Consider the following 54261-nt stretch of genomic DNA (forward strand, 5'->3'; position numbering starts at 1 on the left):
GTTAGGCCGCTATGGCAGCAACTAGGCTTTCGGAGGGAGAAGCAGCGGAACTTTCATCGCGCTGCCCGCAGCTTCCCGCCGAATACATCTCGCACCTTCTTGGCCATGGTTGGGGAGATACCCCTAATGGCAAAGTGATCTACAACGGACCTTTGACCTCGGAGGACGTATACGGCATACCGGTCGGGCCGCCCGACCTGCTGGTCTTGGGGGACGATCTGGCGGGCTACTGCTTCGCCTATGATCCAAGCGCAGGCGTGTACGGGGAGCTAGACCCAAATGGTCGCTGGGAGGCGTGGCAGCATGGCATGGGCCTAGGCGCGTATGTCGCGGCCTAACAATTCGTCCAAGCCGACGCCACTTCGTGGCGCGGCTTAACTCTGGTGTTAAGCCGCTAGGAAGCATCATGGCAAAGCACACTCCCAAGATCGTTTTCGGCCTTACTTACGCTGTCACGTCGTTTGGTGTGACCGCGCTACTCAGCGGCGCGAGTGCCGGCCCGACGGATGCGGCGCTTCAACAGGTCGTGCCTATTTTAACGGCACCTCTAGCATTGCTTGTGGCATTGCGGCTAGGCGCGCTTTCCAAAGTTGGTGTCGCTGCTGCTTCCTTGGCCGTGGAGCTGGCATGCTATGTCGCAATCTGGGCAATTTACCATTCGCTAGCTGTGCCGGTCGGTGGCTCTGTTCCCTTCTTCGCTCCCGCGCAGCAGGGCGGATGGCTTCTCGCTTTCAACTCCGTGCTCTTTGTTCTGTCGCCTGTGGTTTGGCTACATTTCGTCGGCTCGCAGAGCCGGCAGCCACAGAGTCCGAATGCCGCGGCCTAACCATTCATTCAAGCGTTAGACATCTGTGACAGAGCGTCGTGTCCGCATAGTTGCCCCAGAGCCTCACTACACGCTCTTTGACAGCACTCGCAATGACTTGCCTGAAATCATTGTGGTCAATGATGCATTGCTGGCCTTCCAGCACCACGAGATCTTTCCTTGGCACCTAGAAATAAACATCCAGGCCGAGGAGCTCGTTGAGAGAGGCATGCCGAGCCCGGATGAGAGCAAGCTACTGCTCGAAATCGGGGACATGATCGAGTCCGCCATTGAGGGCAAAAATGCCTTGTTCCTGGCACGCAGTACCTGGGATGGCCTTCGGCAGCTATCCTTTCGCGTACATGACCCTGAGCTAGCTAATGACACCTTGCAGTCACTATTGGCGGACAAGCCAAACACCCGGTTCTGGGAGTACCGCATGCATCATGATCCGGAGTGGCAAGAAGCAGGCTATATCTTCAGTCTCTTCCCGTTGGCAAACGGGCCAGATGGGTGAATTAACACCCCAAGTGCAACACCCCTGAGAGTTCGTGTAAGCGTTCGACCGGGCTCTTTTAGCCATGTCGCTTCCTCGGTCGTGTGTTGAGTTTGTGCGTGATGCGATCGCAGTGGGCTTCGCTTATGCGTGCCAGGCTCTTCCGCTTCGGCAGGTACTGGCGCAGTAGGCCGTTGAAGTTTTCGTTGCTGCCGCGTTCCCACGGGTGATGCGGGTAGGCGAAGTAGCAGCGAACGCCCGTTGCCTGTTCGATCGCCCGATAGCCGTCGCACTCGGTGCCGTTGCCCCAGGTGATGGTCTTGAACGGCAGGCCGCTGCGGGCGATCACTTCCACGGCTGCGCGGTTGACCGCCTTGACGGTCCGGTGCGGCAATCTGACCACCAGCGCCAGTCCCGTACTGCGTTCGACCAGCGTCAGCAGGCAGGCTCGCTCGACCGCCGTCCCCCTGAGCCAATTACCGACGTCGCCGACTCGCTTTACATCCATCCGCGGGGTAAGTGCAACACCCGCGCCCTAGGCGCCGATGTTCGTGTCCACGTCCATCGTTGCATGAAGAATGCGAACGATCAGCAACTCGTTGTCGTTCGGCTGCTTGTAGTAGATCACGTGCGCCCCGTGGGCAAGCTTTCTGTAGCCCTCGCGGATCTCGTCGCAAGCCCTTCGGATCAGGGGGTTCCTTGCCAGGGAACGAAAGACCTGTTCCATTTCTTTCAGGTACGCATTGCGCTGCCGCACGCCCCACCGGTCTTGCGTGAAGCACGCGATCGACTTCAGGTCGGACCGCGCCGACCTGGTAAGGTAAGAATGCCTCACTGCTGTTCTGAGTCCAGCTCCGCCACAAGCGACTCGTAACTGTATTTGGCACGCCCGCTGCGTTCACCGGCAATCAGCGCATTCCTTAGGACTTCGCGCTTGCCTTCAGTGGTCTCGAGCAAACGCAGCCCGGCCCGGACAACCTCACTTGCAGAGCCGTATCGGCCGCTGTCGACCTGGTCTGCGATGAAGTGCTCGAAATGATCGCCCAAGCTGACGCTCGTGTTCCTCGCCATGACATTCTCCTGCAGATGTACCAAGTATTGGTACAAGTGGGTTGGCGGTGTCAACCGGCTGCCGGTACTTTCATGAATCGCTCGCCGCAGGACACCAATGAGGCCCCTGTCCTTGTCTTTGGCTTGAGCCAATCGCCGCGATCGGTGCGCGCTGCATAAGGCGTTGTCCGTCCTTGCGCCCGGGAATGAGCCGGCCCGAAGTCTCTCTCAGTTGCCGGCCTTGACACCCCCGAAAACCGGTAGCAGACTCGATTCCAAGGAGCGTCGAAACTCCTCGTACAGCGGCCCCCACCTCCGTCAAGCCGGTGGGTTTTTTGTGCCCGCGGCTCTTGCGGGCACAGACCGACGCGATGCCTGCGTCGGGAGGGCGGCTAATACAACACCCCTCGGGGGAATATGCCCGCCGTCTGTACGCGGTTTCGAACCTCCCGACTTCCCGTCCGCCGTGTGGTGGGCGGGCACTTCATGGAAGGAGGAGGCAACGATGTCGAACCGTGAACCGAACGACCCGGGCATGACGGGCTATTTCCTGCCGGAAGACAGCCATTTCCGGCTCAAGAAGCTGCATGAGCACATGGTGTTCCTGTCGCAGTTGGCGCAGCCGCGTACGGACGACGAGGAATCGACCGGATGGGGCCCGCAGATCAGCGGGGGTGAACTGGCCGTCTGCCTGGAGCAGCTGGCCGACCAGGCCGAACGCGTGCTCGACGAGGTGACCTGGCCGGCCAAGCAGGGCGCCCGACGCAAGCCATCGCATGCAAGCGACGCGGCCGAGGCGCCAGAAGATTCCGCCCAGACCGTCGAGGCAGCGGACGCCGGGGCAGCAGACGCCGAAGCAGCGGACGCCGGGGCAGAGGACGAAGCGGCGGGCGAGGAAGCCGCCGTGGCCGCCGAGGCGAACGCCGAAGACCGCCTCGTCTTCGGCATGACCATGGACCAGCTGGACACGCTCAACCGCCGGCACGACCGACTGCACGCCTACGGCGACCTGCTCTTCGGCGTCGAGCGAATCGACCTGGCCGACGGCACGCTGACGATGCTGGGCGATGCGATCTTCGAAGAGGCCGAAGCCGCAAGCGATCTCATGGACAAGGTGGCGTCGCAGTACCTTCCCGACCGGCCGGGGCCGCGCAACCGTGTTCGTGAGGAGCCCGCCGCCTATGGTGCAAGCACTGCGTCACCCGGTGCGGACCGCGCACAACGGCCGGCGTTGCCGCTGGCCGCGCCTGGGCGGGCGGGGTACCTCCCCCAGCCTTGCGCACAGCGCCTCCACTGATCCGGCGGCAGGCTGCCGGCTTGGTCATCCCGGCGCTGCGGCTGAAAAGGCAGCGCCGGGGTGCCGTTGAGCTTTGCCACCGGAGGAAACCGGGAGTAGGATTGAATCCTACTCCCTCTGGGGCTCGCCGTGCGCACGACTCAGCAATTCAGCATCACGCTGCCCAATGAAATGGCCGACGCAGTGAAAGCCAAGGTCGCCGCCGGCGAGTACGCCACTGAAAGCGAAGTCATTCGCGACGGCCTGCGCACGCTGCTTGCGCGTGACCGCGCCGTCGAGGCCTGGCTGCGCGAGCAGGTCGTTCCGGCCGCCCTTGCGCTCAAGGCCGACCCTGCCCGTGCTCTCTCGGTGGACCAGGTGCGGGAGCGGCTTGCGACGCGGCGCCAAGGTCGTACCAGCGCGAAGAAGACGTGAGCTGGCATGTCCAGTTCGCGCCAGAGGCGCTGGATGCGCTCGATGCTACGAGGCTGTGCTGCAGCACGATCCTGGCGACTGAGCCAAGACAACGATAGGAACGGATCGGTACACGCCTACGAGTTCATGGCCCGCCAAACTTCGCAGGTCGATATCGCGGAGGAGGTATGGCGCCTGCCGCAGACCGGGCTCCCGCAGGCGCTTGAAGCGCCGTTTGCGCGAATGGGCGAGCTGAAATAGGATATTAAGATATGCTAGATCACAATCAGATCCGTTGAAAAGCATATTAAAGTAGACTAAGTTTCGATCATGGACAGCTTGATCGAGCTCCACACCGGTGCGGCCTGGCGCCCTGCCGCCCGGTTGTCGGTGGGCGAGCGAGCGATCCGGCTCGAGTACCTGCCGGAGTACGTCTTTGGCGAGGCGGCCGAGCCACTCGCCCTGGCCCTGCCGCCCACGATGGAGATCCTGCAGGCGCCGCTTGCGCCGCAGACCGGCCCACTCGCCTTCCTGTGGGACCTGGTGCCGCAGGGACGTGGCCGCCAGCACTTGGCGGGCCTGCTGGGTATTTCCGATCAGGATCCGGCCCGGGACCTGTTTCTGGCACAGCACGGCGCGTTCGCTCCCATCGGCCGGCTGCGGCTGGACACCGCCGTGCGCTTCTACGAGGAACATGCCGCAAGCACGCCCGCCCCCGGGTTCACGCTGGACGACATGGTCCACCGCACCGATGCCTTCCTGGAACAGCTGTCGGTGCACGGCATGCTGGCGGCCGGCACGCCCGGGGTCCAGGGCGTGGCCCCGAAGTTCCTGTTGACCCAGGACGAGACCGAACGCTGGTACCCGGACGTGGCGCTGCCGGAAGCGCGTGCGCGCGCGCACTGGATCGTGAAGCTGCCGCGCGGCCGGCACGAGACCGACTTCCGCATCCTGCGGCACGAAGCCATCTATCTGCAGGTGGCGGCGGCCTGCGGGCTTCGATCCATCGATCGGCCGTTGCATCGCGAAGGCATGCTTTTTCTGCCCCGCTTCGATCGCCGCATCGAGGGCGGCCGGGTCGTACGCCTGCACCAGGAAACCCTGGCGACCCTGGCGCAGATGCCCGGCTTCGGGCGCAGCGCCTGCCTGTTCGACGCGACCGAACGCCTGGCGCGTCATGCGACACATCCGGAAATCGAGATCTCCGAGTTCCTCTGCCGCGACGTGCTCAACCGCGCCTTGCGCAATCCCGACAATCATCTGCGCAATACTTCCGTGCAACAGTTGCCGGACGGTACCGTGCAACTGACGCCGCTCTACGACCTGGGGCCGATGTACCTGGACCGGGAACTGATTGCGCGCGCGAGCGCCTGGCGCGGGGCCAACAACGAAACGCTCGACGATTGGAACGCGATCCTCGAACGGTTGGCGATCGAAGAGGCGATCAAGCCATCCGTCGCACAGGCGCTGGTCGCATTCGCGGAAACGCAGCTGCCGCGACTGGTGGAGCGACTGGCGGCCCTGGAGGCCGATGCCGACATCATCGAAGCGTGCAAACCCGCCATCGAAGCTCAAATCCGCGGTTTGCGCAGGGTCGATACCGATGCCTAGCACACCAAGGAAGCGCCGCAGCCCCGAACTGGTTCGCGAAATGCGGGACCGTTTCGCGGAGGACATCGAAGCCGGCCGGCTGGGCCTGGGCGAGGCCGTCAAGCGCATGCGCAAGATCAGTGGTTTGACGCAGGCCGAGTTCGCACGCCACCGTGGCGTCAGCCTGCTCACCCTCAAACGCATCGAATCGGGGAAAGCCAACCCTACCGTCGAGACGCTCGAGCGCATCGGGCGAATCTTCGGGTTGCGCGTAGGATTCGTTCGCGCTCACCGGACCGGATACACAGCTGAGCCGGGCGAGCCATGATGTTTTCGACCGGCTTGGGGGGCGGCCGGCCCACCCGGCCATCAGCCTCGCCGCAGCGGGGCCACTTACTGAGGCGCTGGGCGGCATGAACAGCATCGAAGCGACCGTCATGCAACTGGAGCAGGCGCTGCTCGATCCGGCCGTGCGCGGGGATGCCGGGCGCCTCGATGCGCTGATCGCGGACGACTTTCTCGAGGTGGGGGCCACGGGCCGCGCTTTCGGCAAGGCAGAGGTCGTCAACCGCCTGCCGGGCGAGACCGGCGTTGTCTTTCGCGCCCGCGCCATGCAGGCCCATGTGCTCGCGGCAGACGTCGTGCTGGTCACCTACGCTGCCGAGCGCACTCACCAAGGCGGCACGGCTCTCTCGCTCCGCAGCTCGGTGTGGGTCAAGAACGCTGGCGGCTGGCAAATGCGGTACCACCAAGGCACCGCTGCCACGTGACAGTAATTCAGTATTCTCGGGCTTGCTACACTTCGCCAGCGAGTTGGTGCTGTCCAACCACTCATGCCGACGCCGCGTCGGCGCAGCCGAATTCTGGCGTGAAGGCTCACATGCGAGCGAGGCGTGGTGCTGGTTTGAAAGCGGCTCTTCTGCTTGGCTTGGCTGGCGCGCTTGCCGGTTGCGCCGAGGATGGCCACCTCCGGGGCTTCGTCACGGACAGCCCCGATGGCAAGACCTACCTGGCGATCGTTGACGACCACGATGGATGTCCCATCCTGGTCGACGGACGGAAGTGGACGGCACCAACGGGGCGCGCCAGAGAGATCGCGCCCGGCGAGCACTCGATTGAATGCTATGGGGGCGAGATTCGCTTCGTCATCCCTGCCGGAGTCGTGTTCAACTTCGACTATTGGGGGCCATAGCCTGGAGTTCTGGTTTATGAAGGGCAATCTTCGCGGCGCATTCGCAACGCTTCCAGTGCGTTGCCCAGCGGATCAGGCCCCCCGCTCGAGACCACCTATCACTCATTCGTTCTCCAGGAGAGCTTGATGCTCAAGACCTACCTAGGCAGTTGCCATTGCGGCGCCGTGCGGTTCGAAGCCGACATCGATCTCAGTGCCGGCACGAACAAGTGCAACTGTTCCATCTGTACCAAGACACGCAACTGGAACGTCATCATCAAGCCCGGCGCCTTTCGGCTGCTGGCTGGCGAGGGGGACCTGGCCGACTATCAGTTCAACCACAAGGTGGGGCATCACCTGTTCTGCAAGCATTGCGGCGTGCGCTCGTTCGCCCGTGGCCACATCGCGGAGATCGGCGGCGACTACGTTGCGGTTCAACTGTCGGCACTCGACAATGCCGACCCGGCGGAACTCGTCGAGCCACCGGTTCGGTACGCAGACGGCAGACACGACAACTGGGGGGAGGTGCCTGCCGAGACCCGGCACCTGTAGCGGCAGCACCGGCACGGGTGGGTGCCGGCGCCTCCGTCGGTGCCCGCCAACCCTCTGGGGACGTGCGTACCGGCTGCAGCGTGCTGAACGATCTGTTTCTACCTTCACTTAGGAAGTCCCGCTGCTTCGCGGGCCGGACGAATCCGGGCGTCAGGTGCCAATGATCACTGCGGCGATCTCATCCGAAGACCATCTCGCCGCCCTGCGGCTTCACCGGAAGCGGGCGGTCAGGCGCCTGTTGCTCGTGCTTGCTGCGCTGGCTGCCGCCGGCGCGATCGCCATCGCCATTGGCCACGTGCTGATCGGGGCCATCGGCATCGGCGCCGGGGTTGGCGGGCTCATTGGCGAGTTCGTGCAGTCCAGGTTCGCCCTGCCGCGCAGGGCGCGCAAGATCTACCAGCAGCAAGCCTCGCTTCGTGCGACCTACACCTACTCGTGGGACGCCGATGGCCTGAGCGCCTCATCGGAGGCCGGGCACGTCAGGCGCCGATGGCCGGATTACATCAAGCTCCTGGAGAGCGATCGATTGTTCCTCTTGTACCACTCGGACATCATGTTCGAGATCTTTCCGAAATCGTGGTTCCGCACCCCGGAACAGATCGACGAGTTCCGTACGCTGGCTTCACGGGCCGATGCCCAATGACTCAACCAGGTACGCGCGCAGCGGCAGGCATGCGCGCGTCTTGATCACCCGAACACTCGCTTCATCGCCGCCAGGCCCTCCTCGATCATCGCCGCGACCCCCGGTGCGGCCTCATGCGGCAGCAGGTCCGCGATCCAGACGCCCCGGGTGCGCTCGCCGCCCTCCTCGAAGAGCTGGAACGATGCGCTGTAGTGGGTGAGCTGCGTGCCCACCGCGGCCCAGCTGACCCGGTGCCGCTGCTCGTCGACATCGAGAATGGGTTCCTTGACGACCATGCCGTTGCCGAAGGTCACGATGCGCGCGCCTTCTTCGAGCTTCGTGTCGGCGACGAATCCGGGCACCAGCCGGGTGTGGAGCGCACCGACGTCGCGCAGCGCGTCCCACACCTGGTCCAGCGGCGCCTGCAGCAGCACTTCGCGGTGAATCGAGGCCATCGCTACGCTTCCGCGAGGCACACGGCCTCGACGTTGTTCCCGTCGGGGTCGACGAGGAATGCGGCGAAGTAGCCAGGGCCGTACTCCGCGCGCAGGCCGGGCCCGCCGTTGTCCCGGGCGCCGGCTTCGAGACCGGCACGGTGGAAGCGCTCGACGGCCTCACGCGTTGCGGCCCCGAACGCCAGATGGGTTCGCGCCACTGCCTTGTCTTTGGTCTCGTAGAGCCAAAGGGCAGGCGCGCCCTTGGGCCCGAAGCCTGTCCCGGACTCGTCCTGGACGTGCCCGAGCGGGGCCAGAGCGGCCCGGTAGAAACGGCGTGCGGTTTCCAGGTCGCGCACTTGCAAGCCGACGTGATCGAACATGGGTTGCTCCCTCCGGTGAGGTAGCAGATGCTAGGTTCGCAGCGGGGCGGATTCTTGGAAAAAATTGCGATCGCCCCGGCCGCCGCGCCGAAAGGTACGGGGTGAGGCGCCCGCCGCGCGCCGAAACGTCCGCACGAAGTTGGAGACGTCGTTGAAGCCCACGTCGAAGGCGACTTCCGTGATCGGCCGGTCGCTCTCCACCAGCAACCTCGCGGCATCACGCAGCCGCGCGCGGATGAGATACTGGTGCGGCGTTACCCCCACCACGGCCGAGAAGATGCGCAGAAAGTGGTGGCTGCTCAAGCCTGCAACCTGTGCCGCAGTCGCCAGGTCGATGTCGCGCCGGGCGTTCGCATCGATCCAGAGGGCTGCATCGACGGCTCTGCGTCGATCCCGCGAACTGGGCTTTGGCGCCGGCGTGCGCTTGCCCGTGGTCACCTGCGCCAGGCGTGCACCCAGCATCAGGCCAAGCTCGTCCAAGCCAAGGTCGCCGTTCGCATCGGCAACGCTCTGCGCCCATTCGCCCAGCACCATCAGCTGGGCGATCGGCGGCAGCGCGCCGACGCGCCACGATGGGCCGGGGGCGAGCTCGTCGATCAGCTCGGGGGCGTACTGGAACGACAGGCACTCGTCGCCGCCGTGGTGATGCTCGTGCGTGCACGTGTACTCGTCCCCAGGGTGTCCCACGAGCACGGATCCCGCCACCAGCTCGAACGAACGTGCGCCCCAGCGATATCCGAAGGAGCCCTTGCGCACGTACGAGATCGAGTGCCGGCTGTGGGCTTCGGGGAACGGGCGATCCGCAGGACCGCAGGTGCATCGATACTCGATCACCGAAACCGGGCCGGATTGCAATGTGCGCGTCGTGGGTTTCACGGCGGCGAATCTAGCAGCGGCGCCACTTCATGGCCACGGGCCCGGCCGGACCGCAGCCAAGGCTCCCTCTTGGGGAGCGCCGTTGCTTCCAGCAGGCCCGGCGCGGCAGCGATGCTCCAACCTCGCCAGGCGTAGGCTCACGGAATGACAAGGTCTCCAACCGACCGATCCAACGGATACGAAGCGGTCTCCGCGGAGTTCATGGCGATCCGGAGCCGATCGGAGATCGGCATGTCGACCGTGCGCGACTGGGCCGGCAGCCTGCCGCGTGGGGGCTCGGTGCTCGACCTGGGGTGCGGCGCTGGCGTGCCGGTGGCGAGGGCCCTGATCGACGCGGGGTTCGCCGTGCACGGCGTGGATGCCTCGCCCGCCATGATCGCGGCCTTCCGGGCCCGATTCCCCGGCAGCCCGGCCGAATGCAGCGCGGTGGAAGACGCGCAGTTCCTGCGCCGCAGCTTCGACGGCGCGATCGCGTGGGGCCTGATGTTCCTCTTGCAGCCGGCCACCCAGAGGGAGCTGATTCGCCGGGTCGCCCTGTCCCTCGCGCCGGGCGGCCGGTTCCTGTTCACGGCACCGGACGAGGCGTGCGAGTGGCCGGACAACCTCACCGGGCGGACCTCGGTGTCGCTGGGGTCGGCCGCCTACCGCAGGGCGCTGGAATCGGAGGGCCTGGCGCTGGTCGGCGAGGCCGAGGACGAGGGGCAGAACCACTATTACTTCGCGAGCAAGCCGGCCGGCCCAGGCGCCGCGGGTTAGCCGTCTATGGCGCGTGGCTGGGCGGTTGTTGCGGTTTCGTGGGCACGGTGCCGGCCTGCATGGCGCATGGCTTGCCGCCGGCGCGCTGCAGGGGTAGCTTTCGGTGCCCGAAGCGCGTACGGCCAAGCGCGTTTCGCCGACGACCCGACCGCCAGGATCAACCCGATCGGCGGGAGCGCCGGGCGCCGCTTGGCCTCTCACTGGAGTCGTTCATGCCGCTCGTCACCTTGACCGTGCAGCGCCCGAAGTCCGCCGAGTTCAAGGCCTCCGTGCTCGACGCGGTCCACGCGGCCCTGGTCGCGGTTGGCGTGCCTGCCACCGACCGGTTCCAGCGCGTGCTCGAGCTTTCGCCCGAGGACTTCCGCTTCGACCCGACCTACCCGGATGTGCAAGGCGCGCGGAACGAAGACTTCATCCTGATCGAAGTGCTGTTGTCCGCCGGCCGCAGCGTCAAGATCAAGCGGAAGCTGCTCGACGCCTTGATGGCCGAACTCTCCGCAGCGGGCCACGACCCTGAGAATGCCATGCTCGTCTTCAAGGAGACGACCTGGGAGAACTGGGCCTTCGCGGGCGGCCGCCAGATCCATGTGTAGTTCCATTGTGTGACTTGGTGCCGGGGGCTCAGCTGGCCGGTGTCCAACCATTCGTTCGGGCCGATGCTTGGTGGCGCGGCTCGCTTTCGGCGCTAGAACCTCGAATGTTTCGCAAGCGCAACCTCTATCTTCTTGTCTTCCGCGACCACTTCATGGGGCGTGTCGTCGGTGAGGACAGAAGGGCACGGCGCGATTGCCATGCGCTCGACAACACCCGTGGCGATCCGGATTTCTCTCGAGTAGGCAAGGCATTGAAGTCCCTGGTCGAGGATCTTGCGCCTGGCTTCTCGCTTCGCAAGCCAACGGCGTTGCTGCATTTCATTCCGGAGCACTACGCGCCGACCCAGCGCCAGCTGGCGTTGTTCAAGCGAACGGCAGAGCGCTCAGGCATCTCACGGTGCTGGCTATCGACGTGGGAGACGCCGAACACCGACCGGGAGCTGGCCGTTGTGTTCCGCTCGCTCTAAGGGCTCGGCCCGGGGCTTTCCCAGTCCGCGTTGCAGCTTCAGGCCTCGAGGTGCTGGATCTCAATGAGATTTCTAGGAAAAGCGATCGGTTGTCTGGCCACGGCACTCGGCCTGGGTGTCGTCATCTTCGGTGCGGTCGCGCTCGCTGACCCGCAAGGCGCACAGCTCGCCAACGACTCGGACCCGTTTGGTGTGCCGCCGTCGACCGTCGAGCTCTTGCTGCACGTCGCTGCTGGTGCGGCGCTATCGGCCCTGGGTGTCTGGCTTGTCGCGCGGAAGCCCCGCGTGTAGCTTGAGGCCGGCCAGTCCTTCCAACCGGCGCTTCCTGGCGCGATACGATTGGACCTGAATCAGGTGCTGAATCTCATGAACGATCGGTTCTTCGCAACCTTGGCGATCGCCCTGGCACCCGCCGCCGCCGCGGCCTGTCCCCATGATCTGACGGGAACATGGAAATCCGATCGGGAAGCCTCCGTGGCATTTGCCCATGGCAATGCCAAGCTGGAGCCGCGCACGGAAGCGTTTCTTGGGGCGCTGTTCGGGCACATGACGCTCGCCTTCACCGACAGCGAGGTCCACATCGCAATGCCCGATGTCGAGGTTCCCGTTTCCGGCGAGCGCACGGTGTTTGCCGGCCTGGAGGAGCGCAAGCCCTACGAGATCCTGTTTTGCGGCGAGTTCGCGGTCGTCTGGTCGGCGAGGCGGCCGTTCGGCACGGCGCTTACGGCAACGACGTTCAACTTCGTCGACGACGACATCTTCTGGGTCTATGGCGGTGGCACCGACCCGGCGGCACCGGATCTGCATACGCGCGAGTACTTTCAGCGGGTCCGCTGACCGCGCCGAATTCGAGAGCAGGGCCGGATGTCTCTTGGTGACACGGCTCACCCCCAGCCGTCAGGCCCCGGAAACGAGGTTGCAGTGTCGGACGAATCTCAAGACAGCCACTGGAAGCTCGAACTCCGCTACGGTCGGCGGGTCACGCCATACAAGCACTTCACCGTCATCGCCGACGGCCTGGCCGGAGAGCTGACGGACGGCTTCGAGTGCCGTGCTGGGCCTGCCATCATGACAATGAAGACCTGGGCATCCGACGCGGACGAGTCCGCCGACATGGCCAGATCCATCGGGCGGCAGATCGGGTTCTCCGTGACCGGCAGGATCGAGATCTACGAGACGGAAGCGGAGCGAGCGCCCGGTGAGCACCCTCACGGCTACGACATCAAGTTCGTCCCGTACGGGCCGGACTGAAGCGTGGATGTAGTTCGTACCCAGCCCAGGAGACAACATGCCCGCCCACGAAAAGATCAACTACGTCGAATACCCCGCGCGCGACCTGGCGGCGACGAAGCGCTTCTTCCAGGACGCGTTCGGCTGGGCGTTCGAAGACTACGGGCCGGACTACGCGGCGTTCTCGGGCCAGGGCCTCGATGGCGGCTTCTTCCGGTCGGAGCTGGCGGCCCGCACCAGCCAAGGCAGCGCGCTGGTGGTGTTCTACAGCGAGCGCCTGGAAGAGACGCTGGCCAAGGTGGTTGCCGCGGGCGGCGAGGTGGTGAAGCCGGTCTTCTCCTTCCCGGGCGGCCGCCGGTTTCATTTCACCGAGCCCAGCGGCAACGAGTTCGCGGTGTGGTCGGAGGCGGCGGCCGCCGCGGGCGACGGCGCGCCGGAAGGATGAGGATCCGCACCGCGGACGAGCAGGAGCTGGATCGCCTGGCCGACATCTGGCACCAAGGCTGGCAGGACGCGCATGCGCGGATCCTGCCGGCGGAACTCGCCCGGCACCGCACGCGCGTAAGCTTCGCGCAGCGGCTGCGGGCGGCGCTGGGCGAGGTGCGGGCGACCGGGCCCGCCGGGGCCCCGACGGCGTTCTGCATCGCCACCGGCGACGAGCTGTACCAGCTGTACGCATCGGCCGAGGCCCGCGGCACCGGGGCCGCCGCCGCCCTGCTGGCGGACGGGGAGGCGCGCATCGCCGGCCGCGGCTTCCGCAGGGCCTGGCTGGCGTGCGGCATCGGCAACCAGCGCGCGGCGCGCTTCTACGAGAAGCACGGCTGGGTGCGGGCCGGCAACATGATCAGCGAGCTGCCGACGCCGGACGGCCCGTTCCTGCTGGAGGTCTGGCGCTACGAGAAGGCCCTGGCGGACCGGCCTGGCAGGTGATCGGCGGCGGCGCGGCCGCATGCCGCGGTCGGAGCGCGGCCGCCGGCAGGAGCGGGCTCGCGCTTCGGTGCGCCGATGGGGAACAATGGGCCTGCGTTGCGGTTCGGCGCCACCCCGGCGCCCTGCCCCGCAGGAGGGAACCATGGTCGCGGCACGCAGGCTCCGCATTTCGCAGTGGCTGTTGCTCGGCTCGGCGCTGGCATGCGGCGCGGCGTCGCTCTGCTTCGGCTTCCTCTACGTTTCGCTGTACTGGCGCTACCGCGAGCTGTTCAACGCGGAGGGCCGCTACTTCGATGCGCACAGCGCCACCGTGTATCACCAGCAGGATGGCGTGCTGATCGTGCCCGCGCTCGCGTTCCTGCTGCTGGCGCTGCTGCTCGGGTTCGCCTGGTGGTTGAGGCGGGCACGCCCGGACCGCGGCCGGTCCGCGTAGCGGTGGTCCAGGGCCGCGAAAAGCCGCGGGGGCCTCCGGCAGGATGGGCGGCGATTGCCGGTATTTGCAACGGCGCCGGCTTTCGCGTGCATGGCACGCTCCTACGGGGATGGCACGCTTCCTACCGGGAGCAGGACTTTCGCGGCGTGCCGCCTGTAGCAGCGGCCCATGGCCGCGAAGGCCGCGGGCGGCTCCGGTTGCCGTGGCGGCGAACGGCTGACGGCTACTTCATCGCTTCCAGCGGCAGCAGCGCCAGCCATGCCAGCAGCAGGGCGATCCACAGCCAGCGCCACCGGCCGATGCCATGCCATACGGACCGCCAGCCGCCCGGCACCGCGCCGGCTTCGGCTGCGAGCGTTGCCGGCGCTGCGGTGGCGGCGGGCAGCGCGCGCGCGCGACGCGGCGCCGAGCGCGGGGCGGCGGCCGCTGCCGCGGTGCGGCGCGTGGCCGAGCGCAGGGTGTCGGTGGCGCGCAGGCCGTAGAGGTACGCGCCGGTCACGCACAGGCCGGTCAGCAGCACGCCGAACACGAACCACAGCAGCTTGACCGGCAGGCCGGCGAAGTTGCCGAAGTGCAGCGGGTCGGCCATCTCGGCGATGCGCTGGTGCACGCCCATGTCGCGGCCGTCGCGGCGGCCGATCCAGGCGCCGTCGGCGGCGGCGAAGGCCATGGCGTTGGCGCGCGGCCGTACCAGGATGGCTTCGGCCTCGCCCTGCAGCAGCAGGGTGCCGTCGCCCGCGCCGGGGTCGATGGCGCGGACCTCGAACGCCGGCCAGCGGCTGCGCGCCTCGGCCACGGCGCGGTCGATGACGGCGGCACTGGCGCCGGCGGGGTCCGGCCCGCGTTCGGTGCCGGCCGGTGCGGCCTGCAGCTTCCGCGGCGGGCCGGCGCCGCCGCCCAGCGATTCCACCAGGTACCAGCCGCCGGTCAGCGCCATCAGCGCCACGAAGCCCAGGCTCCACACCCCGGCCAGGCGGTGCAGGTCGCCCCAGAACCGGCGCGGCCGCTCCCGCCGCGGGCCGGCGAAGAACCCGCGCCACCAGTGCCGGTAGATGTACAGGCTGCTGACCAGGCTGATCGCCAGCGGGATCGACAGCGCCGCCACCAGCGGCACGCCGAACCGCAGCGGCAGCATCAGGTGGCGGTGGGTGTTGCGCAGGAAGCGGTGCGCGCCGAACCAGTGGGTGTCGCCGGTCACGGCGCCGCGGTACGGGTCCACCCAGACGAAGCGCAGCCGCCCTTCCGGGGTGCGGGCGCGCACCCGGGCGGCGAAGCGGCCGCCTTCGGGCGCCTCGATGGCGGTCAGCGACCAGTCCGGGTAGGCGTGGCGCGCGGCGGCGAGCATCGCGCCCCAGCTGGCGCGCTCGGGGCCGGGCGCCACGCGGATCTCCGGGTGCAGCAGCCAGTCGATCTCGTGCGCCAGCACCGCCAGGGTGCCGGTGAAGCACACGAAGGCCATCAGCAGGCACAGCTTCAGCCCCACCCAGCTGTGCAGGTCGAACCACAGCCGCCGGCCGCGCGGCTTGCGCGGCGCGGCGGCGGGGGCTGGCGGCGGCTGGCCCATGCGGGGGGTCAGAACGCGTAGCGCGCCTGCAGGTACAGCCGCCGCGGCTCGCCGGGAAAGTGCCCGGTGCGCTCGATGAAGCCGCTGGCGGCGTACACCTTGTCGAACAGGTTCTTGATGTTGGCCTGGAAGTGCCAGCCGTCCCAGTGGGTCTGCCAGCTGAGGTCGTAGATGGTGTACGGCTTGACCCGCTGGCCGCCGATGCTCAGCCGCTCGTCCACGTAGTCCACGCCGAAGCCCACCGAGGACAGCAGCGCCGGCAGCTCGTAGCGGGTCCACAGGCCGAAGGTGTTCTGCGGGGCGTTGGCGAACTTGTCGCCGACCGAGTTGGTGATGCCGTTGCTGCCGGCGTCGATCACCCGGGTGTCGTTGTAGGCGTAGGCGGCGCTGACCACCCAGCGACGGGTCACATCGGCCAGCAGGTCCAGTTCCAGCCCTTCGCTGCGCACCAGCCCCAGCGGCGCGAGCTGGTTGACGCCGTCGACCACCTCGCCAGTGGCCTGCAGCACGTTGCTGCGCTCGATCCGGTACAGCGCCGAGTTGAGGGTGACGCGGCCGCCGGCCAGGGCGGTCTTCAGGCCCAGCTCCCACTGCCGGCCACGCTCGGGATCGAACGGGCCGCCGGCGGCGGGGTCCTGGTTGCCGGTGGACTGCGGCACGAAACCGCTGGCGAGGTTGGCGTAGGCGTTCACGCCTTCGACCAGCGCATAGGTGCTGCCCAGGCGCCAGCTGATGTCGTGGCCGTCCACCGTGGTGCCGCCCACCCGGTCCTCGTCCTGGAAGCCGTCCCAGCGCAGCCCGGCGAGCAGCTGCCAGCGCGGGGTCAGTTCCAGCTGGTCCTGCAGGTAGGCGCCGTAGCGGGTGCCGCGGCTGCGGGTGACGCGCCAGGGGTCGAACGTGTAGTCGGCAGCGGAGCTCAGGCCGTACACCGGCTGGAACAGGTCGATGCCGGGCACGTCGCCGCCCACGGCGTCGCTGTGCGCGGTGCGGCCCTGGAAATCGCTGTCCTCGCGGTAGCCGTCGACGCCGAACAGCAGGGTGTGGCCGAGGCCGCCGGCGCGCACCCGCCACACGCCGTTGGCGTTGGCGGCCAGGCCCTCGACGCTGCGCACCTGGTCGCGGAACTGGCGCGTCATCCACTCGGCGGTGCCGTCGCCGTCGCGATCGATCAGGCCCCACGGCTCGTGGTACTGCTGCCGCTCGTCGTTCTCGAACCAGCGCGCGGACACGTCGATGTCGAGCGCGTCGGTGGGGGAGGCGGTGTAGGTGGCCAGGGCGATGCGCGCGTCCATGTCGAGGAAGTCGGTGGCCTCGTTGTGGTTCCAGCGGCGGTCGGTGAGGAACGCGCCGTTGTCGTCCACCGGCACCCCGCGCAGGCGGTTGCCGGCTTGGTCCTGGGCGATGTCGGTGAGCTTGAGGGTGAGCTCGCCGGTGGTGCCGACGTCGAGCGCCGCGGCCGCGTCGCCCATGCGCAGCTCGTTGTCGGTGTTCCAGCGGAACGGCTCCTCGCGCTCGCCGTGCACGCCGATGCGGTAGCGCAGGCGCTCGCTGCCGGCCAGCGGCCCGGTCGACTGGAACGAGGCGGCGGCGAAGTCGTCGTCGCCCAGCTGCAGTTCCACGCTGGCCTGCGGGTCGCGCTGCGGCTTGCGGGTGATGTAGTTGATCACCCCGCCCGGGTCGCCGCCGCCGTACAGCGCGCCGGCAGGGCCCTTCAGCACCTCGACCCGCTCGATGTCGAACAGCTGCGGCACCGAGAAACCGGCGTAGGGATCGCCGCGCAGGCCGTCGTAGAGCACGTTCTCCTGGCGGAAGCCGCGCAGGGTGACGCCGGCGTAGCTGAAGAAGCTGATGCCGCTGATGCTGCGGTACAGGTCGGTCACCTGGCGCGCGGCCTGGTCGTCGATCAGCTCGCGCGGCAGCACCTGCACCGACTGCGGCACCCATTCCAGCGGGGTGTCGGTGCGGGTGGCGGTGGTGGAGCCTTCCACCTTGTAGAGGGTCTGGGCGCGGCCGATCACCTGCACCGCGTCCAGGTCGGTCACCGACGGCGGCGGCGCCTGCGCGAACGCCACCGGCGGCAGGGCCAGCCCGAGCAGGCAGGCAATGGACAGGAGCGAGCGGTGCGGGCGGGTCAAGCGACGCCGGGAGGGGGACATGCGGGGAAGTGCTCCATAGGGAATGCGACTCATTATCACATGATGTCGATTCTCATTTCATAGATCGCGAGCGCCTGCTCCTGTAGCAGCGGCCCATGGCCGCGAAGGCCGCGGGGCACCGATGCGGTGATGCGGCCCCCTTCCGACCGGGCGGCCATTCCGGGCACGGCCGGCCGCGCCGGCTTTCGCGTGCATGGCACGCTCCTACGGAGGGTGGGCCCTCCGGGGGCGGGCCCTCCTAGGGTGATGGCGCTCCTGCGGGCGGTGGGCTTCGCACCGGGGCCGCCGGCGCGGTGCCGCGTACACTTTGAACGGCCACTCGGGGATGGGAATGCTGTCGGACTGGGTCTTGCTGCTGGTGTCGGTGGGCTACGCCGCGGTGCTGTTCGCGGTGGCGTGGTGGGGCGACCGGCATCCGGAGTTCGCGCAGCGGCCAGGGCTGCGGCCGGTGGTCTACAGCCTGGCGCTGGCGGTGTACTGCTCGTCGTGGACGTTCTACGGCGCGGTCGGCAGCGCCGCGCGCAACGGCATCGGCTACCTGCCGATCTACCTGGGCCCGCTGCTGCTGCTGCTGTTCGGCTGGCGCATCCTCGAGCGCCTGGCGCTGATCGCGCAGTCGCAGAGCACGGTCTCGATCGCCGACTTCATCGCCGCGCGCTACGGGCGCTCGCAGCGGCTGGCGGCGATGGTCGCCCTGATCGCGCTGATCGCGGCGGTGCCGTACCTGGCGCTGCAGTACAAGGCGGTGGCGCTGAGCCTGCAGGTGCTGAGCGCCAGCCCGGCCGCCGCCACCACCCTCGGCGACCCGGCGCTGTACATGGCGATGCTGATGGCGCTGTTCGCGATCCTGTTCGGCACCCGCCAGGTCGACGCCACCGAGCACCGGCCGGGGATGATGCTGGCGATCGCGCTGGAATCGCTGGTCAAGCTGATGGCGCTGGTGGCGGTGGGCCTGTTCGCGATCTTCTGGTTCGGCGGGCACGAGCTCGACCTGGTGCCGGCCACCCGCGAGCTGCTGTCCAACACCCCGCCGGTCGGCTTCGTCGGCCAGACCCTGCTGGCGTTCACCGCGATCGTGTGCCTGCCGCGGCAGTTCCACGTCGCCGTGGTGGAATGCATCGACGTGGCCGACATCCGCCGCGCACGTTGGATGTTCGGCGCCTACCTGGTGCTGATCTGCCTGATGGTGCTGCCGATCGCCAGCGCCGGGATCGCGCTGTTCGACGATGGCGCGGCGATCGCCGACACCTACGTGCTGGCGCTGCCGCTGGCGGAGAACCGCAACGCGCTGGCGCTGTTCGCCTACATCGGCGGCTTCTCCGCCGCCACCGGGATGGTGATCGTGGCCAGCGTGGCGCTGGCCACCATGGTCAGCAACGACCTGGTGATGCCGCTGCTGCTGCGGCGCGGCTGGGCGCAGCGCCACGGCGGCGACCTGGCCGCGACGGTGCTGTGGATCCGGCGCGTGGCGATCGTGGGGTTCGCCGCGCTGGCCTACGGCTACTACCGCGCCAGCAATACCGACACCACCCTGGCCGCGTTCGGGCTGATGGCCTTCGCCGCGGTGGCGCAGTTCGCGCCGGCGCTGATCGGCGGGCTGTACTGGCGCGGCGCCAGCCGCCAGGGCGCCGAGGCGGGCCTGCTGATCGGCTTCTGCGTGTGGGGCTACACCCTGCTGCTGCCCACCCTCACCGATGCCGGCTGGTTCGGCTCGGCGTGGCTGGAACGCGGGCCGCTGGGCATCGGCTGGCTGCGGCCGCGGCAGCTGTTCGGGCTGGAGGGCTGGGACGCGCTGACCCACGGCACGTTCTGGTCGCTGCTGCTCAACATCGGCGCGCTGATGGTGGTCTCGGCGCGCTGGCGCCCGGGGCTGGACGAGCGCCTGCGCGCCTCGCCGTTCCTCAACCCGTATACCGAACGGCGCACCCTGGCCGGCAGCGACTGGCGCGGCGGGCTGCACGTGGCCGACCTGCTGGTGCTGGCGCGGCGCATCGTCGGGGTGCGCAACGCCCAGCGCGCCTTCGCCGAACAGGCGCTGGCGCTCGGCCAGGAGCTGCAGCCCAACACCGCCGCCGACCGCGCCTGGGTGCAGTTCACCGAGCGCCTGCTGGCCTCGGCCATCGGCGCGGCCTCGGCGCGGCTGGTGCTCACCAGCACCCTGCGCGGCTCGGGCATGGACCTGGCCGAGGTGGTGGCGGTGCTCGACGAGGCCGGCCAGGAGCTGCGTTTCAACCGCGAGATCCTCTCCACCACCCTGGAGAACATCGACCAGGGCGTGAGCGTGGTCGGGCCGGAGATGCGGCTGGTGGCCTGGAACCGGCGCTACCAGCAGTTGTTCGGCTTCCCCGACGGCATGCTGTTCGTCGGCCGCCCGGTCGCCGACCTGATCCGCTACAACGCCGAGCGCGGCGAGCTCGGGCTGCTGTCCCGCGCCGGGATCGAGGCCGAGATCGCCAAGCGCATCGGCTACATGCGCGCCGGCTCGGCGCACGTGTCCGAACGGGTGCTCGCCAGCGGCCTGGTGATCGAGGTGCGCGGCCAGCCGCTGCCGGGCGGCGGCTACGTCACCAGCTACAGCGACGTCACCGAGCACAAGCGGGTGGAGCGCGCGCTGCGCGAGATCAACGAGACCCTGGAACAGCGGGTGACGGTGCGCACCCGCGAGGCCGAGGCGGCGCAGCAGTCGCGCACGCGCTTCCTGGCGGCGCTCAGCCACGACGTGCTGCAGCCGCTCAACGCCGCGCGGCTGTTCACCTCGGCACTGCGCGAGAGCGACGCGCCCGGCGAGCAGCGGCGCCTGGCCGAACGCGTGGACACTTCGCTGCGCGCCGCCGAGGAGCTGCTCGACGGCCTGCTCGATGTTTCGCGGCTGGACGCCGGCGCGCTGAAGCCCGAATTGAGCGATTTCGACGCCGGCGAGCTGCTGCGGCAGCTGGCGGCGCAGTACGCGCCGATGGCGGCCAGCCGCGGCATCGCGCTGCGCCTGCACGCCCAGGCGTTGCCGGTGCACAGCGACCGGCGGCTGCTGCGCCGGGTGTTGCAGAACTTCCTGGCCAATGCGCTGCGCTACACCCGCGAGGGGCGCATCGTGCTGGCGGCGCGGCCCAGCGGCGGCGAGGTGGCGCTGCAGGTCTGGGATACCGGGCCGGGCATCCCCGAGCACCACATGCGCCAGATCTACGACGAGTTCCACCGCTACCAGCAGCCGTTCGACTGGGACGAGCGCGGGCTGGGGCTGGGGCTGTCGATCTGCCAGCGGATCTCGCGGCTGCTCGGGCACCGGCTGGACGCGCGCTCGCGGGTCCGCCACGGCAGCATGTTCTCGATCGTGGTGCCGCGGGCCCAGCATGCGCTGCAGGCCGCCGCCCCGCCGCGCCTGGAACTGGCGGCTTCGCTGGCCGGGCTGCGGGTGCTGTGCGTGGACAACGATCCGGACATCATCGCCGGCATGACCGCGCTGCTGCGGCGCTGGGGCGTGGAGCCGCTGTGCGCCACCACCGTGGACGAGGCGCTGGCGCGGGTGGCCGAACGGCCCGACGTGCTGCTGGTGGACTACCACCTGCACGATCGCCTGGACGGGCTGCAGACGCTGGACGCGCTGCGCGCCGACGCCCCGCACCTGCCCGGCGCGCTGGTGACGGCCGACGGCAGCGACGCGCTCAAGCAGGCGGCGCGGGCGCGCGGCTACCGGGTGCTGACCAAGCCGATCAAGCCGGCCTCGCTGCGCGCGTTCCTGGCCGCGCACCACCACCCGGCGCGGCGCCAGGCGGCACCCGAGCCGGCACCGCCCGGGCAGAGTTGAGGCGGTTCTCGCGCGGCGGCCCCCTGCAGGAGCGGCCCATGGCCGCGAAGGCCGCGGGCGGCTCCGGTGTCCGGGGCGGCGATTCCCGGTGTTTCCAGCGGCGCCGGCTTTCGCGTGCATGACACGCTCCTGCGGGAACCGGCGTTCGCGGGCGCCTGAGCGGCAGGCGGCGCCTCAGGCGGCGCCGGGTTCCTCGGGCGGAGCGGTCACGGCGCCCGGGTCGAGCGCGAGGCGGCCGGCGATCAGCACCGCCTGGGTGCGGTTGGTGGCGCCGAGCTTGCGCAGAATCGCGCTCATGTGCGCCTTGACGGTGGCCTCGGAGACCCCGAGTTCGTAGCCGATCTGCTTGTTGAGCATGCCGGCGCCGAGCATCTGCAGCACCCGGAACTGCTGTGGAGTGAGCTCGCGCACCCGCGCGGCCACGTCCTGTTCGTCGGCGCTGGCGGCCGGCGCGGCATGGGCGGCGGCCGGCGCCCACTGGTCGCCGTCGAGCACCTGCTGCAGCGCGACCGCCAGGGTCTGGGCGTCGGCGGACTTGGGAATGAAGCCCATCGCGCCGTGGTCGAGCGCGCGCCGCATCACCGTGGGCTCCTCGCGCGCCGACACCACCACGATCGGCAGCTGCGGATGCTGCGCGCGCAGGTGCACCAGCGCGCTGAAACCTTGCGCGCCGGGCATGTTGAGGTCGAGCAGCAGCAGGTCGGCATCCGGGTCGGCCTCGACCAGCGCGTACAGGGCGTCGGTGTCGTGGGCCTCGCGCAGCACCGCCTGCGGCAGGATCCGCGCCACCACGCCGCGCAGCGCCTCGCGGAACAGCGGATGGTCGTCGGCGATGAGCAGGGTGGTCATGGGCACGGGCGGGCGATCCGGAACAGGGAGGGGAGTGTGCGTCATTGGGCCAGCGTGCGCCGCGATCCTCAGCCGCACCCGGCCCGCGCCCGCACGGTCCGCCGCCGGCTGGCCGCAGGCCGGTGCGTGCGCGGCCGTTGCCGGCAGGGCCGAAGCGGGCCGCATCGGCAACCCGGCGCGCCTGCCGGGCCTCGCTGAATCCGTCCGTCGCGGGCCGCCGTATGGCCCACGGCCCGCTGCCCGTGGATCGCCCCGACATGGGAGGCGCCGCGCGCGTCGCAACGCCACGGCTGCCGATGGATCACCCTTCAGGAACCCGCCGGTTCTTGACCAGCGCGTCGACCACCGAAGGGTCGGCGAGGGTGGAGGTGTCGCCGAGCTGCTCGGGCGCGTTCTCGGCGATCTTGCGCAGGATCCGGCGCATGATCTTGCCCGAGCGCGTCTTCGGCAGGCCCGGCGCCCACTGCAGGTGGTCGGGGGAGGCGATCGGGCCGATCTCCTTGCGCACGTGCGCCACCAGCTCCTTGCGCAGTGCGTCGTCGCCGGCCTCGCCGGCCACCAGGGTCACGTAGGCGTAGATGCCCTGGCCCTTGACGTCGTGCGGGAAGCCCACCACCGCGGCCTCCGCCACCTTCGGGTGCGAGACCAGCGCGCTTTCGACCTCGGCGGTGCCGATGCGGTGGCCGCTGACGTTGATCACGTCGTCGACCCGGCCGGTGATCCAGTAGTAGCCGTCGGCGTCGCGGCGGCAGCCGTCGCCGGTGAAGTACATGCCCGGGTAGGTCTTGAAATAGGTGTCGATGAAGCGCTGGTCGTCGCCGTAGACGGTGCGCATCTGTCCCGGCCAGGAGTCGAGGATCACCAGGTTGCCCTCGGTCTCGCCCTCCAGCACGGTGCCGTTGGCGTCGACGATCGCCGGGCGCACGCCGAAGAACGGCAGCGTCGCCGAGCCGGGCTTGGTGGCGATGGCACCGGGCAACGGGGTGATCAGGTGGCCGCCGGTCTCGGTCTGCCACCAGGTGTCGACGATCGGGCAGCGCGAATCGCCCACCACCTCGAAGTACCAGCGCCAGGCTTCGGGGTTGATCGGCTCGCCGACGGTGCCGAGGATCCGCAGCGAGGAGCGATCGGTCCGCTTGACCGGGCCGTCGCCCTCGCGCATCAGCGCGCGGATCGCGGTGGGCGCGGTATAGAACAACGTCACCTTGTGGCGGTCGACCACCTGCCAGAAGCGCGAGCTGTCGGGGTAGTTCGGCACGCCTTCGAACATCAGCGCGGTGGCGCCGTTGGCCAGCGGGCCGTAGACGATGTAGCTGTGCCCGGTGACCCAGCCGACGTCCGCTGTGCACCAGAAGACGTCGTCCTCCTTCAGGTCGAAGGCGCATTCGTGGGTGTAGGCGGCGAACACCAGGTAGCCGCCGGTGGTGTGGAGCACGCCCTTGGGCTTGCCGGTGCTGCCCGAGGTGTAGAGGATGAACAGGGGGTCCTCGGCGTTCATCCGCTCCGGCACGCAGCTGTCCGGCTGGCCGTCCACCACCGCGTCGTACCAGCGGTCGCGCGGCATCTGCATGTCCACCGCGCCGCCGGTGTGGCGCACCACCAGCACCGTCTCGACGCTGGTGGTGCCGGGCATCGCGAGCGCGGCGTCGACGTTGGCCTTCAGCGGCACCTTGCGGTCGCCGCGCACGCCCTCGTCCGCGGTGATCACCAGCCGGCTGCCGCAGTCGGCGATGCGGTCGGCGATCGAGTTGGGCGAGAAGCCGCCGAACACCACGGTGTGGATCGCGCCGATGCGGGCGCAGGCCAGCATCGCCACCGCCGCCTCGACGATCATCGGCAGGTAGATGGTGACCCGGTCGCCCTTGCGCACCCCCAGGCTGCGCAGCGCGTTGGCCAGCCGGCAGACCCGCGCGTGCAGCTCGCGGTAGCTGACGTGCTGCGGCTCGGTGGCCGGGTCGTCGGCCTCCCAGGTCAGCGCGGTCTTGTCGCCGCGGGTCTCGAGGTGCCGGTCGAGGCAGTTGACGCTGGCGTTGAGCTCGCCGTCGGCATACCAGCGGATCCGGAAGTCCTCGAGCGCGAAGCTGACGTCGCGGATGCTGGTCGGCTTGCGGTCCCACTGCAGGCGCTCGGCCACCCGGGCCCAGAAGGCATCGGGGTCGCCGACCGATTCGGCGTACATGCGCTCGTAATCGTTCTTGCGGATCGCGGCCCCGGCGGCGATCTCCTCGGGCACCGGATACAGGGCTTGGCTGCTGGACATGCTGGCGTTCCCGGAATCGAAAAAACGGTTGCCGACAGTGTGCCGCATCCGCCCAGGGCCCGTCTTAGACCTTCGTCTAAGCCGGTGCGGGGCATTCGACCAATGGTGTATTGGCGCTCACCCCGCCAGCGCGCAGGCTCGGCTCGGAGTGGGCTGAACGGCCTGCCTTCATGCACCCTTCGGGAGGGGAACCAGATGAATCGACACGTCGTAGCGAAGGCGCGGCCGCGGGTGCTCGCGGTGGCGTTGCTGGCGGCCCTGGCCGCGCCGGGGATGGCGTTCGGCCAGACCGCCAAGGAACAGGAGCTGGAAGCGCGGATCGCGCAGCTCGAGGCCCAGGTCCGGGCGCTGCTCTCGCAGCAGCAACAGCAGCAGTCCGAGCTCGCCGAGACCCGCACCCAGGTGACCGAAGTGCGCACCGCCCAGGCCCAGGCGCCAGCGGCGGCCGCGGCCGACGGCAAGGGGATCCAGCGCGGCACGATCATGACCGCCGCCAACCCCGGCACCACCTTCTCCTACGGCGGCATGATCAAGTTCGACGCGATGGTCACCGACACCAGCGACGGCCGCATCGCCGATGGCTCGGCCGGGCGGCTGTTCTACGTGCCCAGCACCATCCCGGTCGGCGCCGATGGCGCCGACGGCGGCGACGCCTACACCGACCAGCACGCGCAGTTCTCGCGGTTCTGGTTCAGCGCCGACCACGCCACCGAGGGCGGCGACAAGTTCAAGGCCTACATCGAGGCCGACATGTTCGGCGGCGGCAGCAACGCGCTGCTCGGCAACGAGACCTCCACCAACACCTACGGCGTCTCGCTGCGCCACGCCTACGTCAGCTGGAACCGCTGGCTGGCCGGCCAGACCTGGTCCAACTTCATGGACGTGGGCGCGCTGCCCGACGCGGTCGACTTCGTCGGGGTCACCGACGGCACGGTGTTCGTGCGCCAGGCCCAGCTGCGCTACACCAACGGCCCGTGGTCGTTCTCCGCGGAGAACCCGCAGACCACGGTGCAGTCCTACTCGCCGTTCAACCCGGTGGCGGGCGCGCGCTTCAACACCGGCGACAACGTGCTACCGGACTTCACCGCGCGCTGGATCACCCGCGGCGACTGGGGCCACTTCACCGTCGCCGGCCTGGTCCGGCAGTTCAAGGCCGCCGACGAGACCGAGACCGGGGCGGCGGTCAGCGCCTCGGGCAAGTTCAACCTGGGCACCAGCGACGACATCCGCTACGCGGTCAACGCCGGCCAGGGCATCGGCCGCTACCTCGCCTTCGGCATGGGCAGCGACGTGATGCAGGACGCCAACGGCGATCTGCACGCGCTCGACGGCTACGGCGGCTTCGTGGCCTGGCGCCACGTGTTCTCGCCGCTGGTGCGCACCAACCTGATGTACTCGGCGGCGCACTACGACAACGACGAGGCGCTGGTCGGGTTCGGCGTGACCGAGCGCGCGCACTCGCTGCACGCCAACGTCATCTATTCGCCGTTCCCGAAACTCGACGTGGGCGCCGAGCTGATCTTCGGCCAGCGCTTCCTCGAGGACGACCGCGAGGGCGACCTGACCCGCGTGCACACCCACGTCCGGTACACCTTCTAGGGGGAGACATGAACGCAACCGACAAGGCCGCGCTGCGCCCACGATCCCGGCGCCGCGCGAGCCGATCGCACGCCACCGCCCACCGCGCGTGGGCGGGCCATCCATCCGACCGCAAGGGGGACGCCGCATGACGCTCGACAAGACCGCAGCCAAGTACTGGAAAGCCAATCTGCGCATCATCTGGATCTGCATGTCGATCTGGGCGCTGGTGTCGGTGGGATTCGGCATCCTGCTGCGCCCGCTGCTGTCGGGCATCCGCATCGGCGGCACCGACCTGGGTTTCTGGTTCGCGCAGCAGGGTTCGATTCTGGTCTTCATCGCCCTGATCTTCTTCTACACCTGGTACATGAACCGGCTCGATCGCGAGTACGACGTGGACGAACAATAGGGCTGCGCACATGGATCAATTCACGATCAACCTCATCTTCGTCGGCGGTTCGTTCCTGCTCTACATCGCCATCGCGATCTGGGCGCGCGCCGGTACCACCGCCGAGTTCTACGCGGCCAACCGCGGCGTCCACCCGGTGCTCAACGGCATGGCCACCGCGGCCGACTGGATGTCGGCCGCCTCGTTCATCTCGATGGCCGGCCTGATCGCCTTCGTCGGCTACGGCAACTCCACCTACCTGATGGGCTGGACCGGCGGCTACGTGCTGCTGGCGCTGCTGCTGGCCCCGTACCTGCGCAAGTTCGGGCGCTTCACCGTGCCCGACTTCATCGGCGACCGCTTCTACAGCCGCAGCGCGCGGATGGTGGCGGTAGCGGCGCTGCTGATCATCTCGATCACCTACGTGATCGGGCAGATGACCGGCGCGGGGGTGGCGTTCTCGCGCTTCCTCGAGGTGGACGCCACCACCGGCCTGCTCATCGCTTCGGCGGTGGTGTTCGTGTACGCGGTGCTCGGCGGCATGAAGGGCATCACCTACACGCAGGTGGCGCAGTACGTGGTGCTGATCATCGCCTACACGATCCCGGCGATCTTCATTTCCATGCAGCTCACCGGCAATCCCGTGCCGCAGCTCGGGCTGTTCTCGACCCATACCGAGTCGGGCCTGCCGCTGCTGGCCAGACTCGATCAGGTGCTGCTCGAGCTCGGCTTCCAGGACTACACCGGCAACAACGGCTCGACCCTCAACATGGTGCTGTTCACCCTGTCGCTGATGGTCGGCACCGCGGGCCTGCCGCACGTGATCATCCGCTTCTTCACCGTGCCCAAGGTCTCCGACGCGCGCAGGTCCGCGGGCTGGGCGCTGGTGTTCATCGCCCTGCTCTACACGGTGGCGCCGGCGGTGGGCTCGATGGCCCGGCTGAACATCATCAACACCATCTACCCCGCCGGCACCGCGGCCGCGCCGATCGAGTACGAGGCCCGGCCCGACTGGATGCGCAACTGGGAGCAGACCGGGCTGCTGGCGTTCGAGGACCTCAACAACGACGGCCGGATCCAGTACTACAACGCCACCAACGAGGAGTTCGCCGCCACCGCCGCGGAGCGCGGCTGGGCCGGCAACGAGATGGTGACCTTCAACCAGGACATCCTGGTGCTGGCCAATCCGGAGATCGCGCAACTGCCCGGCTGGGTCCTGGGCCTGATCGCCGCCGGCGGCCTCGCGGCCGCGCTGTCCACGGCGGCGGGCCTGCTGCTGGCGATCTCGTCGGCGGTCAGCCACGACCTGATCAAGTCGACCTTCAAGCCCGACATCTCGGAGAAGGGGGAACTGCTCGCCGCCCGCTTCTCGATGGCCGCGGCGATCGTCCTGGCGACCTACCTGGGATTGAATCCACCGGGGTTCGCGGCACAGACGGTGGCATTGGCGTTCGGACTGGCGGCGTCGTCGCTGTTCCCGGCGATCATGATGGGCATCTTCTCCAAGAAGATGAACTCCACCGGCGCGATCGTCGGCATGCTGGTCGGACTGGTGTCGACGTGCGTGTACATCTTCACCTACCTGGGCTGGTTCTTCATTCCCGAGACCAACACCCTCGAGAACGTGCCCGAGAACTGGCTGCTCGGCATCTCGCCGCTGTCGTTCGGCGCGGTGGGTGCGGTGCTCAACTTCGCCGCCGCGTACCTGGTGCTGTCGATGACCAAGCCGGCGCCGGAGCGGATCCAGGAACTGGTGGAGAGCATCCGCGTGCCGCGTGGCGCGGGTAGCGCGACCCACATCGCGCACTGAGTCCGGCGTCTCTCCAGGGCCCGCCCCCGCCACGCGGGGGCGGGTCTTTTTCGTCGGCGCCCGGCGCTCCATTCGCCGCACGCCTTCGCCGCGCACGGCAACGTGGCGGCCGATTTGTCATGATGGCGCACGGCGAGCGATCGCCGGGCCACAACGGGGGTCACCGGCATGCTGTTGGAGTTCATAGCGATCATCTCCGCGGGCTTCGGCCTGGCGGGCCTGGTCCTGGCGCTGAACTTCCTGGTCCGCAAGCGGCTGCCCGGCTGGGCGGTGCCCGCCGCGGCGGGCGGCGGCATGCTGGCGATGGCGATCTGGCTGGAATACTCCTGGCTGGACCGCGTCACCGCCACCTTCCCGGACGAGGTGGAGGTGGCCTCGACCAACGAGCTGCGGGTCTGGTACCGCCCGTGGACCTACGTGGTACCGCAGACCAGCCGGCTGATCGCCATCGATCACCGCTTCGACCGGCGCAACCCGGCGATGCCCGACCAGGTGCTGACCCAGGTGCTGCTGATGGGCCGCTGGGAGCCGGCGCGCCAGTTCGGCGCGGTGTTCGACTGCGCGGGCCGGCGCCGCGCCGACCTGGTGGACGAGGTGGTGTTCGACGAGAATGGCGCCCCGCGCAACGCCCGCTGGATCGCGCTGCCGGAAGACGACGGCCTGCTGCGCGCCGCCTGCACGCCATGACCGGCCCTCGCCCATCGCGGCGTCCCGGCACCACCGCGCCGTGCCGGCGCGCGGATCCCTCGGCGCCGCCCCGCGAAGGCGGGTTCGGCAGAAGCCCGACACGCTAGCGCCATGGACAGCGTGCCCGGCCTGGACCTGAGCCAGCCCCCGTTCGACCTGCTGGACGACGCCGGGCGCGCGCGCCTGCAGGCCAGCGTGGACGTGGGTTTCCACGCCGCCGGCAGCACCCTGATCGAGGCCGGCAAGGCCTCGCCGCACGTGCATGTGATCCTCAAGGGCCTGGTCCATGCCTATCAAGCCGATGGCGGCGGCGAGCAGCGCTTCGCCGACTACGGCCCGGGCGACGTCTTCGGCGCCTGGGCGGTGATGGCGGGCCGCGCCCGGCTGAGCTACCGCACCGAGGGCGAGTGCCTGAGCTTCCTGATCCCGGCCGAGGTGTTCCGCCGGCTGATCGACGACAACCCGCGCTTCGCCGCCTATTTCAACGAGGGGCTCGCGACCAAGGGGCAGTTGTCGGTCTCGGGGCAGGAGCGCCGCGAGGCGGCCGAGCTGATGGGCACCCGGGTCGGCGAGGCGCAGCTGGCGCCGGCCGAGCGCGTCGCCGCCGCGACCTCCATCGCCGATGCCGCCGCGCGGCTGCGGGAGCGCCGCGTGGATTGCCTGCTGGTGGACGACGCCGGCCATCGGGAGCCCGGCATCCTGACCCGCACCGACCTGCTCGATGCGGTGGCGCTGCAGCGGCTGCCGCTGGAGGCGCCGGTCGGGCCGCTGGCCAGCCGGCCGCTGGTCTGCGTGGGCGCCGACGAGGTGCTGTTCCAGGCGCTGATCGGCATGACCGAGCACCGGATCGAGCGGGTCGTGGTCCGCGACCGCGGCGCCATCGCCGGGACCCTCGGCATCGCCGAGGTGCTCTCGCACTTCGCCAGCCACTCGCACCTCATCAGCCTGCGGCTGGCCCGCGCCCGCACCCTGGAGGACATCGCCAGCGCCGCGGCGGGCATGAACGAACTGATCCGCAGCCTCGCCGCGCACGGGGCGCGCATGCCCTACCTGATGGGCCTGGTCAGTGCGCTCAACGGGCGGGTGATGGCGCAGATCTTCGACCTGCTGGTCGCGCCCGAACACCGCGGCCGCATCTGCCTGCTGGTGATGGGCAGCGAAGGCCGCCGCGAGCAGCTGCTCAAGACCGACCAGGACAACGCGCTGGTGATCGCCGACGACCTCGACTGGCCCGGCCTGGCCGACGCCATGGCGCGCTTCAGCGCGGCGCTCGATGCGGTCGGCTACCCGCCGTGCCCCGGCAAGGTGATGGTGAACGAGCCGCATTGGCGGATGACGGCCAGCCAATGGCAGGAACGCGTCGGCCATTGGCAACGGCGCCACGGCGGCGAGGCGGCACTGGACCTGTCGATCGCGCTCGATGCCCGCCCCATCGCCGGCAACCCGGCGCTGTTCGCCCCGGTCAAGGCCGGCCTCATGGCGCTGGGCCAGGACGAGATCCTGCTGCACCACCTGGCCTCCGCCACGCTCAACTTCAACACCCCGCTGACGCTGTTCGGGCGGGTGCGCGGCGATGCACACGGGATCGACCTGAAGAAGGGCGCGATCTTCCCGGTGGTGCACGGCCTGCGCTGCCTGGCGCTGCGCCATGGCGTTGCCGCCACGGCCAGCCTCGAACGCTGCGAGGCGCTCGCCGAGCGCGGGGCGCTGCCGCGCGAACTCGGCCGCGACCTGCCGCAGGCGCTCAACGTGTTCCAGCGCATGCGGCTGGACGCGCAGCTGGCCGCGCTCGCGGCAGGCCGCGTCCCCGACAACCACCTCGACCCGCAGAGCCTGCGCCGGCTGGACCGGGAACTGCTGCGCGACGCGCTGCACGTGGTGAAGGAATTCCGCGAGCACGTGCGCCGCGCCTTCCATCTGGCGGACTGACGCCGATGGACGCCCTGCGCCAATGGTGGCTGCGCAAGCGGCACGGGGATGGCGAATGGACGGCGCTGCTGCGGCCCGCGCCGGCGGCCGAGTGGGTCAGCCTGGACGTGGAAACCACCGGCCTCGACCCGCAGCGCGACCACATCCTCAGTCTGGCGGCGGTTCCCGTGCGCGGCGGCCTGGTGCTGCTGTCGGACCGGTTCGAGCGGCGGATCCGGCCGGACCGGGGCTTCGACATCGAATCGATCCGCCACCACCGCATCACCCCCGACGAGGCGGCCGGCGGCATGTCGGTGACCCCCGCGGTGCGCGAATTCCTGCGCTGGCTGGGCCCCCGCAGGCTGCTGGGCTATCACCTGGCGTTCGACCTGGCGATGCTGGCCCCGCACGTGAGGGCGCTCACCGGCTTCGCCCTGCCCAACCCCCGGGTCGAACTCGCCGAGGCGTTCGCCGCGCGGGCGCGCCGGGCGCGGCCCGACGTGCCCCCCAACCTCGATTTCGGCCACATCGCCGACGCGCTGGGCGTGCCGGTGCTGGGACGGCACACCGCCCTGGGCGATGCCACCACGGTGGCATTGTGCTGGCTGGCGCTGCAGGGCGCCGCGCGCAACGCGTCTTCGGACCGGCGCTGAACGCAGCCGCGCGCGCGTCATCGGGACGGCCGCAGGCGCTGGGTGCTGCGGAGGCCTATTGCGGCGGGGCGGCGAGTTCGCGGGCGTCGAGGAAGCCGTCGCGGTCCAGGTCCTGGCGGTTGAAGCGGTCGGTCAGCCGGGCCAGGTGGGCGGCGCGGGCAATGGGCCGGCCACGGCTGCCCGGCTGTTCCGCGGGCGCCAGGGTGCCGTCGCCGTCGGCGTCCATCGCGTCGAAGGCGTAGCTCATCCAGTCCTGGTACTCGCCGAGCGAGACCCGGCCGTCGCCGTCGGCGTCCATGCGCGCGAGATAGTCGGTGGTGGCCGCGATCTGCGCGGCGGCCGGCGCCGCCGTCGCGGCGAGCCCAAGTGCCGCCGCCGCGGCCATGAAAAGGCCCGGCCGTCGCCGGCCGGGCCCGTCGTGCATCGCCTGCGCCATGGCGCGGGGCTCAGGCCCGCGCCGGCTGCAGCGAATAACCCTTCAGCCGCGCCGAGTACTCCTGCAGCACCCGGATGCCGCTGGCCTCGGCCTCGTGGCACCAGGCCTGCAGCTGGCGCAGGCGCTCGGAGGCGTCGTTGCTGCGCGCCTCCAGCACAGCGGCCAGGCGCGCGCGATACTCGACCAGGGTGCGGATGCGCGGGCGCTGCTCGACCCACTGCTGCAGCTCCTGGCGCGCATCGGGCTGGAGCCAGCGGCCGTCGTCGGCCAGCGCCTTGCGCAGCCTGCGCGGCAGCAGCGCGCGCAGGCGGGCACCGGCGGCCCGCGCCTCCTCGCGCAGCGCCGGCTTGATCACCTTGCGCTGGTAGTCGGTCATGGCCTGGAAGCGCAGCGCCAGCAGCGCGCGCATGGTGTCGGTGTCGGGCACCTGGATGTTCGGCCGGACGTCGAGCGAGGGCGCGACCCGCAGCACCTTCGCCAGGCCGATCTTCTGCAGGCCCTGGATGGTGGCCCAGCCGATGTCGAACTCCCAGCGGCGCAGGGCGAACTTCGCCGAACTCGGGAACGCGTGGTGGTTGTTGTGCAGCTCCTCGCCGCCGATCCACACGCCCCAGGGGGTGAGATTGGTGGCGGTGTCGGTGGTCTCGAAGTTGCGGTAGCCCCACCAGTGGCCGAGGCCGTTGACCACGCCGGCGGCCCAGAACGGGATCCAGGCCATCTGGATCGCCCACACCGCCACGCCGGCCAAGCCGAACAGCGCGAACATCACGAACAGCAGCAGGGTCGGGCCGAGGGTGGCGTGCGGGGTGTACAGCCGGCGCTCGATCCAGTCGTCCGGGCAGCCCTTGCCGTACTGCTCGATGTCGTCGCGCTGGCCACGGGCCTCGCGGTACAGCTCCACGCCGCGCCAGAAGACCTGGCGGATGCCCTTGAACTGCGGGCTGTGCGGATCCTCCTCGGTCTCGCACTTGGCGTGGTGCTTGCGGTGGATGGCGACCCACTCGCGGGTGATCATCGAGGTGGTCAGCCAGGTCCAGAAGCGGAAGAAGTGCGCCAGCACCGGATGGAAGTCGACGCCCCGGTGGGCCTGGCTGCGGTGCAGGTACAGGGTGACCGAGAGGATCGTCAGCTGGGTGGCGACCAGCAGGACCAGCACGAGCGGCCAGAAGCCGAACTGCAGCAGTCCACCGGAGAAGAAATCGAGCATTGATGCGGGCATGGGAACGCCAGAACGGAGTGACCCGGCCATCATCGCGCGCCGCGCAGATGAAGTCATCCCTGCGCCCGGGTATGGCGCGGAAGACGTTCAGCTGCATGCTTGTGCAGTGAACACCGCGGCTCCACCTTGCGGACATGCCCGAACTTCCCGAAGTCGAAACCACCCGGCGCGGTCTCGCACCGCATCTCGAGGGACGCCGCATTCAGGGGGTGCAGCTGCGCCGGGCCGACCTGCGCTGGCCGATCCCGGAGCAGGTGGCGGAGGCGCTGCCCGGGCAGCGCGTCCATACCGTGCGCCGACGCGCCAAGTACCTGCTGCTGGATACCGCGGCCGGCAGCGCGCTGCTGCACCTGGGGATGTCCGGCAGCCTGCGCGTGCTGCCCGGCGATGCGCCGGTGCGGGCCCATGATCACGTCGACATCGTTCTGGACAACGGCAGGCTGCTGCGCTTCAACGATCCCCGCCGCTTCGGCTGCCTGCTGTGGCAACCCCGGGGGGAGCTGCACCCGCTGCTGCGCGGGCTGGGGCCGGAACCGCTGTCCGCGGACTTCGACGGCGATCACCTGTACGCGGCGAGCCGGGGGCGCAAGGCCGCGGTGAAGACCCTGCTGATGGACCAGCGGATCGTGGTGGGGGTCGGCAACATCTACGCGGCCGAAGCGCTGTTCGCTTCGGGGATCGCCCCCCAGCGGGCCGCCGGCCGGGTCTCGCGGGCGCGCTACGAGGCGCTCGCCACCGAGGTCAAGGCGGTGCTGGAACGCGCGATCCGACGCGGCGGCACCACCCTTCGCGACTTTCTGGACGCGGACGGCGCGCCGGGGTATTTCGAGCAGGAGCTCGCGGTCTACGGCCGCGGCGGCGCTCCCTGCCGGCGCTGCGACCGGCCGCTCAGGCAGGCCTGGCTCGGCCAGCGCACCACGGTGTGGTGCGGGCACTGCCAGAAGTAGAGCCTGTCTGGAAGTCGGGCCGGGCACGCCGGAGCACGGCGCACCGGGTCGCCGGGCCTGGGCGGGAAGCACCAAGCCCCCCGTCCAATCGCCACCGCGAGATGACGCGCCAGGGGCGCCCGCGGCCCCGGCCGCCCGGGTCGCTTCCAGCGGCACCGGGGAGCCCCGGCGGGGACGGCGGGTATATAGTGGCGCCTGTCGCATGGGGATGGCGATGGGCAGCTCCGCTGACATCACGCAACTGCTGGACGCGGCGCGCGGCGGCGACCGTGGCGCGCTCGACCACGTCCTGGCCACGCTCTACCAGGAGCTGCATACGATGGCGCGCCGCCAGCTGGCCGGGCAGTACGGCCAGACCCTGGACGCCACCGCGCTGGTGCACGAGGCCTACCTGAAGCTGATCGGCGGCAACGGCGCCCGTTTCGAGGACCGGGCGCACTTCTTCGCCTATGCCGCCTCGGCGATGCGCAGCGTGGTGGTGGACTACGCGCGCCAGCGCCTGGCGCGCAAGCGCGGCGGCGACCAGCACCGGGTGACCGACCTGCCAGAGGACCTCGCCGGCGGGCTGCGCCTGGACGAGGAGATGCTCAGCCTCGACACCGCCCTCACCCAGCTGGCGCGCGCCGACGAGCGCCTGGCGCGGGTGGTCGAACTGCGCTATTTCGCCGGCCTGTCGGAGCTGGAGATCGCCGGCGTGCTGCAGCGTTCGGAGCGCAGCGTGCGCCGCGACTGGCAGAAGGCGCGGCTGTTCCTGCTGGCGGCGCTGCGGGATGAGCCGGCGGCCTGAACCGCGGCCGCGAGCCCGGCCCGCACCCGTCCGGCACGGCCGCGGCCCGGGCCGCGACGCGGCGGGCTGACCGGGCATGGACGCCGATCGCTGGCGCCGGCTGTCGCCGCTGCTCGACGCGCTGCTCGATGCCCCCGCCGCCGAACGCGCCGCCACCCTCGCCTCGCTGCGCGAGGAGGACCCGGCGCTGGCCGAGGAACTCGAGCGGCTGCTGACGCTGGAGCAGGACCACGACGATTTCCTCGATACCCCGCTGGTGGCCCCGCTGCCCGGGGCGCGCTCCGGCACCGAGGTGGGCCCGTACCGGCTCGAGCGCCTGCTCGGCGAGGGCGGCATGGGCCAGGTGTGGCTGGCCAGCCGCGCCGATGGCCTCTACCAGCGCCGGGTCGCCCTGAAGCTGCTGCGCCCTGGCCTGGCCGACCCCGGCCTGCGCCTGCGCTTCACCCGCGAGCGCGAGATCCTCGCCCGCCTCGAGCACGCCCATATCGCGCGCCTGCTGGATGCCGGCATCAGCGCCGACAACCAGCCCTACCTGGCGCTCGACTACGTCGACGGCGAGCCGCTCACCGACTGGTGCCGCGGCCGCGCGCTGGACGTGCGCGCCAGGCTGCGGCTGTTCCTGCAGGTGTGCGACGCGGTCAGCCACGCCCACGCCAACCTGATCGTGCACCGCGACCTCAAGCCGTCCAACATCCTGGTCACCCCGCTGGACGAGGTGCGGCTGCTGGACTTCGGCATCGCCAAGCTGCTCGACAGCGCCGAGCTGCCCGACCAGACCCGCACCGGCACCCGCGCCTTCACCCTGCACTACGCCGCACCCGAGCAGATCCGCGGCGAGCCGGTGACCACGCTCACCGATGTGTACGCGCTGGGGGTGGTGCTGTACGAGCTGCTCACCGATGCCCGCCCCTACGAGTTGGAACGCGCCAGCGACGCCCAGTGGGAGCAGGCGATCCTCGAAGCCGACCCGCTGCGCCCGTCGCTGAGGCTGTTGCGTCGCGCCGACACCGAATCCGCCGCGGCCGCCGGCCTGCGCCGGCGCGCGCGCGCGGTGGCCGGCGACCTCGACAACATCGTGCTCAAGGCGCTGGCCAAGCGCCACGACCAGCGCTATCCCTCGGTGGAGGCGCTGGCGCTGGACCTGCAGCGCTATCTCGACGGCAGGCCGGTGCTGGCGCGCAGGCAGCGGCTGGCGTACCGGGTCTGCAAGTACTTCCGCCGGCACCGCTGGCCGCTGTCGACCGCCGCGCTGGTGGCGGCGGTGCTGGTGGCGGCGCTGGGCACCGTGGCCTGGCAGGCGCGGGTGTCGCTGCAGGAGGCGGCCCGCGCGCAGGCGATGCAGGACTTCATCGTGGGGCTGTTCGAGAACACCGGCAGCCTGCCCGAGGGCGCGCCGCTCGACGTGCGCCAGCTGCTGGCCGCGGGCGTGGAGCGGGGCGACATCGAGCTGGCGCGCCAGCCGCTGGCGCACGCCGGCCTGCTCGGGGTGATCGCCCGGCTGCGGATGGGCCTGGGCGACCATCCGCAGGCGCTGGCGCTGCTGCAGCGCCAGGCGGCGGTGCTGTCGGGCCTGGACGAGGTGCCGGCCAGCCTGCGCCTGGAGGCCGCCACCGATCGCGGCCACGTGCTGCGACTGTTGCAGCGCCCGGCGGACTGCGTGTCCGGGATGCGCGAACTGCGACCGCTGGCGCGGCGCCAGGAGCGGCGCCTGCCGCTGCAGGCGGCCGAGTTCTACTCCCAGCTGGGCCGCTGCCAGCGCGCGGTCGGCGATCGCGAACTGGCCGCCGCGCTGTTCCAGCGCGCGCTGAGCCTGCGCCGGGACCCGCTGGCCAGCGACGCGGGCATCGCCGAGAGCCTGGCCGACCTGGCCGGCCTGCACGCCGATGCCGGAGAGCGCGCGGACGCCCTGCGGGAGTTCGGCGCCGCGCTCGAACAGCTGCGCGCGACGGTCGGAGAACGCCATCCGCTGGCCATCGCCATCCTGCGCGAGGTCTGCGCGCTGGAGCGTTCCGAACACGGGGTGGACGCCGCCGAACGCGCCTGCGCGCAGGCGCTGGCGCTGGCGGTGGCGCTGCGCGGCAGCCAGCACCACGTCACCGTCGAGGCGCAGCGGCAGCTGGCCGCGCTGCACCTCGAGCAGGGCCGGCTCGCCGAGGCGGAGGCCGGGCACCGCCAGCTGTTGGCCTGGCTGGTGTCGCGATACGGCGCCAGCCACGGCGAGGTGGCCGAGACCTACCACGGCCTCGGGCTGATCGCGCGCGAGCGCGGCGAGCCCGCGCAGGCGCTGCGGGCGCTGCGCCGGGCCGCGGCGATCTGGCGCCACCAGGACGATCGCGCGCGGCTGGCGACGGCGCTCACCGACCAGGCCCTGGTGCTGCTCGAGGAGGACCGCGCCGCACAGGCGCGGCCGCTGCTCGACGAAGCCTTGCGGCTGGCGCGGCCGGAGGGGTCGGCGCCGCAGCGGGCTCGCACCCTGGTCGCGCTCGGCCGCGTCGAGGCCGCCCTGGGGCGGCGAGCACGCGCGCACGAACACCTGCGTCGCGCGGTGGCCGTCGGCGGCGACGACGGCGCCATCCGCCGGAGCGCGCTGGCCCTGGCGGCGTTCGAGGCCGCGCTGGATGCGCCGGGGGCGCTGGCGCGCCTGGACCGGTTGGGCAGCCTCGCCGCCGGCGACCGCGGGGCGCGGGAACTGGCCTGGCTGGCCCGGGCGCACGCGGCCGCGCTGCGCTGCCGCGAGGAACCGGCAGCGCAGGCCTCGGAACTGGCGGAACTGGAACTGCGGGTGCGCCAGGCCATGCCCGAGGGCGGGACCGTGGTGCGCGAGATCCAGGCGCTGGCCGGCACCTGCCGCGGGCGCCAGGCGCAAGCACCGGCCACCGGCCCCTGAAGCCGCTGCCGGTCAGCCCAGCGGCAGGTCCGGCTGCAGCGGATCGATCCGGCCTTCGCCGCGGGTGACCTTCTTGAACTCGGCGCGGCTGACCGAGACGTAGCGCTCGTTGCCGCCGATCTCCACCTGCGGGCCTTCGTGCACCGCCAAGCCGTTGCCGTCGACCCGCACGGTCATGATCGCCTTGCTGCCGCTGTGGCAGATGGTCTTGATCTCGCTGAGCTCGTCGGCCCAGGCCAGCAGGTACTGGCTGCCCTCGAACAGCTCGCCGCGGAAGTCGGTGCGCAGGCCGTAGCAGAGCACCGGGATGCGCAGCGCGTCGACCACCTCCGACAGCTGCCACACCTGCGCCCGGGTCAGGAACTGCGCCTCGTCGACCAGCACGCAGTGCAGGCGCCCGTGCGCCGCGATGTCGCGCTCCGCCCAGCGCTGCAGGTCGTCGCCCTGGCCGAACGCGGCCGCATCCGCCTGCAGCCCGATCCGCGAGGCGACCCGGCCGCTGCCGGCGCGATCGTCCAGCCGCGGGGTCAGGATCGCCACTCGCATGCCGCGTTCGCGGTAGTTGTGCGCCGACTGCAGCAGGGTGGTGGTCTTCCCCGCATTCATCGCCGAATAGTAGAAGTAGAGCTTGGCCATCGGCGCAGTTTAGCGGCGCGGGCGGCGCCGCGGCGCCCGCTGCCGCGCGGCGCCGGAGCGCACCGGCCGGCAGGCTACAATCGCCGGCCCATGCACGGTCTCAATCCCCAACAATCGGCGGCGGTCGCGCACTGCGACGGCCCACTGCTGGTGCTCGCCGGCGCCGGCAGCGGCAAGACCCGGGTGATCGTGGAGAAGATCGCGCACCTGGTCGCCTCGGGCCGCTATCCGGCCAAGCGCATCGCCGCGATCACCTTCACCAACAAGTCGGCGAAGGAAATGCGCGAGCGCGTGGCCAAGCGCATCCGCGGCGACGCGGCCGACGGCCTGACCGTGTGCACCTTCCACGCCCTGGGCCTGAAGCTGCTGCAGATCGAGCACGCCCGCGCCGGGCTGCGGCGCGGTTTCTCGGTGTTCGATTCCGACGACAGCCTGGCGCAGTTCAGGGACCTGCTGCCCGGCGCCAAGCCCGACGTGGTGCAGGCGATGCAGCAGCTGGTGTCGCGGGCCAAGAACGGCGGGCTGTCGCCGGACGAGGCCGCCGCCGCCGCGCGCAGCACCCGCGAGCAGGAGGCGGCGGCGCTGTACGCGCGCTACCAGGCGCGGCTGGCGGCGTTCAACGCGGTGGATTTCGACGACCTGATCCGGCTGCCGGTGCAGCTGCTGGAGGCGGAGGCCGAACTGCGCCTGGGGTGGCGCGAACGCATCGGCTACCTGCTGGTGGACGAATGCCAGGACACCAACGACGCCCAGTACCGGCTGCTCAAGGCGCTGGCGGGCGAGCGCGGCGCGTTCACCTGCGTGGGCGACGACGACCAGAGCATCTATGCCTGGCGCGGCGCCAATCCCGAGAACCTCTCGCAGCTGGCGCAGGACTACCCGGCGCTGACGGTGATCAAGCTCGAGCAGAACTACCGTTGCTCCAGCCGGGTGCTGCGCGCCGCCAACGCGCTGATCGCCAACAACCCGCACGAGCATCCGAAAACGCTGTGGAGCGCGCAGGCCGACGGCGAGCGGATCCGGGTCTGGGAGTGCCGCGACGCGGCGCACGAGGCCGAGCGCGTGGCCGCCGAGATCCAGTTCCTGCAGACCTCGCGGCAGGCGCAGTGGAACGAGTTCTGCGTGCTGTTCCGCGGCAATCACCAGTCGCGCGCCCTGGAGAAGGCGATGCAGCTGCTGCGGGTGCCCTACCACCTGTCCGGCGGCACCGCGTTCCTGGAACGGGCCGAGGTCAAGGATGCGCTGGCGTGGCTGCGGCTGATCGCCAACCCCGAGGACGACGCGGCGTTCCTGCGCGCGGTGCAGTCGCCCAAGCGCGAGGTCGGCGCGACCACCCTGGCCAGGCTGTCCGAGCTGGCGCAGCACGCGCAGCTGCCGCTGTCGCGCGCCGCCGAGTCGATCGGCCTGCTCAAGCAGCTGCCGGCGCGGGCCGGCAACGCCCTCGGCGGCTTCGCCGACATCGTGCGCGGGCTGCGTGCCGACGCGGCGCGGCTGCCGCCGGCGGAACTGGTGCGCAATCTCAACGAGCGCTCCGGCCTGCTCGCCGCGGTGCGCGCCCAGTGCAAGTCCGAGCAGCACTTCGCGATGCGGCGCGGCAACCTCGACGAGCTGGCCGACTGGTTCGACGGGCCGCGCGGCGGCGGGCCCGGCGAGCTGGCGGCGCAGCTGGCGCTGCTGACCCACGCCGACCGCGACGACGGCGGCAACCAGGTGCGGCTGATGAGCCTGCACGGGGCCAAGGGCCTGGAGTTCCGCTACGTGTTCATCGTCGGCGTCGACGACCACACCCTGCCGCACGAGGCCAGCGTCGACGAGGGCCGCATCGACGAGGAGCGGCGCCTGCTCTACGTCGGCATCACCCGCGCCAAGGAGCGGCTGTGGCTGTCGTACGCGCGCGAGGCGCAGAAATGGGGCAGCCGCCTGCGGCTGGCCCCGAGCCGTTTTCTCGAAGAGCTGCCCGCTGTCGAGCTGCAGCGCGACGGCGCCGACCCGGTGGCCGACGCCGAGCACAAGCGAGAGCGCGCCGACGCCGGCTTCGCCGCGATCAAGGCGCTGCTCGACGCGTGACCGCGACGGCCGGCAACGGCGGTCGGCTAAACTCGGCGGCCCGACCCGCCGGAGTCCGCGATGCGCAAGAACCTGCTCGGCGCCTGCCTGCTCGCACTCGCCCTGGCCGCCTGCCAGTCGCTGCCGACCGCGCCGTCGGCGCCGTCCGCCGCCGACGACAATCTCAACGCGGTGCTGTGGATGCAGACCTCCGCCGAATACCGTGCGGTGGCGCTGTCGGTCTACCAGGCGGCCGGAGCGCGGCTGGACCAGGCACTGGCCGACCCGGACTGGGACGCGCTCGATCCCGAAGAGCGCGCCCTGGCCGGCAGCGCCGCCGGGTTGCCGCCGGCGGTGATCGTGGATATCGACGAGACCGTGCTCGACAACTCGCCGTACCAGGCGCGGCTGGTGCGCGACGGTGGCGAGTACCACGACGACAGCTGGGCGGACTGGGTCGGCGAACGACGCGCCGCGCCGGTCCCCGGCGCGCTGGAGTTCGCCCGCCTCGCCGCCGGCCGCGGGGTGGCCGTCGTCTACCTGTCCAACCGCACCCGCGAGTCCGCGCCCGACACCCTGGCCAACCTGCGCGAGGCCGGCTTCCCAGTCCCGGACGACAACGCGTTCCTCGGCAAGGGCACGCGGGTGGAGGGCTGCGAGGGTAGCGGCAGCGACAAGCGCTGCCGGCGGCTGCTCGCCGGGTCGCGCTACCGGGTACTGATGCAATTCGGCGACCAGCTCGGCGATTTCGTCGCCGTGGAAGAAGAGACCCGGCCGGCCCGGGCGCGGCTGCTCGCCCGGCATGCCGGCTGGTTCGGCGAGCGCTGGTGGATGCTGCCCAACCCCAGCTACGGCGGCTGGGAGCCGGCCACGTTCGGCGGCGACTGGAGCCAGCCGCGGGAGCGGCGGCGGGCCGCCAAGCGCGCCGCACTGCGGACCGGGCCGGAATAGACTCGGCAACTTGCCGGTGCCCGACCCGGCGGGCGCCTTTCCGGGCCAGGATGTTGCCACCGTCGCGCCACGGCGATGCACAAGTCACAGTATCGGCCTACCTAGGGTGGCCCCCAGGGTGCCAGCCGCGCCACCAGCCCTTAGCTTGGCGGAGACCCCACTGACGATCCGGGGCCCCACCTCGCCACCCGAAGCCAAGGGGGGTTCGCCATGTCCATCTTCTCGGCCTCCGGTCCTTCGGGCCTGCTGAACAACCTGGTCGGCCCGGGAGGCGGCGGACTCCGGCAGCTCTTGGCCAGTCTGCAATCGCCGCTCGCGCGGGGAGGCGGCCCCCATGGGCTCCACGGCGGCCCGCATGGTGCTCATGGCGCCCACGGTAGCCACGGCACCCATCCCGGGAGTTCCACAGGCATGCCGGGGCCCGTGCCGAATGGGCCCAACATGCCGAACCTGTCCGGCAACCTGCCCGGTGCCGGCCATCACGGCATGCAGGGACCTTCGCTGCCGCCCTCACCGATCCCGGGCGGAGCTTCGCCACCCGCACCGCCATCGCATGCCGGCCCTCCCTTGCATGCCGGCCCTCCTGCGCATGCGGGGCCACCGCTCCATGCCGGGGCGCCGGCGCACGCCGGCCCGCCCGCTCATGCCGGCCCGGCGGCGAACGCCTCGAGCCAGCCGGCGCAGGGTGCCGCGCCATTCACTCCCGCCGCCACGGCCCCGGCACCGTCGGCTGCCCTGCTGCCGGCGGTGGCCAACGCTGCCGGCACGGTCCTGGGCAACGTGCTGCAGGCGCTGGCACCGGGACTGGCGCGCCAGCTGGGGCCGGCCGCGCAACCGCCTGCCGCTCCCGGCGGCGCGGGCCAGGCCGGCCCGGCCGGCCAGCCCGTTCCCTTGCAGGCCCCACAGGCCCCAGCTTCGCAGGCCGCGGCCATGGCTGCGACCGCGCAGCCGCAGGCTCCGGCCGCGGCACCGGCGGCGCAGCTGCAGGGCGGCCAGCCGGCCCACAATCAGGCCCTGCCCGCGCAACCCGCGCCGACGTCGCAGCAGGCGGTCACCCAGGCGGCGGCGGGTGCCCGGGGCGAGGCGGTGTCGATGCCGGGTGCACCGCCAGGCCAGGCAGCCAGCACGGTCGCCGCGCAGCCGGCGCCGGCCAATCCGGCGATGACCGTTCCCACCCGCGCCGAGGGCGCGATGGCGGACCGCGGCGCCACCGCCGTGCCCGGCGCCCCGGCCGCGAACAGCGCTGCTGCGGCGCCGGGCGCCACCCAGGCGGCCGCCGCGGTCGCGCTGACCCAGGTGGCGGTGCCCGCCTCGCAGTCGCCCGCCGACGCCAGGGGCGTCACGCTGCTGGCTGGCGGCGAACAGCGCGCCCAGGCCCGCGTCGATGGCGTCGCCCATGGCCATACCGTGACGCTGGCGGAGCGCCGGCCACGGTTGTCGCTGGGACTGGGCGGGCTGATCGCCGCGCTGGGGCTGCGCGACGCGGCGATGCGCGAGCGCCACCAGGCCGAGCTGGCGCAGCAGCGCCTGGTCGAACGGATCTTCCAGTGGCTGTACTGGGTGCTGGCGATCACCGCCTACGGCTGTCTGGCGATGGCGATCCTGGTCCTGCTGCCGGTCTTCGACGCGAATGTCGCCAGCTCGGCGCTGCCTGCGCCGGGGCCGTGGATCGGCGGGTTCGCGACCTTCGGTCTGATCGCCGGTTTCGGGGCCTGGATGCTGGCGCGCCGGCTGAAATGACGCCGCCGCGCGCAGCGGCGCCGGCGACCGCGCGCGTGGTCGGCGCCGATCCGCTTCCCGGGCCGTGGCCCGGCCGGGGCGGCTCGCCGGTCACCGGATCCGCCACCCGCCTTCGCGTTGCCGCTCTCGCCGGCCTGCTGGCGCTGGCGGTGTCCGGGTGCGGGAGCGACCGGGGCCCGGACCAGGGCGAGGCGTTCGTCGGCACCTACGCCGGGGACCCGTACACCGGTTTCGTCGAGGTGGAGGTCCGGCCCGCCGGCGGCCGAGCCTGGAGACAGCACGGCGAGGGCAGCGCCCATTTCGTCGACGAGGGCGGCGGCAAGGCGCGCCTGGTGGTGTTCGGCGCGATCGACGACGAGAACGGCGACGCCGGCTTCGCCATCGATGGCGCCTTCACCGACGGCCGCTGGAAGAGCGAAACCGAGGGCGTGTCGCTGGAGATCGACCGCGACGGCCGGATCGGCGGAGGCGGCACCATGCACCCGCAGCGCTTCGACTTCTCCGGCACCGCGACCGCGACCGACTTCGCGCTCGACGTCGGCATCGAGCTGCTCGAGGACAATCCGCAGTCACTGCCGGCCGGCAGCACGTTCCGGTTCGCCTACGAGCTGTCGCGCGCCGAGCCCGGAAAGGACGCGGAGCAAAGCGCTGGCGAGGACGAAGATGGGCGCGGCGGCGACCGGAAGTGCCGCAGGATCCGCTACGAGATGCGGCCGGTGGCCAACATCGGCGACGGCTCGATGAGCATGATCCAGGTACCGGTCTGCCTCGAATAGCCCGCTAGGCCGGGCGCGTGACTCGAGGCCGGCCGGACCGGCCCAATCGGGATACCGGCGCAAGTCGCGATCGCGAGTGACTTGGGGCGGCGCCCCGACCGCGAAACGCTTCCCTGGCGCGTTCATCCAAGGCCGACGCAGCGCCGCAGTCCCGTGCCGTTGCGCGGCCCGGCCTGCCGGCGTTCGGTACTCGCCCCACGAGGGGCCCGACGCCTCATCTCCAAGCTCCTGCGCAGCGTCCCGCCGGTGCGGCGCCCCGGCGCGGGACCATCGACGCCATGGCTAGCGTCGATGAGCCTCCAAGGACGGATGGACAGCGCGTTCCACCCGCCTCGGAAAGGCCAAAAAGAAAGGGCCCCGGATGACCGGGGCCCTTCCTGCAACGCGGGAGCCGCAGCTTACTGCTTGCGGGCCAGCGAGGTGTTGCCTTCACCAACCGACTTGATGACGTTGTTGGTGGCTTCGGTGACCATCTTGAACAGCTGGCTCAGCGCCGTCAGCTCGGCGGTCAGCTCGTTGGCCGGCTCTTCCTTCTTCGCCGCGGCGTCGATCTCCTTCGCCTTGTCCATCATCTGCTCGGCGATGTTGTTGGCGACCTCGCCCATCAGCTTGGCGAAGGCCATCAGCCAGCTGTTGCTCTTGCCGGCGGTGCGGGCCTGGATCTCACCTTCCTGGCGGACGTTCTCGACGAAGGAAAAGACGAATCCCTGGATCTCGGTCATGATGTGTTCTCCGGTTGCGCTGTCTAGTGTGGTTTGCGGGTTGAAGCGTCGGCCTTGCGGCCGGGTCGACTACGCTTCAACCGGGCGGACCACGCAGACGGCGCGAACGGGACTTGACCACTTCGTTGCGCAGCGATGGATGATCGTCCTGCGGCAGCGCCACCGGCCGCTGGGCCTGTTGCGCCGAACCCTTGTCGGTCTGGGCACGCAGCCACTCGATGGCCTTTTCCTCGCCATCGGCCGCCATGCGCCGGCTGAACTCCACCGCCAGCTGCGATTCCCGCCGCTCCAGCGGCTCGAGGGCGTCGTTGAGGCAGCGGATCAGGTCGTCCGCCTCGTCCTCCGCGACCCCGCCGCTCTGGCGAAGCAGTTCCACCGTCTCGCGCCAGGTGGCGCGATCGAACACTTCCTCGCTCAACGGAGCACTGGAAGCGGCCGCGCTCGCCAGGGCCTGTTCGAAGAACTGGCCCATCTGCTCGCGCTGCTCCGGACCCAGCTCGGCATCGCCTTGCAGGATGGTCTGGAACTGCTGCTGCAGTTTCTCCATCCCGGACTGGACCAGATCGCCTACCTCGCGCGACGCCGCCGCGGGAGCGGTGGTCGCCGGCTGCGCCGCCGCCTCGCGCGCGACCAGCGGCTGCGCCGGAACCGGCGTCGGGCTGGAGGCTTTGCGGATGGCGGGACGACGCGACATGGCTGCTCTGGTGGATTCCGGGAGTGGTGATTGGCGGGGTTGTGGGACGGGTGGTTCCGAGGGCTTCGAGATTAGGCGAGTGGCGCGTCGCCGCAAGCTAGGGGCGACCCTATGCGGACTCGGCGGTCAGGCCCGGCGAAGTGAACTGCTCGAAGATCCGGCGCATGCCGGCACCCTCGCGTTCGCCGATCTCGCGCGCCGTGGCGGCGAGCCAGGCATCCGCGCTTTCCTTGCCGTCCTCGCCCACGCGACGCTGGTACTCGGGCGCGATCCTCGCCAGCGCTTCCTCGATGGCGGCCTGGCAGTCGTTGAGCTGGCGGATCAGCGCGGCCTCGTCGTCCGCGTTGATGAGCCCTTCCGAGCGCATCTGCTCGATCTGTTCCAGCCAGGGTTGCGGCGCGACCGACACGACGGATCAGCCGCGGAAGGCGGAAGTGAACGCGCTGAGGAAGTTGCCGCTGAACAGGCTCTGCGCGTCGAACGGCAGGCTCGAGTTCGAAAGCGACTGGCCGAGCTGGTCGCCGACGAACTGGATCGCGAAGTCGGCGATCATGCCGCCGAGCGCCGCACCGATCGGACCACCGATCATGCCGCCGATGGCCTGGGCGGCGGAGCTGAAGAGACCACCAATACTGTCAAACATGTCGACCTCCTGTTGTGGATGTGGCGGGGGCCCGTACCGGGACCCCGGGTCGACTATCTGGAAAGCCGCCGGCGCGGCCAAGCTGGGGCGTTCCCCAGACTAGGGACAACCCGAGCGTCCGCGGGCTCAGCCATGGAACTGCGGATCGATGCTGAGCGTGCCCAGGTTGCGCTCGGCGAAGCGCCGGACCAGCTCGGGGGCGGCTTCGCGGATCGCGTCGTAGCTCCCGCGCGAGCGCGCGTCGGCACGCAGCAACCAGCCGTCCGCGGTCTTGCTGAGCAACAGGTCGGTGCCGGGCAGGGTGCTGTCGGCCATGCGCAGCAGCACCTGGCCGTCGCCGTCGTCGGCGGCGCCACCGACCGCCAGCTGGCGCACGTGGCGCTCGACCAGGTCGGCGAAGGCGGAGGTGTTGACCGGCGCCGGGGCGGCCGGGGCGCTCGCCCCGTCGCGCAGCGCCGACTGCGCCTGCATCATCGCCATGATCTCCGAAGAATCCATCAGGTTCTGGGGAAGCGGTTCCGAGCCGTCGCCGGCGGCCTGGCGGCCGGCCTCCACCGCGTCCTGGGTCGCCGCCTGGCGCGCGGCGGCCTCGGCCTCGGCGCGCTGCTGGCCGCTCAGCTCGCCACCGCCCTTCGCTCGGGCGGCCAGGAACTCGTCCTTCGCCTCCTGCTTGCTCTGCAGCACCTGGCGGAAGCGGTCCACGCTCTCCTTCGGCGGCGGTTCGCGCGCCGGCTCGGTCTTCGGCTGTCCCTCCACGTCCCGGGGGCGTTCCGGCGCCTGCGCCGGCTGGCTGTTGCGTTCGATGCTCATGTCGACCTCTCAGGATTGTCCGCGGCCGAGGTGACGCGCCAGCTGCAGGTCGGCGGCGGCATCCTCTTCCCTGCGTGCTTCCAGCGCGTTCTGCTCGTCGCGCCACAGGCCCTTGCGCTTGTGCAGCGCGTCCTCGCGCGCCTTGGCGCGGAAGTACGCCTGCTTGGCGTCCTCCAGCACCCGTTCGGCCGCCTGCAGCCGCTGCTGCGCCTGCTGCAGGCACTGGCGCGCCGTTTCCGCCTGCTCGGCAAGCAGGTCGATATGCGCCTGGCGCTGTTCCAGCACCGACGGCCACGACGCGCCGGGCGGCGGCGGGTCGAGCAGCCGCAGCCGGTGGGCGGCCCGCTGTTCCCGCAGGCCGTCGAGTTCCCCCTCGATGCGCGCGCATTCCTCGCGGCAGGCGATGGCCGCGCGCTGCTTTTCCAGCACCACCAGGCGCGCGTTCTCGGTGCGATGGGCGCGCAGCTTGAGCAGGGTCTGCAGCGGGTAGCGCTTCATTTGAACAGCTTCCTGAGCGCGTCGGAGGACTGCGCGAAGGGCACCAGCTCCGCCGAGGACTGCTGCAGCAGCTTGCGGATCGGGCCGATCTTCTCGATCGCCACGTCGGCCTCTGGATCGCTGCCGCGCTTGTACTCGCCCAGCTGCAGCAGCAGCTCGATGTCCTGGTGCTTGGCCAGGTACTTGCGCAGCTGCCCGGCCGCGCGCATGTGGCCCTCGTCGACCACCCGCGGCATGGTCCGGCTGAGGCTGGTCAGCACGTCGATGGCCGGGTAGTGGTAGGCGGCCGCCAGCTTGCGCGACAGCACGATGTGGCCGTCGAGGATGGAGCGCACCTCCTCCACGATCGGGTCGCCGCCGTCCTCGTCCTCGGCAAGCACCGTATAGAACGCGGTGATGCTGCCGCGCTCGTTGTTGCCGGCACGTTCGAACAGCCGCGGCAGCGCGCTGAACACCGAGGGCGGAAATCCGCGCCGCGCCGGAGGCTCGCCGATGGCGAGGCCCACGTCGCGCAACGCGCGGGCGAAACGGGTCACCGAGTCGAGCAGCAGCAGCACCCGCTTGCCGCGATCGCGGAAGTGCTCGGCGATGGCCGTGCCCACCCAGGCGGCGCGGCTGCGCTCGAGCGCCGGGCGGTCGGAGGTGGCGACAACGATCACCGAGCGCGCCAGGCCCCGCTCGCCCAGGTTGTCGTGGATGAACTCGTTGACCTCGCGGCCGCGTTCGCCGACCAGCACGATCACGTTGACGTCGGCGTCGCCTCCCCGCGCGAGCATGCCCAGCAGGGTGCTCTTGCCGCCGCCGGCCACGGCGAAGATGCCCACGCGCTGGCCTTCGCCGGCGGTCATCACCGTGTCGATCGCGCGCACCCCGGTGGAGAACGGACGCTCGATGAGGTTGCGGGTGAGCGGGTTGGGCGAGGCGGCGTAGATCGGCACCGCTTCGGTGACGCCGAGCGGGCCGCGATCGTCGATCGGTTCGCCGTGGGCGTCGAGCACGCGGCCGAGCAGGCCGTCGCCGGCCCGCACCGAGGCCTGGCGGCCGCTCGCGTAGACCTCGGTGGTGGCGGAGATTCCGTCCAGCGCGCCCAGCGGGGTCAGCAGCGTGTGTTGTTTGGACACGCCGACCACCTCGGCCGCCAGCTCGAAGTCGGGATCGCCCTCGCCGCGGGGGTGGCGCAGGTGGCAGAGCTCGCCGATCGAGGCCTTCAGCCCGGTGGCGCGGATCAGGGTGCCGTAGGCGTCCGCCACCCGGCCGACGCGCTGGATCGGCTTGACCGCCGAGAGCGCGTCGAGCAGGGGATCGTGGGCCGAGGCGTTCATTTTCTGCCGGCCTCGCCGCCGGCGCCGGCGCCGGCGCCGGCGCCGGCAAGCGCCGTGCGGATCGCCTCGATCTGCTGGGCCACTCCGGCGCGCACCTCGCCCGCCTCGGACACCACCACGCAGCTGAGCGGATCCAGGCTCTCGTCGTCGACCAGTTCGATCACGCCCACCGCCGGGTGCGCCTGGCGCACCGCCCCCAGCCCGGATTCCACCGAGGCGCGCACCGAAGGATGCACCCGGATCAGCAGGAACTGTTCCGCCTGCGCCGCCTCCACCGCCTGCATCACCAACGGGGGCACCACGGCGGCGGCGTCGAACCCGGGTGCCAGCCGCGCGACGATGGCGCAGGCCAGGTCGGTGATCCGGCCGGTGGCCTCGGCCAGCACCCGCGCGCGGCGCTCGTTGAGCCCGGCCAGCTTCTCGGTCATCTGCTGCTGCGCGCGCGCCAGGCCCTCGGCGAACCCGGCCGACTGGCCCTGCTGGCGCGCCTGCTCGATCTCGGCCTCGGCCTCTGCGTAAAGGGCGTTCAGCCGCTCCAGCAGCGCGTCGACCCGCTCCAGCGACGACCACTGCTGCGCGGGCACGATGCGCGCGGCGACCGCACGCTCGAACTCGCGGCGCTCGAACAGCACCACCCCCCTGTCGGCGGCGCTGGCGGGGCCCGGTGGCGTGGCTGACTGGCGCTGCATGAAGGCTGGCTCTCCGCGTTCAGGCCGCTGCCGCGGCCCGCGATTCGTGATGGGTGCACAACAACAGGACCGGTTTCTCCGGCAGGTGAGCGGGCCCGACCTCGCTGCGCTCGTGCAGCAACGCGGTCCAGTCGCCCAGCGCCGGATCGCGGATCGCGGCCCAGGCGCGCAGTTCGCCGCGGCCCTGGCGCTCGAGCATGGCGAACAGCGCGTCGTCGTCCTCCACGAGCGCCCGCTCCCAGTCGGCGGCGAGCCTCGCGAGCACGGCGCGCCCGACCGCGGCGTCCCAGACGGTCGGATCGAGCGCGAGAAGATAGCTGTTGCCGAGGGTCCGCCGCAGTCGCCGTACCGGCTCGCGCCGCACCTCGGCGCGGATCACCGGCGCGTACGCCAGCACGCCCAGGTCCCGGACCAGCCGCGCCAGCCGCTCGCGCGGCCAGCGTGCCACCGCGGTCGGCAGCCCGCTGCCGGGCCGGGGCGCGAGCAGCGCCTGGCCGGTGCCGCTGGCCAGCAGTGCGCGGGCCAGCATCCGCCGGCCCAGCCTGCTGCGCAGCGCAGCCCCGAGCAGCGCCGGCGCGGGCGCGGGCTCGCCATCGGCGGCGTACCAGCTGGGGTGCACCTCGGCGAGCAGCGCCTGCAACGGCATGGCGGCGGTTATCCGTTCCAGACCCGCGGAGTCTGCTTGGGCTGGCCCTGCAGGCGCTGGCGCATGCGGCCGCCGAACGCCAGCAGCAGCGCGATCAGGCCGACCACCGCCGCGACCAGGGCGATCGCCATCGGGCTCACCGCCGACATCGCCACCGCCGTGGTGCCGCGCTGGCCCTGGCGGTTCTCCGAGGGGCCGGGCACGGTGGTGAACTTGACCGTCACCTTGTTGACGTCGGTGAGGCCGGGCACGCCGTCCTTCACCACGACCTTCATCTCGGTTTCCTTGTCGCGCAGGTTGGCGCCGGGCTGCTCGAAGATGACCACCGAGGCCGACGCGTCGCTGGAGGTGCCGCCGAGCGGGTCGCGCTCTGGCAGGTTGATGTGCACCCGCGCATCCACCACGCCCGGGTAGCTGGAGAGCGTGCGCGCCATTTCCTGCTGCAGGCCGTGTTTCAGGCGCGCCATCTCCTCCAGCGATGAAGAGGCGAACCCCTCCTTCTTGAAGATGTCGCCCAGCGATGCGTACTGCTGGCGCGGCAGCCCGCGCGACTGCAGTACCTGCACCGCGTAGGGGAAGTCCGCATCCTCGACGCGGATCTCCCAGCCGTTCTTGCTGACCGAGAGCCGCTTGTCGGCGCTGACGCCGCTCGACAGCAGCGCCGCCAGGACCTCGTTGGCCTGGCGTTCGTCGAGGTCGCTGTAGAGCGTGGTGCGGCCGCACGCGGCCAGCAGCATGGCCAGCGCCAGGATCAGCGCGGCCCGCAGGATTCCGCGGTTGCGTTCCGAGCTACTCATCTCGATACCCCCGTTCCTCAGGACTGCTGGCGGAACAGCTGCTGCACGCCGTCGGAGGTGCGGTTGGCCACGTTGGAGGTCAGCTGCGACTGGAACAGGAACTCATGGCACTTCATGGTCATTTCCAACATCTGGCCCGGCGACAGGTCGGCCACGCTGCCGCTCATCGCCTGCGACATCGCCTCGATGTTCTTGGCGCTGCCGTTGAGGCTGTCGAATGCCGAGATCATCATGCGGGTGCCCTGCGAGGGATCGGTGGCGCTGGCGCCGGCGACCGCCTCGGGCGCCGCCGCCGGGTCCGCCTGGCCGACGCCGCCGGTCCGCTGCATCGCCTGGGCGAAGTCGCGTACCTCGATGGCGGAGGCCTGGGGCTGCGCCGCGGCGCTCGCGGCGGTGGTGGCCTGCGGTTCCATGGCGGCAACCTGGATGGCTTCGATCATGTCTTGTCTCCCGAACGGTGGATGTCATGCCCCCGGCATGGCCGCTGCGATCGGGAGGGCGGCGCGTCCACTGAAGACGCGCATCCTGCCCGGCCGCGGCGGCTCACCGCGATCAGTTGCGCTTGCCCAGCGTTTCCAGCGCCTGGCCGACGCTGTTCTGCGAGGTGGCGGCGTTGTTGGACATGAACTGCATCTTCAGGCTGGCCGCGGTCAGCTGGACCATGTCCGAAGGCTGGTCGCTGCCCGCGCCGATCGCGTCGGACATGGTGGTGATCTTGGCGGCCTGGCCGTCCAGGGTCTGGCCCCAGGCGCGCGACATCGCTTCGTACCAGCTGCTGCTGCTGCCGGAAGAAACGCTGCCCTTGCTGGCGCCCGGGCCGTTGGCGAAAGCGGCCATGCCGATGTAGTTGTTGAAACCGGAACCGTCGACGGTGCTCATGGTGTCTCCTCCTCAACCTTGATGGATGTTGCCTGATCGACCGACCGACTCTAATCCATTCGTCTGTCGGATTTGCGAAACCTCGGGTACGCCCCAGGGGACCTCCGCCCCCCGCCTACGCCTGCTACCTGCGCTGTGCCGCCGCCCGCGCCTGTTCAGCCGCGAAGGCGCGCGCGTTCGCGCTGCTGGCCACCTGGCGCAGCGGGTCCTTCTCCGTGCTCCCGGCCCCTTCCGCGTTCGCGGCCTCGCCGGGGCTTTCGGCGACGGCGGCGTCGTCCGCCTCGAGCGGCTCGGGCCGCAGCTTGGTCAGCGAACCGTCCTCGCGCAGCACCTGCGCGTGTTCGCCGATCGCCAGCAGCGTGCCCTTGCCGGGCAGCTCCGCGCCGACCGCGTAGCGCACGCCGTCGGCGTCGACCACGTGCGCGTTCTCGCCGCGCTCGATCGCCACGATGCGCACCTCCTCGACCTCGGCGGCCTCGGCGGCCGCGTCCACCGGCGTTGCCAGGTTGATCGGGATGACACGGCGCACGCCGGTCTCGCGCATCGCCCGCGAGGTGGCGAAGGCCTCCAGCGCGGCCATGTCCTCGAAATAGCCGGTGACCTCGACATCGTTGTTGCCCAGGTAGCGCGTCTTCTCGGCGGGGAAGTGCCCGCGCAGCACGTCGGCGACGTCCTGCGCCATGTCCTCGCCGGTGCGCAGCGACAGGCTGGCGTCGATGCGCTCGCTGTCGAGCTGCTGGCGCATGCGCTGGCGGGTGGCCACGTCCTTGACCGTTCCCGACAGTACCGCCACGCCGTGGACGTCGCGCTCCACCCGCGCCTCGGCCACGCGGTACTCCCGCGCCAAGCTCTGCAGCCGCGCCTCGACGTCGAACGGCGCCTCCTCCGCCGGCATCACCGCCGCGAAGATCGCCAGCGAGGCCAGAGAGAGCACGGCGATGGCGGCGATCATCGGCAGGCGGCGCGCGAACGGCACGCCCGGGCGTACCGGCGCGTGCGTGAACTCGCCGCCGTCGGGGGCCAGCGCCAGCCAGGCCGGATCGTCGGCGTGGCCGAACGCCAGCGCGGCGTCGCCCAGGCCCACCCGCTCGACCTTGCCCAGCTCGACCGGATCGCCCGGGTGCAAGATCCGGCCCTCGAGCCGCAGCGGCGCGTCCAGCGCGCGCAGGTTGAAGTGACCGTCGACCAGGCTGATCAGGGCGTGGTGGTTGGCGACCCCGTTGTCGGCCAGGACGATGTCGCAATCGTCGCCGCTGCCGACCAGGATCATCTCGCGGTCGGCGAGTTCGCGGCTCGCCCCGGCGTGCAGGCCCGCGACGATCCGCAGCACCTGGCCGCTGCCGGTGGCGTTGCTGGTGGTTTCGGCGGAAGACATCGGTTACTCCTTGCGAACGGCTGGCGTCTGCGTTGTGGGGCTTGGTCGGGACCGGTCAGGCGTTGATCTGGCCCGCCTGGACGATCCTCAGGTCGGGGGCGAGCTCCTGGTAGGACAGCACCGGGAGCTCGAAGAAATCCACCTCCATCAGCTTGCGCAGATGGCGGCGTACGTCGAGCGAACACAGCAGCACCGGGCGCACCCCGGGCGGCTGGCGGCCCAGGTGGCTGCGCACTTCGTTGCCCAGCCGGGCGGCCAGCTCCGGCGAGATCGCCAGCTGGCTGGCGCCGCCGGCCACGCGGACCGACTGGCGGAGCTTGTCCTCCAGCTCCGGGTGGATCAGCAGCACGTGCAGGGTGCGCTCGCTGTCGGAATAGCGGTCGGCGATCTCGCGCTTGAGCGCCACGCGCACGTACTCCGTCAGCAACACCACGTCCTTCTCGCGGCCGCCGACGTCGGTGATGGCCTCGAACGCGTCGCGCAGGTTGCGGATCGGCACGCCTTCCTCGGCCAGCCGCCGCAGCACGTCCGCGACCCGCTGCGGGGCCACCACGCGCAGCATCTCCTTGACCAGGTCGGGGTAGTCGCGCTGCATCCGCCCGAACAGGTTGGAGGTTTCCTGGATGCCGAGGAAGCCGCCGAGCCTGCGCTGCAGCGCGGCGCGGCAGTGCGCGTCGATCACGTCCAGCGGGGCGCGCGCGCCCTCCACCGGCGCGGTCACCCATTCGCCCGCCAGCGGCGGGAAGAAACCGGGCAGCCGGGCGCTGGCGTCGGCCCCCGGGGAAGCGGGGCTCAGCTGCGCGTCGGCGCGCAGCCGCCCCGAGGCGACCCGCGCGCCGAATGCGTTGAGGCGGTATTCGCCTTCGCCCAGGGCGGGGTTGATGCGCAGGGTCGGCGCCGGCACCGGCACCCCGTATTCCTCGCGCAGCTGCTGGGAGAGTTCGCCGAGGCGCGCCCGCATCGGTTCCTGGCCGAACCGCTCGGCCAGCGACGGCGCCACGTCCAGCTGCAGCGGCGGCGGCGGCGCC

General features: G+C 70.7%; 59 protein-coding genes and 1 pseudogene (1 of these 60 only partly in view). 33 read left to right on the plus strand and 27 right to left on the minus strand.

Annotation, left to right across the window (positions count from 1 at the left end; all coding sequences use genetic code 11):
* Nucleotides 1–406: 406 nt before the first annotated feature.
* Nucleotides 407–826 (plus strand): hypothetical protein, encoded by a 420-nt coding sequence (locus QFW77_RS03055; RefSeq protein WP_280572803.1) that lies wholly within the window; start codon nt 407–409, stop codon nt 824–826.
* 25 nt (nt 827–851) lie between these two features.
* Complete coding sequence (locus tag QFW77_RS03060) at nt 852–1322, plus strand: DUF695 domain-containing protein (protein WP_280572804.1); 471 nt, start codon at nt 852–854, stop codon at nt 1320–1322.
* A 58-nt stretch (nt 1323–1380) separates the two neighbouring features.
* Here the strand turns inward: QFW77_RS03060 and QFW77_RS03065 are convergent.
* The 3 genes and pseudogenes from QFW77_RS03065 to QFW77_RS03075 all read right to left on the minus strand — a co-directional run.
* A pseudogene (locus QFW77_RS03065) lies at nt 1381–1782 on the minus strand (IS30 family transposase); the annotation flags it as partial.
* Nucleotides 1783–1836: 54 nt separating this feature from the next.
* Nucleotides 1837–2136: a type II toxin-antitoxin system RelE/ParE family toxin gene (locus tag QFW77_RS03070; RefSeq protein WP_280572807.1), complete on the minus strand. Its 300-nt coding sequence runs from the start codon at nt 2134–2136 to the stop codon at nt 1837–1839.
* Entirely contained in the window at nt 2133–2372 is a 240-nt protein-coding gene (locus tag QFW77_RS03075; protein WP_280572808.1) for a type II toxin-antitoxin system ParD family antitoxin, read from the minus strand. The genes QFW77_RS03070 and QFW77_RS03075 overlap by 4 nt, the downstream gene beginning before the upstream one ends.
* 484 nt (nt 2373–2856) lie before the next feature.
* Between QFW77_RS03075 and QFW77_RS03080 the strand changes: the two genes are divergently transcribed.
* The 8 genes from QFW77_RS03080 (at nt 2857) to QFW77_RS03115 (ending at nt 7997) form a co-directional block, all read left to right on the plus strand.
* Complete coding sequence (locus QFW77_RS03080) at nt 2857–3648, plus strand: XAC0095 family protein (protein WP_280572809.1); 792 nt, start codon at nt 2857–2859, stop codon at nt 3646–3648.
* Nucleotides 3649–3777: 129 nt separating this feature from the next.
* Nucleotides 3778–4062, plus strand: a complete 285-nt coding sequence (locus tag QFW77_RS03085) for a ribbon-helix-helix domain-containing protein (protein WP_280572810.1) — start codon at nt 3778–3780, stop codon at nt 4060–4062.
* A 363-nt stretch (nt 4063–4425) separates the two neighbouring features.
* On the plus strand, nt 4426–5652 hold the full coding sequence (locus QFW77_RS03090) for a type II toxin-antitoxin system HipA family toxin (protein ID WP_280572811.1): 1227 nt from the start codon (nt 4426–4428) through the stop codon (nt 5650–5652).
* A gap of 40 nt (nt 5653–5692) precedes the next feature.
* A complete protein-coding gene (locus QFW77_RS03095; RefSeq protein ID WP_280572812.1) occupies nt 5693–5959 on the plus strand; it encodes a helix-turn-helix transcriptional regulator in 267 nt (88 codons plus the stop codon).
* Nucleotides 5960–6044: 85 nt separating this feature from the next.
* Nucleotides 6045–6401 (plus strand): nuclear transport factor 2 family protein, encoded by a 357-nt coding sequence (locus QFW77_RS03100; protein WP_280572813.1) that lies wholly within the window; start codon nt 6045–6047, stop codon nt 6399–6401.
* A 98-nt stretch (nt 6402–6499) separates the two neighbouring features.
* Nucleotides 6500–6823: a hypothetical protein gene (locus tag QFW77_RS03105; protein WP_280572814.1), complete on the plus strand. Its 324-nt coding sequence runs from the start codon at nt 6500–6502 to the stop codon at nt 6821–6823.
* 126 nt (nt 6824–6949) lie between these two features.
* Nucleotides 6950–7354, plus strand: a complete 405-nt coding sequence (locus QFW77_RS03110) for a GFA family protein (RefSeq protein WP_280572815.1) — start codon at nt 6950–6952, stop codon at nt 7352–7354.
* A gap of 160 nt (nt 7355–7514) precedes the next feature.
* Entirely contained in the window at nt 7515–7997 is a 483-nt protein-coding gene (locus QFW77_RS03115; RefSeq protein ID WP_280572926.1) for a YcxB family protein, read from the plus strand.
* Between the two features lie 44 nt (nt 7998–8041).
* On the opposite strand, the gene QFW77_RS03120 is transcribed toward QFW77_RS03115, so the two are convergent.
* The 3 genes from QFW77_RS03120 to QFW77_RS03130 are packed head-to-tail and all read right to left on the minus strand — an operon-like array spanning nt 8042 to nt 9669.
* Nucleotides 8042–8431 (minus strand): SRPBCC family protein, encoded by a 390-nt coding sequence (locus QFW77_RS03120; RefSeq protein WP_280572816.1) that lies wholly within the window; start codon nt 8429–8431, stop codon nt 8042–8044.
* Between the two features lie 2 nt (nt 8432–8433).
* Nucleotides 8434–8793: a VOC family protein gene (locus QFW77_RS03125; RefSeq protein WP_280572818.1), complete on the minus strand. Its 360-nt coding sequence runs from the start codon at nt 8791–8793 to the stop codon at nt 8434–8436.
* A 30-nt stretch (nt 8794–8823) separates the two neighbouring features.
* Nucleotides 8824–9669, minus strand: coding sequence for a helix-turn-helix domain-containing protein (locus tag QFW77_RS03130; RefSeq protein ID WP_280572819.1), 846 nt, complete (start codon nt 9667–9669; stop codon nt 8824–8826).
* A 231-nt stretch (nt 9670–9900) separates the two neighbouring features.
* Here QFW77_RS03130 and QFW77_RS03135 point away from each other — a divergent pair, with 231 nt between their 5' ends.
* The 9 genes from QFW77_RS03135 (at nt 9901) to QFW77_RS03175 (ending at nt 14078) form a co-directional block, all read left to right on the plus strand.
* The gene (locus QFW77_RS03135; protein ID WP_280572820.1) at nt 9901–10425 is read left to right on the plus strand and encodes a class I SAM-dependent methyltransferase; all 525 of its coding nucleotides are present in this window, start codon (nt 9901–9903) and stop codon (nt 10423–10425) included.
* A gap of 212 nt (nt 10426–10637) precedes the next feature.
* Nucleotides 10638–11018, plus strand: a complete 381-nt coding sequence (locus QFW77_RS03140; RefSeq protein WP_280572821.1) for a tautomerase family protein — start codon at nt 10638–10640, stop codon at nt 11016–11018.
* Between the two features lie 104 nt (nt 11019–11122).
* A complete protein-coding gene (locus tag QFW77_RS03145; RefSeq protein ID WP_280572822.1) occupies nt 11123–11485 on the plus strand; it encodes a hypothetical protein in 363 nt (120 codons plus the stop codon).
* A gap of 63 nt (nt 11486–11548) precedes the next feature.
* The gene (locus QFW77_RS03150; protein WP_280572823.1) at nt 11549–11776 is read left to right on the plus strand and encodes a hypothetical protein; all 228 of its coding nucleotides are present in this window, start codon (nt 11549–11551) and stop codon (nt 11774–11776) included.
* A 48-nt stretch (nt 11777–11824) separates the two neighbouring features.
* Nucleotides 11825–12322 (plus strand): hypothetical protein, encoded by a 498-nt coding sequence (locus QFW77_RS03155; protein ID WP_280572825.1) that lies wholly within the window; start codon nt 11825–11827, stop codon nt 12320–12322.
* A gap of 84 nt (nt 12323–12406) precedes the next feature.
* Nucleotides 12407–12736: a hypothetical protein gene (locus tag QFW77_RS03160; protein ID WP_280572826.1), complete on the plus strand. Its 330-nt coding sequence runs from the start codon at nt 12407–12409 to the stop codon at nt 12734–12736.
* 37 nt (nt 12737–12773) lie between these two features.
* A complete protein-coding gene (locus QFW77_RS03165; protein WP_280572827.1) occupies nt 12774–13160 on the plus strand; it encodes a VOC family protein in 387 nt (128 codons plus the stop codon).
* Entirely contained in the window at nt 13157–13645 is a 489-nt protein-coding gene (locus tag QFW77_RS03170) for a GNAT family N-acetyltransferase (protein ID WP_280572828.1), read from the plus strand. The genes QFW77_RS03165 and QFW77_RS03170 overlap by 4 nt, the downstream gene beginning before the upstream one ends.
* Nucleotides 13646–13787: 142 nt before the next feature.
* Entirely contained in the window at nt 13788–14078 is a 291-nt protein-coding gene (locus tag QFW77_RS03175) for a hypothetical protein (protein WP_280572829.1), read from the plus strand.
* A gap of 223 nt (nt 14079–14301) precedes the next feature.
* Here the strand turns inward: QFW77_RS03175 and QFW77_RS03180 are convergent, their stop codons facing one another.
* Together QFW77_RS03180 and QFW77_RS03185 are read right to left on the minus strand one after the other, a co-directional pair.
* Nucleotides 14302–15642 carry a PepSY-associated TM helix domain-containing protein gene (locus QFW77_RS03180; protein ID WP_280572831.1) on the minus strand — a complete coding sequence of 447 codons (1341 nt, stop codon included), beginning with the start codon at nt 15640–15642 and terminating at the stop codon, nt 14302–14304.
* 8 nt (nt 15643–15650) lie between these two features.
* Nucleotides 15651–17798: a TonB-dependent siderophore receptor gene (locus QFW77_RS03185; protein WP_280572832.1), complete on the minus strand. Its 2148-nt coding sequence runs from the start codon at nt 17796–17798 to the stop codon at nt 15651–15653.
* Between the two features lie 331 nt (nt 17799–18129).
* Between QFW77_RS03185 and QFW77_RS03190 the strand changes: the two genes are divergently transcribed.
* Nucleotides 18130–21600: a hybrid sensor histidine kinase/response regulator gene (locus QFW77_RS03190; RefSeq protein ID WP_280572833.1), complete on the plus strand. Its 3471-nt coding sequence runs from the start codon at nt 18130–18132 to the stop codon at nt 21598–21600.
* Between the two features lie 174 nt (nt 21601–21774).
* Here the strand turns inward: QFW77_RS03190 and QFW77_RS03195 are convergent, their stop codons facing one another.
* Nucleotides 21775–22449: a response regulator gene (locus tag QFW77_RS03195; RefSeq protein ID WP_280572927.1), complete on the minus strand. Its 675-nt coding sequence runs from the start codon at nt 22447–22449 to the stop codon at nt 21775–21777.
* 301 nt (nt 22450–22750) lie between these two features.
* Nucleotides 22751–24709, minus strand: coding sequence for an acetate--CoA ligase (gene acs, locus QFW77_RS03200; RefSeq protein ID WP_280572834.1), 1959 nt, complete (start codon nt 24707–24709; stop codon nt 22751–22753).
* A gap of 195 nt (nt 24710–24904) precedes the next feature.
* On the opposite strand from acs, the gene QFW77_RS03205 reads away from it, so the two are divergent.
* The 6 genes from QFW77_RS03205 (at nt 24905) to QFW77_RS03230 (ending at nt 31733) form a co-directional block, all read left to right on the plus strand.
* Nucleotides 24905–26308 (plus strand): DcaP family trimeric outer membrane transporter, encoded by a 1404-nt coding sequence (locus QFW77_RS03205; protein ID WP_280572835.1) that lies wholly within the window; start codon nt 24905–24907, stop codon nt 26306–26308.
* Nucleotides 26309–26435: 127 nt separating this feature from the next.
* Entirely contained in the window at nt 26436–26696 is a 261-nt protein-coding gene (locus tag QFW77_RS03210) for a DUF4212 domain-containing protein (protein WP_280572836.1), read from the plus strand.
* A gap of 10 nt (nt 26697–26706) precedes the next feature.
* Nucleotides 26707–28485, plus strand: a complete 1779-nt coding sequence (locus QFW77_RS03215) for a sodium:solute symporter family protein (protein WP_280572837.1) — start codon at nt 26707–26709, stop codon at nt 28483–28485.
* A 168-nt stretch (nt 28486–28653) separates the two neighbouring features.
* The gene (locus QFW77_RS03220) at nt 28654–29172 is read left to right on the plus strand and encodes a hypothetical protein (protein ID WP_280572838.1); all 519 of its coding nucleotides are present in this window, start codon (nt 28654–28656) and stop codon (nt 29170–29172) included.
* 111 nt (nt 29173–29283) lie between these two features.
* Nucleotides 29284–31101, plus strand: a complete 1818-nt coding sequence (locus tag QFW77_RS03225) for a putative nucleotidyltransferase substrate binding domain-containing protein (RefSeq protein ID WP_280572839.1) — start codon at nt 29284–29286, stop codon at nt 31099–31101.
* A 5-nt stretch (nt 31102–31106) separates the two neighbouring features.
* A complete protein-coding gene (locus QFW77_RS03230) occupies nt 31107–31733 on the plus strand; it encodes an exonuclease domain-containing protein (protein WP_280572840.1) in 627 nt (208 codons plus the stop codon).
* A gap of 55 nt (nt 31734–31788) precedes the next feature.
* On the opposite strand, the gene QFW77_RS03235 is transcribed toward QFW77_RS03230, so the two are convergent.
* Together QFW77_RS03235 and QFW77_RS03240 are read right to left on the minus strand one after the other, a co-directional pair.
* A complete protein-coding gene (locus QFW77_RS03235) occupies nt 31789–32118 on the minus strand; it encodes an EF-hand domain-containing protein (RefSeq protein ID WP_280572841.1) in 330 nt (109 codons plus the stop codon).
* A gap of 61 nt (nt 32119–32179) precedes the next feature.
* Complete coding sequence (locus QFW77_RS03240) at nt 32180–33376, minus strand: DesA family fatty acid desaturase (RefSeq protein ID WP_425603258.1); 1197 nt, start codon at nt 33374–33376, stop codon at nt 32180–32182.
* A 146-nt stretch (nt 33377–33522) separates the two neighbouring features.
* Between QFW77_RS03240 and mutM the strand changes: the two genes are divergently transcribed.
* From mutM to QFW77_RS03255, 3 genes are all read left to right on the plus strand, one after another.
* Nucleotides 33523–34335: a bifunctional DNA-formamidopyrimidine glycosylase/DNA-(apurinic or apyrimidinic site) lyase gene (mutM, locus tag QFW77_RS03245; protein ID WP_280572843.1), complete on the plus strand. Its 813-nt coding sequence runs from the start codon at nt 33523–33525 to the stop codon at nt 34333–34335.
* Nucleotides 34336–34549: 214 nt separating this feature from the next.
* On the plus strand, nt 34550–35122 hold the full coding sequence (locus tag QFW77_RS03250; RefSeq protein ID WP_280572844.1) for an ECF-type sigma factor: 573 nt from the start codon (nt 34550–34552) through the stop codon (nt 35120–35122).
* A gap of 76 nt (nt 35123–35198) precedes the next feature.
* Complete coding sequence (locus QFW77_RS03255) at nt 35199–38009, plus strand: serine/threonine-protein kinase (protein ID WP_280572845.1); 2811 nt, start codon at nt 35199–35201, stop codon at nt 38007–38009.
* A gap of 12 nt (nt 38010–38021) precedes the next feature.
* Here QFW77_RS03255 and QFW77_RS03260 read toward each other — a convergent pair whose 3' ends face one another.
* Complete coding sequence (locus QFW77_RS03260; protein WP_280572846.1) at nt 38022–38645, minus strand: thymidine kinase; 624 nt, start codon at nt 38643–38645, stop codon at nt 38022–38024.
* A gap of 90 nt (nt 38646–38735) precedes the next feature.
* Between QFW77_RS03260 and QFW77_RS03265 the strand changes: the two genes are divergently transcribed.
* The 4 genes from QFW77_RS03265 (at nt 38736) to QFW77_RS03280 (ending at nt 44158) form a co-directional block, all read left to right on the plus strand.
* A complete protein-coding gene (locus QFW77_RS03265) occupies nt 38736–40712 on the plus strand; it encodes a UvrD-helicase domain-containing protein (RefSeq protein WP_280572847.1) in 1977 nt (658 codons plus the stop codon).
* Nucleotides 40713–40772: 60 nt separating this feature from the next.
* The gene (locus QFW77_RS03270) at nt 40773–41642 is read left to right on the plus strand and encodes an HAD family acid phosphatase (RefSeq protein WP_280572848.1); all 870 of its coding nucleotides are present in this window, start codon (nt 40773–40775) and stop codon (nt 41640–41642) included.
* A 747-nt stretch (nt 41643–42389) separates the two neighbouring features.
* Nucleotides 42390–43382: a hypothetical protein gene (locus QFW77_RS03275; protein ID WP_280572849.1), complete on the plus strand. Its 993-nt coding sequence runs from the start codon at nt 42390–42392 to the stop codon at nt 43380–43382.
* Entirely contained in the window at nt 43379–44158 is a 780-nt protein-coding gene (locus QFW77_RS03280; RefSeq protein ID WP_280572850.1) for a hypothetical protein, read from the plus strand. The genes QFW77_RS03275 and QFW77_RS03280 overlap by 4 nt, the downstream gene beginning before the upstream one ends.
* A 398-nt stretch (nt 44159–44556) precedes the next feature.
* Here QFW77_RS03280 and QFW77_RS03285 read toward each other — a convergent pair whose 3' ends face one another.
* The 14 genes from QFW77_RS03285 to sctV all read right to left on the minus strand — a co-directional run.
* Nucleotides 44557–44880, minus strand: coding sequence for a hypothetical protein (locus QFW77_RS03285; protein ID WP_280572851.1), 324 nt, complete (start codon nt 44878–44880; stop codon nt 44557–44559).
* A 76-nt stretch (nt 44881–44956) separates the two neighbouring features.
* Nucleotides 44957–45574, minus strand: coding sequence for a hypothetical protein (locus QFW77_RS03290; RefSeq protein WP_280572852.1), 618 nt, complete (start codon nt 45572–45574; stop codon nt 44957–44959).
* Between the two features lie 109 nt (nt 45575–45683).
* Entirely contained in the window at nt 45684–45983 is a 300-nt protein-coding gene (locus QFW77_RS03295) for a hypothetical protein (RefSeq protein WP_280572853.1), read from the minus strand.
* Between the two features lie 6 nt (nt 45984–45989).
* On the minus strand, nt 45990–46217 hold the full coding sequence (locus tag QFW77_RS03300; RefSeq protein WP_280572854.1) for a hypothetical protein: 228 nt from the start codon (nt 46215–46217) through the stop codon (nt 45990–45992).
* A 126-nt stretch (nt 46218–46343) separates the two neighbouring features.
* Nucleotides 46344–47027: a hypothetical protein gene (locus QFW77_RS03305; RefSeq protein ID WP_280572855.1), complete on the minus strand. Its 684-nt coding sequence runs from the start codon at nt 47025–47027 to the stop codon at nt 46344–46346.
* 9 nt (nt 47028–47036) lie between these two features.
* Entirely contained in the window at nt 47037–47525 is a 489-nt protein-coding gene (locus QFW77_RS03310) for a hypothetical protein (protein WP_280572856.1), read from the minus strand.
* On the minus strand, nt 47522–48847 hold the full coding sequence (locus QFW77_RS03315; RefSeq protein ID WP_280572857.1) for a FliI/YscN family ATPase: 1326 nt from the start codon (nt 48845–48847) through the stop codon (nt 47522–47524). Before QFW77_RS03315 ends, QFW77_RS03310 begins: the two co-directional genes overlap by 4 nt.
* Entirely contained in the window at nt 48844–49536 is a 693-nt protein-coding gene (locus QFW77_RS03320) for a FliH/SctL family protein (RefSeq protein WP_280572858.1), read from the minus strand. Before QFW77_RS03320 ends, QFW77_RS03315 begins: the two co-directional genes overlap by 4 nt.
* A gap of 19 nt (nt 49537–49555) precedes the next feature.
* On the minus strand, nt 49556–50182 hold the full coding sequence (locus tag QFW77_RS03325; RefSeq protein ID WP_280572859.1) for a hypothetical protein: 627 nt from the start codon (nt 50180–50182) through the stop codon (nt 49556–49558).
* 8 nt (nt 50183–50190) lie between these two features.
* Complete coding sequence (gene sctJ, locus QFW77_RS03330; protein ID WP_280572860.1) at nt 50191–50979, minus strand: type III secretion system inner membrane ring lipoprotein SctJ; 789 nt, start codon at nt 50977–50979, stop codon at nt 50191–50193.
* A 17-nt stretch (nt 50980–50996) separates the two neighbouring features.
* Nucleotides 50997–51419 (minus strand): EscF/YscF/HrpA family type III secretion system needle major subunit, encoded by a 423-nt coding sequence (locus QFW77_RS03335; RefSeq protein ID WP_280572861.1) that lies wholly within the window; start codon nt 51417–51419, stop codon nt 50997–50999.
* Nucleotides 51420–51531: 112 nt separating this feature from the next.
* Complete coding sequence (locus tag QFW77_RS03340) at nt 51532–51858, minus strand: hypothetical protein (protein ID WP_280572862.1); 327 nt, start codon at nt 51856–51858, stop codon at nt 51532–51534.
* Between the two features lie 124 nt (nt 51859–51982).
* Nucleotides 51983–53233, minus strand: a complete 1251-nt coding sequence (locus QFW77_RS03345; RefSeq protein WP_280572863.1) for an FHA domain-containing protein — start codon at nt 53231–53233, stop codon at nt 51983–51985.
* Nucleotides 53234–53288: 55 nt separating this feature from the next.
* On the minus strand, nt 53289–54261 hold the 3' portion of the coding sequence (gene sctV / locus QFW77_RS03350) for a type III secretion system export apparatus subunit SctV (protein WP_280572864.1). 1079 nt of this gene lie beyond the right edge of the window; the window shows 973 of its 2052 coding nt (coding positions 1080–2052); its start codon lies beyond the right edge, outside the window; its stop codon occupies nt 53289–53291.

Source organism: Luteimonas endophytica, assembly GCF_029887875.1.
Lineage (GTDB): Bacteria > Pseudomonadota > Gammaproteobacteria > Xanthomonadales > Xanthomonadaceae > Luteimonas > Luteimonas endophytica.

Bases quoted from the DNA above. Each gene is read 5' to 3' on its own strand.
- QFW77_RS03055 (WP_280572803.1), top strand. From the start codon at position 407: ATGGCAAAGCACACTCCCAAGATCGTTTTCGGCCTTACTTACGCTGTC.
- QFW77_RS03075 (WP_280572808.1), bottom strand. From the start codon at position 2,372: ATGGCGAGGAACACGAGCGTCAGCTTGGGCGATCATTTCGAGCACTTC.
- QFW77_RS03080 (WP_280572809.1), top strand. From the start codon at position 2,857: ATGTCGAACCGTGAACCGAACGACCCGGGCATGACGGGCTATTTCCTG.
- QFW77_RS03095 (WP_280572812.1), top strand. From the start codon at position 5,693: ATGCGGGACCGTTTCGCGGAGGACATCGAAGCCGGCCGGCTGGGCCTG.
- QFW77_RS03100 (WP_280572813.1), top strand. From the start codon at position 6,045: ATGAACAGCATCGAAGCGACCGTCATGCAACTGGAGCAGGCGCTGCTC.
- QFW77_RS03110 (WP_280572815.1), top strand. From the start codon at position 6,950: ATGCTCAAGACCTACCTAGGCAGTTGCCATTGCGGCGCCGTGCGGTTC.
- QFW77_RS03115 (WP_280572926.1), top strand. From the start codon at position 7,515: ATGATCACTGCGGCGATCTCATCCGAAGACCATCTCGCCGCCCTGCGG.
- QFW77_RS03120 (WP_280572816.1), bottom strand. From the start codon at position 8,431: ATGGCCTCGATTCACCGCGAAGTGCTGCTGCAGGCGCCGCTGGACCAG.
- QFW77_RS03125 (WP_280572818.1), bottom strand. From the start codon at position 8,793: ATGTTCGATCACGTCGGCTTGCAAGTGCGCGACCTGGAAACCGCACGC.
- QFW77_RS03135 (WP_280572820.1), top strand. From the start codon at position 9,901: ATGTCGACCGTGCGCGACTGGGCCGGCAGCCTGCCGCGTGGGGGCTCG.
- QFW77_RS03140 (WP_280572821.1), top strand. From the start codon at position 10,638: ATGCCGCTCGTCACCTTGACCGTGCAGCGCCCGAAGTCCGCCGAGTTC.
- QFW77_RS03145 (WP_280572822.1), top strand. From the start codon at position 11,123: ATGTTTCGCAAGCGCAACCTCTATCTTCTTGTCTTCCGCGACCACTTC.
- QFW77_RS03150 (WP_280572823.1), top strand. From the start codon at position 11,549: ATGAGATTTCTAGGAAAAGCGATCGGTTGTCTGGCCACGGCACTCGGC.
- QFW77_RS03165 (WP_280572827.1), top strand. From the start codon at position 12,774: ATGCCCGCCCACGAAAAGATCAACTACGTCGAATACCCCGCGCGCGAC.
- QFW77_RS03170 (WP_280572828.1), top strand. From the start codon at position 13,157: ATGAGGATCCGCACCGCGGACGAGCAGGAGCTGGATCGCCTGGCCGAC.
- QFW77_RS03175 (WP_280572829.1), top strand. From the start codon at position 13,788: ATGGTCGCGGCACGCAGGCTCCGCATTTCGCAGTGGCTGTTGCTCGGC.
- QFW77_RS03180 (WP_280572831.1), bottom strand. From the start codon at position 15,642: ATGGGCCAGCCGCCGCCAGCCCCCGCCGCCGCGCCGCGCAAGCCGCGC.
- QFW77_RS03185 (WP_280572832.1), bottom strand. From the start codon at position 17,798: ATGTCCCCCTCCCGGCGTCGCTTGACCCGCCCGCACCGCTCGCTCCTG.
- QFW77_RS03190 (WP_280572833.1), top strand. From the start codon at position 18,130: ATGCTGTCGGACTGGGTCTTGCTGCTGGTGTCGGTGGGCTACGCCGCG.
- QFW77_RS03195 (WP_280572927.1), bottom strand. From the start codon at position 22,449: ATGACCACCCTGCTCATCGCCGACGACCATCCGCTGTTCCGCGAGGCG.
- acs (WP_280572834.1), bottom strand. From the start codon at position 24,709: ATGTCCAGCAGCCAAGCCCTGTATCCGGTGCCCGAGGAGATCGCCGCC.
- QFW77_RS03205 (WP_280572835.1), top strand. From the start codon at position 24,905: ATGAATCGACACGTCGTAGCGAAGGCGCGGCCGCGGGTGCTCGCGGTG.
- QFW77_RS03210 (WP_280572836.1), top strand. From the start codon at position 26,436: ATGACGCTCGACAAGACCGCAGCCAAGTACTGGAAAGCCAATCTGCGC.
- QFW77_RS03215 (WP_280572837.1), top strand. From the start codon at position 26,707: ATGGATCAATTCACGATCAACCTCATCTTCGTCGGCGGTTCGTTCCTG.
- QFW77_RS03220 (WP_280572838.1), top strand. From the start codon at position 28,654: ATGCTGTTGGAGTTCATAGCGATCATCTCCGCGGGCTTCGGCCTGGCG.
- QFW77_RS03225 (WP_280572839.1), top strand. From the start codon at position 29,284: ATGGACAGCGTGCCCGGCCTGGACCTGAGCCAGCCCCCGTTCGACCTG.
- QFW77_RS03230 (WP_280572840.1), top strand. From the start codon at position 31,107: ATGGACGCCCTGCGCCAATGGTGGCTGCGCAAGCGGCACGGGGATGGC.
- QFW77_RS03235 (WP_280572841.1), bottom strand. From the start codon at position 32,118: ATGGCCGCGGCGGCGGCACTTGGGCTCGCCGCGACGGCGGCGCCGGCC.
- QFW77_RS03240 (WP_425603258.1), bottom strand. From the start codon at position 33,376: ATGCTCGATTTCTTCTCCGGTGGACTGCTGCAGTTCGGCTTCTGGCCG.
- mutM (WP_280572843.1), top strand. From the start codon at position 33,523: ATGCCCGAACTTCCCGAAGTCGAAACCACCCGGCGCGGTCTCGCACCG.
- QFW77_RS03250 (WP_280572844.1), top strand. From the start codon at position 34,550: ATGGGCAGCTCCGCTGACATCACGCAACTGCTGGACGCGGCGCGCGGC.
- QFW77_RS03255 (WP_280572845.1), top strand. From the start codon at position 35,199: ATGGACGCCGATCGCTGGCGCCGGCTGTCGCCGCTGCTCGACGCGCTG.
- QFW77_RS03260 (WP_280572846.1), bottom strand. From the start codon at position 38,645: ATGGCCAAGCTCTACTTCTACTATTCGGCGATGAATGCGGGGAAGACC.
- QFW77_RS03265 (WP_280572847.1), top strand. From the start codon at position 38,736: ATGCACGGTCTCAATCCCCAACAATCGGCGGCGGTCGCGCACTGCGAC.
- QFW77_RS03270 (WP_280572848.1), top strand. From the start codon at position 40,773: ATGCGCAAGAACCTGCTCGGCGCCTGCCTGCTCGCACTCGCCCTGGCC.
- QFW77_RS03280 (WP_280572850.1), top strand. From the start codon at position 43,379: ATGACGCCGCCGCGCGCAGCGGCGCCGGCGACCGCGCGCGTGGTCGGC.
- QFW77_RS03285 (WP_280572851.1), bottom strand. From the start codon at position 44,880: ATGACCGAGATCCAGGGATTCGTCTTTTCCTTCGTCGAGAACGTCCGC.
- QFW77_RS03290 (WP_280572852.1), bottom strand. From the start codon at position 45,574: ATGTCGCGTCGTCCCGCCATCCGCAAAGCCTCCAGCCCGACGCCGGTT.
- QFW77_RS03300 (WP_280572854.1), bottom strand. From the start codon at position 46,217: ATGTTTGACAGTATTGGTGGTCTCTTCAGCTCCGCCGCCCAGGCCATC.
- QFW77_RS03305 (WP_280572855.1), bottom strand. From the start codon at position 47,027: ATGAGCATCGAACGCAACAGCCAGCCGGCGCAGGCGCCGGAACGCCCC.
- QFW77_RS03310 (WP_280572856.1), bottom strand. From the start codon at position 47,525: ATGAAGCGCTACCCGCTGCAGACCCTGCTCAAGCTGCGCGCCCATCGC.
- QFW77_RS03315 (WP_280572857.1), bottom strand. From the start codon at position 48,847: ATGAACGCCTCGGCCCACGATCCCCTGCTCGACGCGCTCTCGGCGGTC.
- QFW77_RS03320 (WP_280572858.1), bottom strand. From the start codon at position 49,536: ATGCAGCGCCAGTCAGCCACGCCACCGGGCCCCGCCAGCGCCGCCGAC.
- QFW77_RS03325 (WP_280572859.1), bottom strand. From the start codon at position 50,182: ATGCCGTTGCAGGCGCTGCTCGCCGAGGTGCACCCCAGCTGGTACGCC.
- sctJ (WP_280572860.1), bottom strand. From the start codon at position 50,979: ATGAGTAGCTCGGAACGCAACCGCGGAATCCTGCGGGCCGCGCTGATC.
- QFW77_RS03335 (WP_280572861.1), bottom strand. From the start codon at position 51,419: ATGATCGAAGCCATCCAGGTTGCCGCCATGGAACCGCAGGCCACCACC.
- QFW77_RS03340 (WP_280572862.1), bottom strand. From the start codon at position 51,858: ATGAGCACCGTCGACGGTTCCGGTTTCAACAACTACATCGGCATGGCC.
- QFW77_RS03345 (WP_280572863.1), bottom strand. From the start codon at position 53,233: ATGTCTTCCGCCGAAACCACCAGCAACGCCACCGGCAGCGGCCAGGTG.